This window comes from Candidatus Symbiopectobacterium sp. NZEC151, assembly GCF_025962655.1.
Classification (GTDB): Bacteria; Pseudomonadota; Gammaproteobacteria; order Enterobacterales; family Enterobacteriaceae; genus Symbiopectobacterium.
In genome coordinates this window covers 288,356-346,026 of the sequence record NZ_JAGFPE010000005.1, presented here as the reverse complement: position 1 = coordinate 346,026, position 57,671 = coordinate 288,356, and the positions used below count along the sequence as shown (strand labels likewise).

Genomic DNA, 57,671 nt, shown 5'->3' with positions numbered 1-57,671 from the left:
CCAACATGGCGACCTGCGCCAACGTGTAACCTGCGGCCAACAGCACTTTACTGTCCCGCGCCAACGTAGTGGGGTTACAGGAAACATAGACCACACGCTGGGGTGCAAGTTTAACAATTTGCGGCATCACTTCCGCCGCCCCGGCGCGTGCCGGGTCTAGCAGTATCTTATCAAATCCCTGGGCACTCCAGGACTGTTGCGCAACATCCTCGTCGAGATTTTGGTGAGAAAATGTGACGTTAGACAAGCCGTTACGACGCGCATTCTCTCGCCCCTTCTCCACCAGCGCGGGCACACCCTCAACGCCGACCACTTCTGCCGCGCGCGTTGCCAGCGGCAGCGTGAAATTGCCCATGCCGCAAAACAGATCCAGAATGCGGTCTTGCGGCTGCACATCCAGCCATGCCAGCGCCTGTGCCACCATCTGCTGATTCACCGCGTCATTAACCTGAATAAAGTCGCGCGGGCTGAAGGCCAGCGTCATACCGTTCACGCTATAAACCGGCGTATCCCCCGTCAGGGAGGTGACGACATCGGCCTCCGGTGCCAGATAGACCGCCACCTGCTGCGCCACGGAAAACGCACGCAACGCATCGGTATCCGCCACGCTCAGGGCATCAAGATGGCGCAACACCAGCAGCGGACCGTTATCCGCCAGCACCAGTTCCACATGCCCGAGCCGCTTCACCCCTTGCAACTGGCTGAGGCAGTGACGCAGCGGGGCTAACAGGGCATCCAGTTCCAGTGCCAGCACCGGGCAGGTTGTAATATCCACCACATCGTGCGATTGCCCTTGGCGATATCCCATGCGCAAACCCGGCGCGGCTTGAGTTACTGTCTTGGCGCGGGCTGAGGCTTTCCCGCCCGCTGGCGCAGACTTTTCCCCCGACAAAAAGTATAACGCAAGACGCGCACGCCGACGGTAACCATAGCTCGGCCCCGCAATCAGCCCGATATCCGTCAGCGTTTGTCCGGTTTCTCGCGTCATTAGCTTTTGCAGCGCGGCTGATTTGCTGCGCTGTTGCAACGCAACATCGGCGTGCTGCTGCTGACAGCCGCCGCACACGCCAAAATGCGGGCAGCGCGGTTCCACACGCTGCGCACTGCGCGTCAGCAGCCGTTTAAGTTCAGCGCGCGCATACTGGCGTTTATCCTCGGTCAGCCGGACTTCCGCCTGCTCCTCCGGCAGCACGCCAGGCACGAAAACGGTTTTGCCTTGATGACGCGCCACCCCCTGTCCAAATGGATCGAGATCGGTCACGGTCACGTTAATGGTTTGCCGGGTCGTCACACGCCGGTTTGGAGAGTAGAATTGCGCCATAGTTTGCTACTGTGTCTTTAAGCTGAACGTCTGGGCCTAATTCTCCCACATTGGAACCTCATGACCAAATACAGTCTGCGTGCCCGCATGATGATACTGATTCTGGCTCCGACATTGATTATCGGATTGCTGCTCAGCACCTTCTTCGTTATTCACCGCAGCAACCAGTTGCAGGACCAGCTTGCCAGCGCGGGTGCCAGTATTATTGAGCCGCTCGCCGCCGTTGCCGCCTATTCAATGGTAGCCAACCAGCAGGAGATGATTCAGCCGCTGATCAATATGCTGCATCGGCGCCATTCCGACATTGTACGCGCCATTATCATCACTAACGCACAACATCAGGTGTTATTCAGCACCGATTCGCGCCATATCACCCAACTGATTGATGCAGTAAAGCAGCAGCCGATGCCGTCAGGGCTGCATTCTCACCAGGTTGATGACAAGCTGTTGCTGCACATACCTATCACCATCGGCCCGGAATTCACCCGCCATGCGGGCAAGGTTGAGCGTCCCGGTGCGACCGTCGGGTATGTGTTGCTGGAGCTGGATACCGACTCCATCATGCTGCAACAGTATCAGGAGACCTTTATCGCCACGCTGTTGATGCTGCTGTGTATGGGGATTGCCGGTCTGTTCGCCTATCGCCTGGTGCGCGATGTCACCATGCCAATACGCAATATGGTGGATACCGTCGATCGCATCCGCCGCGGTCAATTGGACAGCCGAGCTGAAGGGTGCATGCTGGGCGAGTTGGATATGCTGAAAAATGGCATCAATGCCATGGCGATGTCCCTGACGGCCTACCACGAGGAGATGCAGCAAAACATCGATCAGGCCACTTACGATCTCAGAGAGACGCTGGAACAGATGGAGATCCAGAACGTCGAGCTGGATTTGGCGAAAAAGCGGGCGCAAGAGGCCGCGCGCATCAAGTCCGAGTTTTTAGCCAATATGTCGCACGAGCTGCGCACTCCGCTTAACGGCGTGATCGGTTTCACCCGTCAAACGCTAAAAACCACGTTAACTGCCACCCAGACCGACTATTTGCGCACCATCGAGCGCTCCGCCAACAATCTGTTGGCTATCATCAATGACGTGCTGGATTTCTCCAAGCTGGAAGCTGGCAAGCTGGTGTTGGAAAACATCCCGTTCTCACTGCATAACACGCTGGACGATGTCATCACGCTGTTGGCGCACACCGCCCACGAGAAAGGGCTGGAGCTGACGCTCAACATTCAACCCGGCGTGCCCGAACGTTTTGTCGGCGATCCGATGCGTCTGCAACAGGTGATCACCAACCTGCTGGGCAATGCCATCAAATTCACCGAAAAGGGCAATATCGATATCCGCGTTGAGCGCCACCGCCAAAGCCATAAACGGCTGGAGTTGGAAATTCAGATCCGGGATACCGGTATCGGCATCGCTGAAGGGCAACAGGCGCAGCTATTCCAGGCGTTTCGACAGGCCGATACCAGCATTTCCCGCCGCCACGGCGGTACCGGACTGGGGCTGGTGATCACCCAGCGGCTGGTGAAAGAGATGGGGGGCGATATTCGCTTCCAAAGCACGGTAAACCAGGGTTCCACCTTTTGGTTCCACATCACGCTAACCTGCGATCCGCACAGCGCCGTGGCGGAGAATAATCTCTCGGTACTGCAAGGACACAGCATTGCCTATGTGGAAGCCAACGCCTCCGCCGCGCAAGCCGGGTTAGATATTCTGGGACAAACGCCGTTGCAGGTGCACTTTAGCCCTACCCTTGAACAGTTACCGCCGCAACATTTCGATATTTTGCTGCTCGGCGTTCCCGTCCGGCATCGTAATACCTTGCTGGATTACACCTCGCAGCTACGCGACATGAGCCGTAAGGCAGCCTGTGTTATTTTGGCCTTGCCCAGTCTGGCACAGATGGATGCCGAACAGTTGAAATCCTTCGGTATCCACGCCTGTCTAAGCAAACCCCTTTCCTCGGTACGCCTGTTGCCGTTAATACAAGAAGGTCTGTTGATCCAGCAGTTATCCTTACTGCCCGTGACGCACGCGGCGACGCTGCCCACGCCGCGCCTGCCGCTGTGTGTGATGGCGGTGGATGACAATCCGGCCAACCTGAAACTGATCGGCACCTTGCTGGAAGAGCAGGTAGAAAACACCCTGCTGTGCGACAGCGGTGAAGAGGCTATCGCGCAGGCGGCAATGCAGGATATCGACGTCATCTTGATGGATATCCAAATGCCCGGCATGGACGGCATTCGCGCCAGCGAGCACATTCGCCAGCTTTCCCGCCACGCCACCACGCCGATTATTGCGGTCAGCGCCCATTCGCTGAGTGACGAGCGCAAATCATTGCTGCAAGCGGGGATGGATGGTTATCTGGCAAAGCCGATTGATGAACAGATGCTGGCATCGGTATTAGCGCGTTATACCCAACAACCGGTTATACCGGTTGAGAGCGAGAACGGCAGCATGACGCAATTACTGGCGGAACATGATGACAGTCAGCTCTCGCTCGACTGGTCGCTGGCAACGCGCCAGGCAGCCAACAAACCCGACCTGGCGCGCGATCTGCTGCAAATGCTGCTGGACTCCCTGCCCGACGTACAGCGACACATCGAAACGCTGTTAGCGGGCCACCCGGTGGAAGACACGCTGCCACTGATTCACAAACTGCACGGCAGTTGCGGCTACAGCGGCGTGCCACGCTTGAAGCAACTGTGTTACACGCTGGAAACCGCACTGCGTAAGGGAACGGACCTGCTGGAACTGGAACCGGAATGGCTGGAGCTGCTCGACGAAATCGCCAACGTACGGCGGGCGGCACAGGCGCATTTGCAGTGATCCGTGAGCGGTGTGGCGACCAGATCTCTGCTTGCGCCAACCACTCACCGCCCTGATGCGGCTATGGCCTTTTTCAGCTCGGCCAGCACCAGAGGGAATTCGGTGAATCCATCACTTGCCAGAAAATGGTTACCCTGCTCAACCGTAATAAACCTGGCGTCGAGGGATTTCGCCAACGCCTGACTGAACCGGTAAGGCACCACGGTATCATCAGCCGCAGCAATGACGACCCGAGTGTTTGCCCTCTGCGCCAGCGCGCCATAATTAATGGCCGGTTTTATAAAGCGGTCAAGCTGCGGAAGCGTCGGCAGACTGCCATTGAAGCCGGATACCAGAATATAGCCACCGATGGGCGCGTTGGTCGGGTGTTTTTCAAGGAATCTCAACAGCGTAATGCTGCCAAGACTGTGCGCGACAAAATAGGTGTTTTTATCTAGCGATGTCACCTGTGTTTCAAGAGCCCGTTGCCATGCCTGCGGTTGTGGATCGTCAGTAGTGGGTAAATTAACGATCGACACCGTAGCTCCCGTTTTCTCCATCTCGCTTTTCAGCCACGCGAACCAATGCTCTGACGGTGAAGCGCCGTATCCGTGAACAATGTAGATGCGCGCAGTTGATTGTTGTGTGTTTGCGGGAGAGGTACAGCCCGACAATACGGCGGCCATCGAAAGGAGTAGAGCGATAAGTTTATTCATTTTCCCTCACTGAATGGGATGAAAAGTCAGATGTTGTCGATAGACCTGAATCTTAGTGCTTCGAGCCCAATGGCACAGAGGGTGTTAGCGTCAGTGATAACAAAATGAATGGATTTTGGATCTTTGATGACGCGTCGCCCCCGGCACCAGCGCGGGGACGACGAAGAAAGGAGCCGCCAGAAAAAATCGGCAAAAAGAGCGTTATTGGAGCGTTTGCGCCAGCTTGATGGTTGCCGCGACGTTACGTGCTGTCATGCGCACGTTGGCTGCCGCGTTGTCCAACGCCTCCTCCAGAGAACAGATGTTGTAAAGCACGCTGAATACTGCATCCAGGCCGTGTTCGTGCACCACGCCCACATCCGCTGTCAGGCTGCCCGCAATCCCGACCACCGGTTTGTTGTAACGCTTCGCCACGCGCGCCACGCCAATCGGCACTTTACCGTGCACCGTCTGACTATCGATGCGCCCTTCGCCAGTGATCACCAGCGACGCGTCCCGCACCAGTTCATCCAGCCCCAGCGCTTCGGTAACAATCTCAATGCCCTGACGCAGTTCCGCACCGCAGAAGGCCAATAGCGCGGCCCCCATACCACCGGCCGCCCCGGAACCCGGCACCTGATCCACATCGATATCCAGGCTGTGACGGATCACCTCGGCGTAATGCTTGAGGGCATTGTCTAACTGCACGATCATTGCCGACGTCGCCCCTTTTTGCGGCCCGAACACCGCAGAGGCACCCAGCTTGCCGGTCAGCGGATTCGTCACATCGCACGCCACCTCAAAACGGCAGCTTTTAATGCGTTGATCCAGTTCGCTGACGTCAACGCGTGTGAGCGCATCCAGCGCACCGCCGCCAAAACCGATCGGTTCGCCCTGCGCATCCAGCAGTTTTGCCCCTAACGCCTGCGCCATGCCCGCGCCGCCGTCATTGGTAGCGCTGCCACCGATACCGATAATGCAGTGTTTTACCCCATGGTCCAGCGCGCTGCGAATCAGCTCGCCCGTGCCATAGCTGGTGGTCAGCAGCGGATTACGCTGCGCGGCTGGCACCCGCTCCAACCCGCTGGCCGCCGCCATTTCGATAAAGGCGGTTTTTTCATCACCCGACAGGCCGAAAAAAGCGTCGATCTTGTCGCCCAGCGGGCCGGTAACCTGAACCTCGACAATACGCCCTTGCGTTGCCGCCACCATGGCTTCAACCGTACCTTCGCCGCCATCCGCCACGGGCAGCTTGACGTAGCTGGCGTCAGGAAAAATCTCCCGAAAACCGGCTTCAATCTGTGTAGCAACTTCCTGTGCTGACAGGCTTTCTTTATAAGAATCCGGTGCGATAACTATTTTCATAAACGATCCGATTTCATAAACGATCCACCAGTATCAACGGGCCGCGGAGTCGTTACGGGTCAGTATGTCAGGTCGGTATCGAATAGTCGTCGTACCGACCTGTTGCCTTAGCGAGTCACTTCAACTTTGGCCAGCTTTTCGTAGTACCGTGCTAATGCACAGTGATCTGCCGTTCCCAGTTCGTCCGCTTTCAGCGCCTGCATCATTTCCATCACCGCCGCCGTTAACGGCAACTGCGCGCCAACGCCGTGCGAAGTATCCAGCGCGTTCGCCAGATCCTTGATGTGCAGATCGATACGGAAGCCCGGTTTGAAGTTGCGATCCATCACCATCGGCGCTTTGGCATCCAGCACCGTGCTGCCCGCCAACCCACCGCGGATTGCCTGATACACCAGATCCGGGTTTACGCCCGCTTTGGTCGCCAGCACCAGCGCTTCAGACATGGCGGCGATATTCAACGCCACGATCACCTGATTCGCCAGTTTGGTCACGTTGCCTGCGCCGATGTCGCCGGTGTGCACTACGGAACCCGCCATCGCTTTCATCACGTCGTAGCAGCGATCGAATATCGCTTTGTCACCGCCCACCATCACGGACAGGGTGCCGTCGATGGCTTTCGGCTCACCGCCGCTCACCGGTGCATCCAGCATCTCGATGCCTTTTTCTGCCAGTGCAGCCGCAATTTCACGGCTGGCCAGCGGCGCAATGGAGCTCATGTCAATTACGATGCTGCCTTCGCGCGCACCGTCGATAACGCCGTTTTCACCCAGCACCACTTCTTTCACGTGCGGTGAATTGGGCAGCATGGTGATGATGATATCGCTCTGCTCGGCAACCGCTTTGGCGGTGTCGGCGGCGGTAGCACCGGCGGCAACCACTTCCGCGACCACAGCGCTGTTTCTGTCGGAGACCACCAATGAGTAACCTGCTTTGATCAGGTTTTTACTCATCGGTTTACCCATAATACCCAGTCCAATAAAACCAATTTTCATTACGTTAACCCCGTAGTCCGATCGTTAAATGCGGTAATGGCCTGACTGGCCCGGATTTATTCAAATGATTTTTTGAATTTGTCACACAGCGCCGCAGTGGCACCACGGAACACGCCCAGATCGCTGCCAACGGCAACAAAGCTGGCACCCCACTCCAGGTAACGGCGCGCATCCGCTTCAACCGGTGCCAAAATGCCGCTCGGTTTGCCGTGCGCTGCCGCACGCTCAAAAATATGACGGATGACTTTCTGCACTTCCGGGTGATTTGGTTGCCCCAGATAGCCCAGTGCCGCAGAGAGATCGCCCGGTCCAACGAAAATACCGTCCACACCGTCAACCGCCGCGATGGCATCCAGGTTGTCGACACCTTCCTGGGTTTCGATCTGCACCAACACCGTGATGTTGTCGTTGATGGTGGCGAAATAGTTGGGTTCGGTGCCGAACGCATTGCTGCGATGGCCCACAGAGACACCGCGAATACCGGCAGGGGGATAACGCGTAGACGCCACCGCGCGCACCGCTTCTTCTTCGGTTTCCACAAACGGGATCAGGAAGTTATAGAAACCGATATCCAGCAGACGCTTGATGATGACTGGCTCATTGCAGGGCGGGCGCACCACCGGCGCACTGTGGCTGCCTTTCAGCGCCATCAGCTGAGGAATAAAGGTGCTGATGTCGTTCGGTGCATGCTCTCCGTCCAGCACCAGCCAGTCAAACCCGGCCAGACCCAGCACTTCGGTAGAAATGGGGTTAGCCAACGCACACCAGCAACCGATCAGGGTTTTTCCCTCGGTTAACTCCTGGCGAAACCGATTTGGCAACAATGGCGTCTTCATGTTTTATCCTTACTCTTTATCGCGCCGCCCCGGATGAGGCGGCGTACAGCGTGAATTAACGAACCAGGCAGGGGCGTTTGTTATCGAACGTCCAACCAGGAATGAGATACTGCATGCCAACCGCATCGTCACGTGCGCCCAGCCCCATGTTTTTGTACAGCTCGTGCGCTTTCATCACCTGATCCATATCGAGCTCAATGCCCAGACCCGGTTTCTTCGGCACTTCAATCATACCGCCGACAATTTTCAGTGGCTCTTTGGTGATGCGCTGGTTGCCTTCCTGCCAAATCCAGTGCGTATCAAGCGCGGCAATTTTGCCCGGTGCGGCAGCACCGACGTGGGTGAACATGGCGAGCGAGATGTCGAAATGGTTGTTGGAGTGCGAGCCCCAGGTCAAGCCCCACTCATGGCACATCTGCGCCACGCGTACCGAACCTTGCATGGTCCAGAAGTGCGGGTCCGCCAGCGGGATATCGACCGATTGCAGAGAGATAGTGTGTCCCATCTGACGCCAGTCAGTGGCGATCATGTTGGTGGCTGTCGGCAAGCCGGTCGCGCGGCGGAACTCCGCCATCACTTCACGGCCAGAGAAGCCCTGCTCTGCACCGCACGGATCTTCCGCGTACGCCAGCACGCCGCGCAGCTGCTTACCAAGGCGAATGGCCTCTTCCAGTGACCAGGCACCGTTGGGATCGAGGGTGATACGCGCCTGCGGAAAACGTTTGGACAGCGCGGTAACCGCTTCCGCCTCTTCGCTACCGGCCAGCACGCCGCCTTTCAGTTTGAAATCATTGAAACCGTATTTTTCATAGGCGGCTTCCGCCAAACGCACTATCGACTCAGGGGTCAGCGCTTCTTCATGACGCAGGCGATACCAATCGCATTTCTCATCCGGCTGGCTCTGATACGGCAGGTCCGTTTTGGTACGATCGCCGACATAGAACAGATAACCAAGCATTTCCACGGCGTCACGCTGTTGACCATCACCCAGCAGGGCGGCAACCGGCACGTTGAGGAACTGGCCCAGCAGGTCGAGCATGGCGGCTTCGATCCCGGTGACCACGTGAATGGTGGTACGCAGATCGAAGGTTTGCAGCCCGCGACCGGAAGCATCGCGATCGGCAAACTGGTTACGCACGGCATTCATGACGTTCTTATATTCGCCCAGCGTTTTACCGATCACCAACACCGACGCATCTTCCAGCGTTTGGCGAATCTTTTCGCCACCGGGAATTTCACCCACACCGGTATGACCTGAGTTATCTTTCAGAATCACGATATTACGCGTGAAGTAAGGCGCATGCGCCCCGCTCAGGTTCAGCAACATGCTGTCGTGTCCCGCGACGGGGATGACTTGCATGTGGGTAATCACCGGTGTGGATTGTTGTAGGGTCATGTTGTTATCCTTTTAGTCTGTCTTTCGGTAGCTGTCTTGATAAGCTTGCTTTACTAAAGCGTTTGCCTGCCCGTTGCGCAGGCCCGTTTATTAACGACCGAAAACGGGACGCTTGCGATCGAATGTCCAGCCGGGAATCAGGTACTGCATGGCCGCCGCATCATTGCGCGCGCCGCTGGGCAGTTTTTTGTGTAACTCATGGGCTTTCATCACTTGCACCATATCCAGCTCAACCCCCAGCCCTGGACGCTCGGGTACGGCAATCTTGCCGTTGACGATCTGTAGCGGCTCTTTGGTCAGATGCTGCCCTTCCTGCCAAATCCAGTGGGTATCAATCGCGGTAGGATTGCCCGGAGCGGCCGCGCCAACGTGGGTAAACATGGCGAGTGACACGTCAAAATGGTTATTGGAGTGGCAGCCCCAGGTCAGGCCCCAATCGTTGCACAGTTGCGCGACGCGCACCGCACCGTGCATGGTCCAGAAATGCGGGTCCGCCAGCGGGATGTCCACGGCTTGCAGCATCACGGCATGGTTCATTTCACGCCAGTTGGTGGCGATCATGTTGGTTGCCACTGGCAGGCCGGTGGCGCGACGGAACTCCGCCATCACCTCACGGCCAGAGAAGCCTTGTTCAGCCCCACAGGGATCTTCGGCATAGGTCAGAATGCCGTTCATGCCTTTGCACAAACGGATGGCCTCATCCAGCAGCCAGGCACCGTTGGGATCGACGGTGATGCGGGCATCCGGGAAGCGTTTTTTCAGCGCCTTCACCGACTCAATCTCTTGTTCGCCCGGCAGTACCCCACCTTTCAGTTTGAAATCTTTGAAACCGTAACGATCGGCAGACGCTTCAGCCAACCGCACAATGGCGTCGCTGTCCATTGCCGCCTGATGGCGCAGGTGATACCACTCGTGCTTGCCGGTTTCCCCCGGCAGATAAGGCAAATCCGTTTTGGTGCGATCGCCGATGTAGAACAGGTAGCCCAGCACCGTGACTTCATCACGCTGTTTGCCCGGCCCAAGCAGCTCGGCAACCGGCACGCCCAGAAACTGTCCTTGTAAATCCAGCAGCGCGGCTTCCAGCGCCGCCACGGCGTTGACCCGCAGTTCAAACGTCCAGGCCCCTTTGCCGAAGGCATCAAAATCAGAGGATTGGTTACCCGTATGCACGTCATGCACCAGACGGTTCATCCGCGCAATCTGTTCACCTTTCACACGGGGGATCGCATCGACCAGCGTGCGATAAATTACCTCGCCGCCTGGTGCTTCGCCCACACCGGTGTGGCCCGCGCTGTCGGTCAACACCACCAGGTTGCGCGTGAAATAGGCACCGTGTGCGCCGCCAATGTTCAACAGCATGCTGTCATAGCCGGCAACCGGGATAACCTTCATGTCGGTAATGACCGGGGTACTCTGGGTGTTATTTATCATCGTGTGTTCCAGCCGAGGTCAGTGTCAGCGCGGAAGAGACAAATTCTCACTACAGGGCAACGTATCTCCGCGCACCGTCGTTGCTCTACTGCATCAAATTATAATGACTGACATGCGCCGGCTCATTGGGCGAGTGCACAACATTTTGTCTCAGGATAATGATTAAATGGTAACTCGGCACAACGCATTGCGAAGTCATTCACGAAATTAGCGTTTATGTGAAGTGGAAATGAAAAATGGCACACCGCCAATGATTAACGCACGTGAAAAATAGCACAGGCGAATAGGTTAATCGCCGCAGTCGTTATTATTTCATTTTTTCTAAAACAAAAAACAGTGAAACCAGAGGAAGCAAAAGATACGCGTAAAAATAAGGTGGGTTATAAGAGAAAAATGGGAGGTAACGTGACGAGGTTAAGCACGCAGGGCGTGCTCATAACGCACAGAGCGGGCATTACGCCCGAAGCGGTACAGGTCAGGCGTTATCCGCCTGACCTGCTGAATATATTACCCTTTGAAAGGTTTCAATTCGATACGCTTGATATCCTGCACAATAAACAGGTAGCTGATAATAGCCACTGCCGCGTGGATACCCACATAAATCAGGCCACCGTTAAAGGAACCGGTCATGCCAATAATATAACCAATCGCAATGGGGGTGACGATACCGGAAATATTACCAAACATATTAAACAGACCGCCGCTCAAACCGCTGATCTCTTTCGGTGCCGTATCCGCCATCACCGCCCAACCGAGCGCGCCGATGCCTTTACCGAAGAACGCCAGCGCCATCACCGCGATAACCACCCACTCCGTCGATACATAGTTACAGATAACCATCGACATGGAGAGCAGCATACCCAGCACGATAGGCGTTTTACGCGCCAGCGTCAGGTTTTGGGTACGACGCATCAGGTAGTCGGAGATCACCCCGCCCAACACCCCGCCGACGAAACCGCAAATGGCCGGCACCGAGGCAACAAAACCGGCTTTGAGAATGGACATGCCTCTGGCCTGTACCAGATACACCGGAAACCAGGTGATAAAGAAGTAGGTCAATGCGTTAATGCAGTACTGGCCGAGATAGACCCCCATCATCATGCGAGAGCCCAACAATTGCTTGATCTGGAACCACTTCTCTTTACCAGGCACTTTGGCTTTGTTGGCCGCCGCATCCATATTGATCAGTGCACCACCGGCTTCGATGTAATCCAGCTCCGCCTGATTCATACCAGGGTGATCTTTTGGATCGTGGATCATTTTCAGCCACAGGAAGCTTATCAGAATACCGAAACCGCCCATGAACCAGAACACGTGCGCCCAACCCACCGCATGCACCAGCCAGCCCATAATGGGGGCGAAGATCACGGTCGCAAAGTACTGTGCAGAGTTGAAGATCGCCACGGCAGTGCCACGCTCTTGCGCCGGGAACCAGGCAGCAACGATACGACTGTTACCGGGGAAAGAGGGCGATTCGCACAGGCCAACCATAAAGCGCAGTGCAAACAAGGAGACTACGATGGCCGACCCCTGGAACAAGTCAACAAAGCCTTGCAGCAAGGTGAACAGTGACCAGGTGAAAATACTCCAGAAGTAAACGCGTTTGGAACCAAAACGGTCAAGCAGCCAGCCGCCGGGGATCTGGCCGATCACATAGGCCCAAGAGAATGCAGAGAAAATATACCCCATCCCCACGGCATCCAGGCCAATTTCCTTGGACATGGCGGAGCCAGCAATCGAGATGGTGGCGCGGTCGCCATAGTTAAATGACGTGACTATAAATAACATCACGACAATCCAGTAGCGGGCGTTTGTTCTCTTTTGTATAGCGCCAGCTGCTGAGCTTACTGTATTCATGATGAACTCCTGCTGTCGATCACGGTTAGTTCATTCATTCTCAATAACGCATTCCTGGAAACAAAATGCCGTAGGGTTATCAGAATGAAAGTGTGGTAAATCACTACTTGTTTAGCCTTTAGGCTTTATATTGCGAACGCTTCAGTGTTGTCACTTTGGAATAGTTAACCGAATCATTCACTCGCCAGAAGATTATAAATTCCGTCAATTGCAGGCTCACTAGCGAAAGGCACAACATTGAAAATCGTTTTTTAAATATGTTGGTGCAGTTGCCCTATCGACTGGGAGGTGTTTCACGAAAATCGGCGATTCGCGCGGTGCGTCACATCGCTGACAACCCCCTCACGCGCCCCCGATAACCCTCACGGGACGATATGTGATAGCACTCACCTCTTCTTGTCCTAACGCCACAGAAAAAACGGGATTGACGGCAAAAAATAGGTCACTTGCATAATGCAACCCCAGAGTGGGGGCTTTATACTCGTTCACGAGCAATGAAGAATTAGCCGACAACGATAGTAACGAACGTTATTTTACAGATCGAGAATAAAGGCTTACATCATGTCAGATAAAAAAGTGACAGATTCCACACTGGAAAAACCGCTTTATATTAAAGTCCACGAATCCGATAATGTTGCTATTGTCGTCAATAATAATGGATTACGTGCTGGCACCCGCTTTTCGGACGGGCTTGAATTAATTGAACATGTTCCTCAAGGGCATAAAGTTGCCCTGAGTGACATTAATAGTGCAGAGGCCATTATTCGTTACGGCGAAATTATTGGTTATGCAATAAGACCGATTGCCCGTGGCAGTTGGATTGATGAATCTCTGGTTGAATTACCGGATGCACCACCGCTGGACACCCTGCCGCTGGCGACCAAAGTGCCCGCGCCGTTACCGCCGCTGGAAGGCTATACCTTCGAGGGTTATCGCAATCCCGATGGCAGCGTGGGCAGTAAAAACCTGCTCGGCATCACCACCAGCGTGCACTGCGTCGCAGGCGTGGTTGACTACGTGGTGAAACTGATCGAACGCGATCTGCTGCCCCGTTATCCGAATGTCGACGGTGTGGTGGCGTTGAACCATCTCTACGGCTGCGGCGTTGCCATTAACGCGCCTGCCGCTGTGGTTCCCATTCGCACCATCCACAATCTGGCGTTGAACCCCAATTTTGGCGGCGAAGTGCTGATCGTCGGACTGGGCTGCGAAAAATTGCAACCTGAACGTCTGCTGGAAGGCACCCCCGATGTGCACGCCATCTCGCTGGATGACACCAGCATTGTGCGTTTGCAAGATGAGCACCATGTGGGGTTCCAGTCGATGGTCGATGACATTCTCACCATGGCGGATCGCCACCTGCAACGCCTTAACCTGCGCCGTCGGGAAACCTGCCCGGCTTCTGAGCTGGTGGTGGGAATGCAGTGCGGGGGCAGCGATGCCTTCTCCGGCGTAACAGCCAACCCGGCGGTGGGTTATGCCTCAGACTTGCTGGTGCGCTGTGGCGCTACCGTGATGTTCTCGGAGGTCACCGAAGTGCGCGATGCCATCCACCTTCTCACCCCGCGCGCCGCGACCGAAGAAGTGGGTCGTCGTCTGCTTGAAGAGATGGCCTGGTATGACAATTATCTGGATACCGGTAAAACCGATCGCAGCGCCAATCCCTCCCCCGGTAATAAAAAGGGCGGGCTGGCGAACGTGGTCGAAAAAGCCCTCGGCTCCATCGCCAAATCGGGCCAAAGCGCCATTTCCGAAGTGCTCTCTCCGGGGCAGCGCCCGACCAAACGCGGGTTGATCTACGCGGCAACGCCAGCCAGCGATTTTGTGTGTGGCACCCAGCAGTTAGCCTCAGGCATTACCGTGCAGGTCTTCACCACTGGTCGCGGCACACCGTATGGCCTGTTAGCCGTGCCCGTGATCAAAATGGCGACCCGCACCGCATTAGCGGAAAGATGGCATGATTTGATGGACATCAATGCAGGCACGATCGCTACTGGCGATGCCACCATCGAACAGGTTGGCTGGGAGCTGTTCCATTTTATCCTTGATATTGCCAGCGGAAGAAAGAAAACCTGGTCAGATCAATGGGGCCTGCACAACGCACTGGCGGTATTCAATCCCGCGCCTGTAACTTGATAAATAACCTTTTTTTAAATTCCGCCGGGCAATTTATCATTGCCCGGCGTTTATTTTTTTATTCTATGGTTCACTCATTCTTTCTGTTTATCCGGTAACCCTTTCGAGGGATTATAAGATTTTTCCCACGAATAGCGCCCCTCATTTTATTTACAAATTTGAACAAATTTGCAAACCACGGTAACAACTCAGCCTTTCATTCCATCCTATACTTTCACATGAAATTATTATAACCGGATGTTTTAACTCATTATATTCACTGGGTTTTATATTTAAAAAAGTGCTATTTAAAAACGAATGAATTGACAGCATCCTCAGCAACATCATAAATTTACACGCTCTGATGTCTTCGTGTTCAAATTCGAACGCGGGATTGTTGCACCCCGCGCCCACAGTGACGTGGCAAACGTCATCAGTGTGAAGTTATTACATTTTTATGATCATTAGAGCAGTGACATAAATTAATAACCTTTAATTTTGCATGCCTTTAACCGGGCGTGAATTTATTAACACAGCACCATAATTGCACCAGGGGTTCCAAATGAGGGTCAATACGCCTGTTACGCAACAGGAGTATCTGTTGGACGTGGACACAACCTTGATGTCCACCACTGATACTCAAAGTTACATTACCTACGCCAACTCCGCGTTTATCCGCGTCAGCGGTTACGCCGAAGATGAACTTATCACCCAGCCCCACAACGTGGTGCGTCACCCTGATATGCCCGTCGAAGCGTTTGCCGATATGTGGTACACCCTGCAACAAGGCGATAGCTGGACCGGGCTGGTAAAAAACCGACGTAAAAACGGCGACCATTACTGGGTTCGCGCCAACGTCACGCCGGTTTATCATAACAATCAGTTGAGCGGCTATATTTCCGTGCGCAACACGCCCAGCGCGGAAGAGATCAAATTTGTCGAACCCCTGTACGAAGCCGTACAGCAAAAGCAGGCAGGCAGCCGCGCCTTTTATAAGGGATTGGTGGTTCGCACCGGGTTATTTTCCCCGCTCTCCGTGCTGCAAAAAATCTCCGTGCGCTGGCGCATCCGTTGCCCGCTGTTTATCGCGGCGCTGGCACCCGTTCTGCTCGCCTATCTCGGCCTCGATCCGGTCTGGTCAGCGCTGGCGGCGGTCATCCTGTTTCTGTTGATGGATGCCTTTTTACAAAGCCAAATCAGTCGCCCGCTGAAAACCATGCAGAGACAAGCGCAGAATGTGGTTTCCGGGCGCAAGACATCACACGTTCATTTTAACCGCGTGGATGAGATAGGCCTGTTGATGCGTTCCATTAACCAGTTTGGCCTCAATCTTCACTCGCTGGTGGATGACGTTGGTACGCAGGTGCAAGGCATGACCGACGTGAGTCAGCGCCTGACGGAGAACAATGCGTCACTCAATGCCCGTACCGAAGAGACCTCAGCCAACCTGCAACAAACTGCTGCTGCGATTGAAGAAATCACCGTTGCGGTACAGCAAAGCGCCGAAACCGCGATTCAGGCCACCGGCATGGCGGAAGCTGCCAGCCAAACGGCGCAAAAAGGCGGTGATATCATGGGCGAAACCATTGGTATGATGGAATCCATCTCCAAGGCGAGCGATAAGATCGTCGATATTATCGGCGTGATCGACAGCATTGCGTTTCAAACCAATATCCTCGCACTCAACGCGGCGGTAGAAGCCGCCAGAGCGGGTGTGCAAGGGCGCGGTTTTGCCGTGGTCGCTGCCGAAGTACGCAACCTGGCCCAACACTCCGCATCCGCCGCCAAAGAGATCAAAACGCTGATCGATGCCAACGTCGCAAGCGTGGAGTCAGGCGGTAAAATGGTGGAAAACGCGGGCAAACACATTGCGGATATCGTCAGCGAAGTGCTGCAAGTCTCTACCATGATCAAAGAGATCAGCAACGCCACGCAAGAGCAAACGCAGGCGTTGGGATTGATTAACCAATCCATCGCCCAAATCGAAATCATGACCCAAAGCAATACCGAAATGGTGGTGCAATCGACTGATACGGCAGAAAGTTTAAACCGTCAGGCTCAGCGACTCACCAACGCCATCAATGTGTATGGCAGTTGATTAACCGCGTTTTATCGTCAGCATACGGCCGGGAATAAGGATAATTCCCTCGCCGTGCGCCCACCTCCCCCTTCTTTATTTTTCGCCCAAATCCCCTCATTTTGTCGTCCAAACCGGCAAAAACATATTTGGTTACATTTACTGTAACAAACCTGATCCTATCGTTCTGTATCCAAACAAAAAGCCTGTGAAGCAAGGGGAGATAGACGTCGATACTCTATGGGCACACTCAGTGCCGCAATGACAAGGAGAAAAAATGACCAGTATCAGCGCAGTGTCGTCTGCTACGAGCAGCAGCGCGAGTTCAGGTTCAAGCAACGAGCAGCAAATTTCCCGTCTCAATCAGCAGATTCAAAAGCTGACGCAGCAGTCCAAAGAGCTCTCTTCCTCCGCAGAGAAAGCCTCTACGGATGAAGAAAAAGCCAGCCTGCAAAAGCAGCAGCAATTGATTCAGTCACAGATTCAGGCACTTCAAGCGCAAATTGCCCAGTTGCAGAACGAGTCATCGGAGAGTAAACAGCAGCAGGCGGTATCCACGTCTACTGCCAAAGAGGAAGGCGTTAACAAGCCAACCGCAGAGAATAAAATCAACATCTACGTGTAGCCGTTTAGTCACACGCGCAGCACCGCAAGCGCGGTGCTGCTTCTAACGCTGCTTGAGCGGCGTTACCAGCCCTTGCAGCCCTTCAATCTTGATAGTCAGCGTCAGTTGCATCAAATCGCCCAGCCGCCCTTTGGGAAACGAATCCTTGCGGGCAAACCACAGCAAATACTCCTCGGGCAAATCGATCAGTACACGGCCCTGATACTTGCCAAACGGCATCTGTTGGGTGGCAATAGCGATCAAATCCTCTTTTTCCATCGGTCAGACTCCGAGCAGGCGGATCATCTCAGCTTCATCAATCACCGGGATATTCAGTTCTTGTGCTTTGGCCAGCTTGGAGCCCGCCGCTTCCCCGGCAATCACCATATCGGTTTTCTTGGACACGCTGCCGCTCACTTTCGCCCCCAACGCCGTCAGGCGATCCTTGGCTTCATCACGGGATAGCTGGCTCAGCGACCCCGTCAGCACAATGGTCTTGCCGGCAAACGGGTTATCGAGCGTGGCGACATCCACCTTTTCGATTGCCGGCCAGTGAATATTGATGCCCTCAGGATCGATAAGCTCGCGAATCACTTGCTGATTGTGCGCTTCCTGCAAGAAATGGCGCACATGCTTCGCCACCACCGGTCCCACATCCGCCACCTCCAGCAGCGCGTCTTCATCCGCCGCAAACAGGTTCTCCAGCGTGGCAAAATGCTGCGCCAGGTTGGCCGCCGTCGCTTCGCCCACGTCACGAATACCCAACGCAAACAGGAAACGGGCAAAGGTGGTAAATTTGGCTTTTTGCAGCGCATTGACCAGATTCTGCGCCGATTTCGGCCCCATACGATCCAGCCCGGTCAGGATGCCAGCCGTGAGGGTGAACAGGTCGGCAGGCGTTTTGACGTACTCTTTTTCCACCAGTTGATCGATAACTTTGTCGCCCATGCCTTCCACGTCCAGCGCACGGCGGGAAACAAAGTGCTTTAACGCTTCCTTACGCTGAGCACCACAAATCAAGCCGCCGGTACAGCGCGTCACGACTTCCCCTTCAACGCGCTCCACGTCGGAACCGCACACCGGGCATTGCTCAGGAAAATCGATAGGACGCGCATCGGCAGGTCGCTCTGCTTCCACCACGCCAACAATCTGCGGAATCACATCGCCTGCGCGGCGCACGATAACGCGATCGCCAATCTGGATGCCAAGACGTTCAATTTCATCGCGGTTGTGCAAGGTGGCATTACTTACCATCACCCCGGCAACGGCAACCGGCTCAAGGCGCGCCACCGGCGTAATGGCACCGGTGCGCCCTACCTGGAAATCAACGCCGTGCAGCCAGGTCAGTTGTTCCTGCGCCGGGAATTTAAAGGCTACCGCCCAGCGCGGCGCGCGCGCCACAAACCCGAGTCGCTCTTGCAATGCCAGATCGTCAACTTTGACCACCACGCCGTCAATATCGAAGCCGAGCGTAGCGCGTTCCTGTTCTACCTGACGATAAAATGCCAGCACGTCCGCACTGCCAGTGCATAAACGGATACGATCGCTGACCGGCAATCCCCAGGCTTTAAATTGCTTCAGGCGTGCCAAATGGCTGTCTGGCAGAGTTCCGCCTTCCAATAGGCCAACGCCGTAGCAGAAAAAGGTCAGGGGACGTTTGGCCGTAATACGCGGATCGAGCTGACGCAACGATCCCGCTGCCGCATTGCGCGGATTGGCAAAAATCTTGCCGCCGGTACGTCGCGCTTCATCATTCATCTTTTCAAAGCCGCGGTGTTTCATAAACACTTCGCCGCGCACTTCTACGCGTGCAGGAATGTTGTCACCGTGCAACCGCAGCGGAATGGCAGCGATGGTACGGATATTGGCGGTAATGTTTTCCCCGGTACTGCCATCGCCGCGCGTGGCCGCCTGCACCAACAGGCCGTTTTCATACAGCAGGCTTACCGCCAACCCATCGAGCTTCAGCTCACAGCAGAAGGTCAGTTCCTCACCGCTTTTCAGGCGATCCTGAACGCGTTTGTAGAACGCCAGATAGCTTTCATCATCGAACACATTATCCAACGACAGCATTGGCACCTCATGGCGCACGGTGTCGAACGCCGATAACGGTGCCGCACCAACGCGCTGCGTCGGTGAATCCGACGTAATCAGCTCAGGATGCTCTGCTTCGATCGCCTTAAGCTCATTCATCAGGCGGTCGTATTCCACATCGGGAATTTCCGGCGCATCTTCAACGTGATAGAGGTATTCGTGGTGGCGCAATTGCGCGTGCAGCTCAGCCACACGCGATGTCAGATGTTCAACTGTCACTGGATGGTTACCCGTACTCTTTTGGTTTATCGCGGCGTATTCGCTTTGATGGCATTAATAATGTTAGTGGTAGAACAGCCATCTTCAAAGTTCAGCACCTGTACGTCACCACCGTTGGCCCACACTTCTTTACTGCCAGCGATATCTTCCGGCTTGTAGTCACCGCCTTTGACCAGAATATCCGGCAGAATGCCAGCGATCAGGCGCTGCGGCGTATCTTCTTCAAACGGCACCACCCAGTCCACTGCGCCGAGCGCGCTTAACACCGCCATACGTTGCGCCAGGGCATTGACCGGACGCGTAGGGCCTTTTAAGCGGCTGGTGGAGTCATCGCTGTTTACCGCCACAATCAAGCGATCGCCCAGTTTGCGCGCGTTCGCCAGATAAGAGACGTGACCGGCATGCAGAATATCGAACACGCCGTTGGTCATGACAATTTTTTCACCGCGCAGACGCGCCTGCGCGACGGCTGCTTTCAGTTGCGCTTCATCCATCGCACCAAAACCGCTGTCAGCGCGGCCACGAATGGCATTTTCCAGCTCGATGGGCGTAACGGTAGAGGTTCCCAACTTGCCCACTACCACACCGGCCGCGGCGTTTGCCAGGAAACAGGCATCTTCCAGTGAATTGCCCGCCGCCAGCGCCGCCGCCAATACGCCAATCACGGTATCGCCTGCACCGGTCACATCGTAGACTTCCTGCGCCTGCGTCGGCAGATTCAGCGGCGCTTTGCCCGGCTGAAGCAGCGTCATACCCTGTTCGGAACGGGTGATCAGCAGGGCGGAAAGGGCAAAATCGGCAATCATTTTCTCGCCGCGCGCCACCAGCTCTTCTTCGGTTTTACTGCGTCCGGCAACCGCTTCGAACTCGGACAGGTTCGGGGTCAGCAAGGTGGCACCGCGATAGCGCGCAAAATCGGTCCCTTTCGGGTCAATCAGTACCGGCACGCCCGCCGCGTTGGCGGTTTGGATCATCGCCTGCACATGGGCCAGTGCGCCTTTTGCGTAGTCAGACAGCACCAGCGCGCCGATTTTCGGCAACGCCTGGGCAATGCGCTCCAACATCGGCTGCGGATCAACCCCGTCAAAGCCTTCTTCGAAATCAAGGCGAATCAACTGCTGGTTGCGCGACAGCACGCGCAGCTTGGTGATGGTCGGGTGCGTCGGCACCGAAACAAAATCACATTTGACGTTCACGTCGCTCAGCTTGGCGCTCAGCGCGCGCGCGGCATCATCAATGCCCGTCAGCCCGACCAGACGGGAGTTGGCACCCAGCGCCGCAATATTCATGGCAACGTTGGCAGCACCGCCGGGACGTTCTTCAATGGTATCGACTTTGACTACCGGTACAGGCGCTTCTGGCGAAATACGGCTGGTAGGGCCGTACCAGTAGCGATCCAGCATCACATCCCCAACCACCAGCACGCCAGCCTGACGAAAATCAGGTAATGAAACTTTCATGCACCTACTCCAAGATGTTTTTTGTCATACAGTTGGCCGCGATAATAGCACAGCCCCCGCAGCCCTTCGAAACAACATTCGTTGCCTACTGCGCCCCGGCACCGAGCCATTTTTCCCAGCTGGTTTTCACCTGTTGACGCTCAGACAAAAAGCTTTCAACGCTGACACGTGCCGACTGTTCCTGCAACGCCAGATGGTGCAACTCGTCGCGCAGGGTGATATATGCCAGTGTCAAAGCCCGCGCTTCTTCCTCGTCCATCACGCCGCTCTGGGCCATCAGTTCCAGAATGCGCACGTTATCAGACCAGCGTGTCAGACGCGGCTCCTGTACCGCATAACGTAGCACCAGATACTGCACGATAAATTCGATATCGGTGATACCGCCCTCGTCGGTTTTGAGATCAAACAGCGCAGGGTCTTTATTGGCCAGATGCTGGCGCATCTTCTCGCGCATTTCGCGCACTTCGGCACGCAGCGTCTCGGGCTCCCGTTCCTGACATAAAATCTGACGCCGTATCGCCTCAAACTGCGCCTGTACGCCATGCTCGCCATACACCATGCGCGCACGCACCAGCGCCTGATGTTCCCAGGTCCAGGCTTCATGTTGTTGATAATCGCCGAAAGCGCCGACGGTGCTGACCAGCATTCCCGCCGCTCCAGACGGGCGCAGGCGGGCATCAACCTCGTACAGGATGCCCGATGAGGTACGCGTGCTAAACAGGTGCATCACACGCTGCGCCAGACGGAGGTAGAACTGGCGGCCATCGATGCTGCGTTCACCGTCAGTCATTACCTCATCCGGACAGTCCAGCAGAAACACCAGATCGAGATCGGAGCTGTAGCCCAGCTCCCAGCCGCCCAGTTTGCCGTAACCAATCACCGCAAAGCCGCGTCCTTCGCGCTGGTGCAGATGCGTCGGTTGCCCATAGCGCGCCACCATTTGCGTCCAGGCTTGTTGCACCACGGCGGCGATGATGGCTTCCGCCAGATAGGTTAAGTGATCGCTCACTTTCATCACCGGCAGCACGCCCGCGATGTCGCCTGCGGCAATGCGCAACTGCTGCGCCTGTTTGAACTGCCGCACCGCTTCCAGTTGCTGCTCTTCGTCTTCCTCTGGCACGCGCATCAGGTATTGGCGCAGTTCATCGTGATAGGCTTCCGGCGCCAGCGGGTGATAGAGCGTCGCCGGGTCGAGCAGTTCATCCAGCAGCAGCGGATAACGCGCCAACTGGCTCGCCACCATCGGCGACGCGGCGCACAGGCGCACCAATTGAATCAACGCGGGGCGCGATTCCAGCAACAGCTCCAGATAGGTGGTGCGCGTCACGATGCCGAGCAACAACGGCGTCAGGCGCGGCAAAATATGTTCCGCCTGCTTGTGAGCACACACTTCAGCCAGCAGCAGCGGCATAAGGTGATCGAGCACATCACGCCCGCGTGGGCCAATGGTGCGTTTGACCAAATCATGACGAAAATCGGTGATGGCGCGCAGCAACGCATTACGCGCACCGTCGCTGAGCGTCGGCATCAACGCGCCCATATCTACCTCATCGGGCGCGTCCAACCATACGCTGTTGTAACCGCTGCACTCCGGTGCATCCTGCCCGTCCTGCGCATCATCGCCAATCAGGTCGTTAAACACCCGGCGCACCGCCAGCATATGGTTTTGTAAGGCATCATACAGTGTATCCCAACCATCAAACCCCATGCCCCACGCCAGACGCTGCTGATTCAACGCCTCTTGCGGCAAGGTTTGCGTCTGCTCATCGGCAATCGCCTGCAACAGGTTTTCCAGCCGCCGCAAAAACAGATAGGCATTGCTCAGTTCGTCCACCTGCTGCGGCGAGAGCAGGCCCAGGCTACCGGTGTGCTGCAACGTCGGCAGCAGTTCCCGGCCTTGCAGCCCCGGTTCACGTCCACCGCGGATCAGTTGGAAAACCTGGGTGATAAACTCAATTTCGCGAATACCGCCCGCGCCCAGCTTGATGTTGTTACGCAGGTCGCGTCGCCGCACTTCGCGGGCAATCATGCCCTTCATGTTACGCAGCGATTGGATCACGCTGAAATCGATATAGCGGCGGAACACAAACGGGCGCAGCAGCGCGCGCAGCTCCTGGCTGTAGACATCCTCCATGCCGCCCATCAGACGCGCTTTCACCATCGCATAGCGTTCCCAATCGCGCCCCTGCTCCTGATAATACTCTTCCATCGCGGCGAAACTGAGCACCAGCGGACCGCTGTCGCCAAACGGCCGTAAACGCATATCAACACGGTAGACAAAGCCGTCCACGGTCATCTGATCCAGCGCTTTAATCAGACGCTGCCCGAGCCGGGTAAAGAATTGCCCGTTATCCAGCTCGCGCCGTCCCCCGCGCGTTTGGCCGTTTTCCGGATAGACAAAAATCAGGTCGATATCAGAGGAGAAGTTCAGCTCACCGCCCCCCAGCTTGCCCATGCCCAATATCAGCAGTGGCTGCGGCTCTCCTTGCGCGTTACTGGGCGTGCCCCACTCGCGGCAGCAAGCGTCATACAGCCAGCCGCGTGCCGCCACAATCAATGTCTCGGCCAATTCGCTCAGTTGACGCAGCGTTTGCGGCGTGGTGCTGGTGGCGAGCGCCTGCGACCAGGCAATACGCACCAGCATCCGGCGACGAAACTCACGCAACACGCGCATCAGCGTCGCCTCATCGCCTACCTCCTCCAGCGCCTGTGCCAGCCATTGCCCGTAGTGTTGCCACTCCTCCGGCTGCGGCGACTGCTGGTGCAATGCCTCCCACCAGTCGGGGTAGCGCGCCAGCGCCTCGCTGACAAAGTCACTGGAGGCCAATACGGCCAGATCCTCTGACGCGATGGACGCGGGGAGCGTCATGGTCTCTTGCAGGCGGGATAACACACGCTGCGCCTGCTCCGCCAGCAGCGGCGGCAACGCAGAGGAGAAGGGCGAATTCGACATGGCAACTCCCTGATAATCCCGGCGTGCCGGGAAGCAATAACACGTTACGCGCTGGCGCTGCTTAGCCAGTACGCCGTTTGTTCCACCGCCTGGCGGCGCGTAGTTTCCAGCACGCTGTCCACGCCCGAAGCAGGGAGGTGCCTGATACCGTGCTCTACCGCGCGCCACGACGCGATAAAGGATTCGACGGTGGCTTCCGGATAGGCACAGGAGAGCAGCAGGAACGCATTGATGTTGCGTTGCAAACGCGCCAACTGTTGCTGGTAGTGATCCGCATCCAGCGGGTGACTGAATACGGAGCGCAATTCCGCCATGGCGCGATCCAGCATCACGTCACAAAAGCGTTTATAAGAGCCCATTAAGCGCATGCGGCTTTTGTTATCCATATGCTCACGCCAACTGCTGTTAATCAGCCATGAGGTAAGCACTAACTTACTATTCAGGTAGTTGGCGTCATAACACACCTTCTCGGCGTCAGTTTCACGTTCAACCTGCTCTTCCAGATGGGTGAGTGCAGCGCGGAACAGCGTGGTCACTTTGCGCGGCACCACGCCGCCCACCAGCACCAGCATTTCACGCATCAGAGCACCGGCTTCCAGCAGTTGTAAACGCGCCTTACGTTCACCGCGAGCCCACAACTCTTCATGGTATTGCCAGTGGGCCAGCGCATGCTCCAGCGCAGCGCCAATAGCCTGATCGATGGTGCTCTTGGCAGGCAGAGCCAGCATGCGCAGCGCACGGCACTCGCGCGGCACCGCGCCTTGGGCCAAATGATAACCTCGGGCCGCTTTGCTCAGGCTTCCCTGGCGCATTCCGCCCCACTCGGCCAGTTCTTGCGACAGCGCCAGCAGATCGTCGGTTTGCCCGGATTTCAGCTCCATCTCCAGTTCCAGAATGGGCTCGCTCAGCTCACCGGCAACCACATCGCCCTGGTCAAAGGCAATTTCAATCAGGCTTTGGTGATAAGCGATAACCCATTTCTCACGCTGGAAATGGGTGCTGAACAACGGATGCAGCGCCTGCGCCAGCGCGTCGACATCGCACTCAGGCGGCCAAACGTCTGCGGGCAGCAAGCGGATATCCAGATTGGCATCCGCCATCGGCACATTATATTCCGGATGCTGGTGCAACCCGCCAATCACCGTACCTGCGGTTTTCAGCGTCATTTCGTGCTGGCCGTTTTCACCGCGCACACGCAGCCCCATACCGAGCTGACGCAAGGTGTTATCCGCCGTTTCATAGTAGGTGTTGCTGAGCAACCGCCCTTCCAGATGCTCGCTGTGGCTGTAGTCGGTTTGCCAGGCCGTCAGCTTGCGCGGCAGCGTGGCGGCCATGTCCGGGTGCACAATAAACTTCAGTTCGATCTCTTCACTCATCATCATTTCAATCTAAAAAGCATGACCCTGCGGGTCGGATGCTGACAACCCTTCATCAGCGACGGAAAATACGGATACTTGCTATATTACACCACCTTACCCGTAACATCTGCGGCAGAAAAAACGCACCGGGCAGTAATGTCAGGTAAAGCAGCATGGGTAATAGGAGTGTTCTCATTTCGGTTTACCCATTGCCTCGTCAGACTTATGCCTCTACTATCACCCAACCATTCGCGCAACATGATGAAATTATGAAGAAATTAGGCCTCGTTTGTTTCACCTTTGCCAGCCTCACATTCAGTTGGGCGAGTCATGCAGAAGATAAACGCTACATCTCCGATGAGCTATCAACCTATGTTCATACCGGACCTGGCACCCAGTATCGCATCATTGGCACGCTCAATGCCGGTGAGGAAGTCACCGTGCTCAGCGTGAATGAAAACGCCGGTTATGCCCAAATTCGCGATGCCAAAGATCGCACCAGTTGGTTGCCGCTGAATCAACTGAGCCAAACCCCCAGCCTGCGCCTGCGCGTGCCGGAACTGGAAAAAAAGGTTTCCGATCTTACTGCGCGGTTAGGCAATATCGATCAGGAATGGAACCAACGCACCGCCGATATGCAGCAGAAAGTGTCTGCCAGCGACAATATCATCACCGCGCTGCGTAACGAAAATCAGGATTTAAAAAATCAGCTGATTGTCGCGCAAAAGAAGGTCGATGCTGCCAATGTGCAACTGGATGACAAGCAACGGGAAATCATTTTGCAATGGTTCCTGTACGGCGGCGGCGTGGCGGGCATTGGCTTGCTGATCGGTTTGCTGCTGCCACACTTGATCCCCAGCAGAAAGAAAAACGATCGCTGGATGCGCTAAGGCGTCAGCCACGTCATGAATCACATTGGACTGCGGCACTGATTGCGGCAGGCTGACGGGTATGTAACTATTAACCTTATGTTAACGTAGTGCTCCCGTTTACGCGGGAATGACCGGGTGGGTAAAGCCAGGAGTGTGTATTGAAGAGTTATCTGGTTGGCGGCGCAGTGCGGGACACCCTGCTTGACCTCCCGGTTTCAGAACGAGATTGGGTGGTGGTGGGTGCCACGCCGGGACAGATGTTAGCGCTTGGCTACCAACAGGTTGGGCGGGATTTTCCCGTGTTTTTGCACCCGGAAAGCAAGGAAGAGTATGCGCTGGCGCGTACTGAACGCAAATCCGGTAACGGCTATACCGGCTTTATTTGCCATGCTGCGCCCGATGTTACGCTGGAAGCGGATTTGCTGCGGCGCGATTTGACCATCAACGCCATCGCCCAAACCGAAGACGGTGAACTGATCGACCCCTATCACGGTCGGTACGATCTGCAACAGCGTCTGTTACGCCACGTTTCTCCGGCCTTTCAAGAAGATCCGCTGCGCGTACTGCGCGTGGCGCGCTTTGCCGCGCGTTTTGCCCATCTCGGTTTTCAAATTGCTGAGGAAACGCTGGCGCTGATGCAATTTATGACGCGCGCTGGCGAACTGGCTTTTCTGACGCCGGAACGGGTGTGGAAAGAGACGGAAAAGGCGCTGGCAACCCGCTCGCCGCACGTCTATTTTCAGGTGCTGCGCGACTGCGGTGCGCTGGCTGTGCTGTTTCCTGAAATCGACAATCTTTACGGCGTGCCTGCTCCGGCGCAATGGCACCCGGAAATCGACAGCGGCGTTCATACCCTGATGACCCTGATGATTGCCGCTCGCCTCACCCCCGAGATAGATGTACGTTTTGCCACGCTGTGCCACGATGTGGGAAAAGCGCTGACGCCGCCCGCACTGTGGCCACGCCACCACGGACACGGCCCGGCGGGCGTGAAGCTGGTGGAACAACTGTGCCAGCGCCTGCGCGTACCTAATGCGCTGCGCGATCTGGCTAAGCTGGTGGCGGAATATCATGACCTGGCGCATACCGTAACGGTGTTGCAGCCCAAAACGCTGATGAAGCTGTTTGATGCGCTGGACGTGTGGCGCAAGCCGGAACGGCTGGAAAAACTGGTGCTCACCAGTGAAGCGGATGCCCGTGGTCGCACCGGGTTTGAGGAATCGCTCTATCCGCAAGGCGACTACCTGCGCGAGGCCTTCACCGTTGCCAGCGCGGTCACCAGTAGCGCCGTCGTGGCCGACGGTTTTCAGGGTATTGGCGTGCGCGATGAGCTGCACCGGCGACGTATCGCTGCGCTTACCGCGTGGAAAGCGCAGAAAATTCCCGCTTCAACCCCGTAAGCGGCTTATTTAGTGCTACAAACCGCAATATAGTTAAGCTGGTGCCGGTAGCGGCGGAAGGTGCGAAACAGCCGAAGGAAGGTTGCGCGGTTTTCCACCTTCAGCGCATTGCGCACAATTTTTGCCGCGCCGCCCCAGCCTTCATCGTAAATCATGCCAGACGGCGTCATCAGCGTCATCGCACCCTGCGCGTTTTCCACCTGGCTGAATCCCCCTTCAAGAAACAGGTTACGCCACCCTGCCAGCGTTAACGGCTGAACGTTAACATTGATTGCCGCGCGCATCTGCGCCGTAACGTCACCTGATGCCTGCGGCAGCAGCATGATGTCATGGGTCAGCAATCGCCCTCCGGGTTTTAGCACGCGTAAATATTCCTGAATCAGCGGACGCTTGGCTTTGTCGGCGTACATGGTGAGCATTGCTTCGTTAATCACCACGTCAAAGTGGTTATCGGGAAACGGTAACGCCAACGCATTCGCTTCCATCACCGTCACGCGCCCTTCGACGCCAGCGGCCAGAATGTTGTGCCGTGCTTGCTGTAACGCCGCTTTATCCATATCCACCCCGACGATAGTGCAGCCATAACGCTGCGCCATCTCGATGGCGGTGGTGCCCATATTGCACGCCACTTCCAGTACGCGGGTCGATGGCGTCAGCGCGCCCTGCTGCATCAACCACTCGGTGGCTGCACGCCCGCCGGGGCGCAGGCGTTTTTTACCCAACCGCGCCAGAAATTTATGTCCCGCCAGTTTCTCTGACATGCTTACGTCCTCTTCGCGATTACCGTGCTCAGGTGCTTGCTGAAAACAAGCAAATGATTATTATTTCTGTTTGATTACCCGACACTGTAGAACCCCGTGAGTGAGACGCCAATGACGTTTGTCAAAATACCCATACCGACAGAGGAACATTGCGAGGTGCTGTTTTCCCATCAGTGGCTGCGTAACGAACCTGAAGAGGTGGTGCTCGCCTTGCAACGCGCGTGCTGTCGTATCCACTTTCAGGCTGGGGAAATACTGTTTCGCGAAGGGGATAAGATGCGCTACTGTCCGCTGGTGGAACAGGGTGAGCTACAGGCGTTTCGCCATACTTATCAGGGAGATGACAAGGTATTCGGGCAGTTTGCTCGCGGCGAATGGGTGGCGCTCGCTGCCGTGTTTATGGAGCACGGCCGCTTCCCGATGAACATTCGTGCACTCAGCGCCGGACAGGCAATGTTGATTCCACGAGAGACGCTGCATCAGTTTTGCCTGCAACGCCCCACGCTGGCACTGCAACTGTTGGGCAACCTCAGCCAGAAGCTTTACGCCACCATCAACCAGATTGACTGGCTCACCTCCAGTTCGGCAGGTGAACGGCTGGCGGATTACCTGCTGCGGCTGCATCGTACCCAGCAAGACAGCCAGCCAAACGCGCAGGTTCGGTTACCGCTCAATCGCGGACAGTTGGCAACACAGTTGGGTATTCGCCCGGAGACCTTGAGCCGCCTGATGGCGGAGTGGCAACGGCAGGGTTACATCACCTGCCGTGCCAGTTACATCACGTTATGCAATCTGGACTACCTGCGCGCGTTGGCCGCGCAGGCTCAGCGTCCCTTCTGAGTTAGAAGAACACCAGATAGACGACGCCCGCCACGAAGAAGCGGTAAATCGCGAACGGGACAAACGAGATGCGTTTGATCAGTTTCAGGAAGGTTTTGATAGCGACCAGCGCAACCAGAAACGCGGTGATAAAGCCCACGGCGAACATCGGCACATCGGCCAGCGACAGGAAATGCCAGCTTTTATACAGATCCAGCACCGTCGCCCCCATCATCATCGGCACCGCCAAAATAAAGGAGAACTCGGAGGCGGCGTAGCGACTAACACCCACCAGCATCCCACCGGAGATGGTCGCGCCCGAACGGGAGAACCCTGGCCACAGCGCCAGACATTGAAAACAGCCAATCATAAATGCCTGACGATAGGTGATATCATCCAGCCCGGAAGCACGCGGCGTTTTCGGTTTCAGCCATTCCGCCGCCAGCAGCAGGAAACCGCCGACAATCAGGGCGTACATCACATTCTGCGGAGTAAACAATGACTTGATAGTGCTGTGAAACACCAGCCCCAGCACCACCGCCGGGATCATCGCCAGCAGAATATGCCCCAGCTTCAGACGATCTTTACCGCGTCCTTCATGAGGAACGGCACCAAAATGGATGCCGATCAGCCCAAACAGGCGACGCCAAAACATCACGACGACCGCCAGGATAGAACCCAGTTGGATAATGACTTCAAAGGTTTTCGCCTTCTCATCATCAAACCCCAACCAACTGCCAACGATAATCATGTGCCCCGTCGACGACACGGGCAAAAACTCCGTTAACCCTTCAACAACCCCAAGAATAAATGCCACCACCAGCGTGTGGAGATCTGCCATGCTCGCGCCCTGCCTTTCCGAACCGAAATAAAAGAAGCACCCATAAAAAAAGTGGCTACGCTGCTCGCGAATGCCACTTTAAACACCACCACAATAGACTAAAAAACGCAGAGTTAGTTTCACTGACAAAAAAGATTCATAAAAAAATGGACTAGCGAGTACCACGCTCGATGACAACGCCCACTTGGCGTGCCTGCGCAACCGCACCCGGCTTGCTCACTTTGATACGCAGCCAGGGAATGGCAAAGCGCTGCATCAGCAGTTGCGCCACTTCTTCTGCCACGCGCTCAACCAGCGCGAACGGCTGACTGGATACATGGGCAATCACCGCGTCACTGACATCGGCATAGCTGAGGCAGTCGTTAACATCGTCGCTTGCGGCCGCCTTGCGGTTATCCCAGCCCATTTCGATATCGAGCACCAGCTTTTGCGAAATGGTTTGTTCCCAGTCGTAAACGCCGATAGTGGCAATCACGGTAAGTTCTTCTATAAATACAATATCCATCACGTCATTCTCTGTTTTTGGCGCTGTTTGGTATCACTTCCGCCGGAATATGCGTATTATCCACGGATGGCAACTGTAAAACGACCTTTATTCAACGGAACCGCGTTATGAGTGCTACCGCGCTTGGCATGATAATTTTCGCGTATCTGTGCGGCTCCATCTCCAGTGCGATTCTGGTGTGCCGCATCGCGGGTCTGCCCGATCCACGCCAGCATGGTTCAGGAAATCCCGGCGCGACCAACGTATTGCGTATCGGTGGCAAAGCCGCCGCCGCCACCGTATTGGTGTTTGACGTGCTGAAAGGCATGTTACCGGTCTGGGGCGCCTATGCGCTTGGCGTCCCGCCCCTCTATCTCGGTCTCACCGCCATTGCCGCCTGTCTGGGCCATATCTATCCGGTATTTTTCCGTTTTCGCGGTGGAAAAGGCGTGGCGACGGCGTTTGGTGCCATCGCGCCCGTCGGCTGGGATCTGACCGGTGTGATGACCGTCACCTGGCTGCTTACCGTACTGCTTAGCGGCTATTCCTCCCTCGGTGCCATTGTGAGTGCCCTGATCGCGCCCTTTTACGTGTGGTGGTTCAAACCTCAGTTTACCTTTCCGGTAGCCATGCTCTCTTGCCTGATCCTGATGCGGCATCACGACAATATTCAACGTCTGTGGCGCGGGCAGGAAGGCAAAATTTGGAAGCGCCGTGGCAAACAAGAAACCCCGCCGAACGATGACGCTGACTAAACGCCGCTGAGATTGAAAAACCGCAGCACTTTATAAATGGGTTGGCTATAATGGCCGCCACTCCATTTCTGACGTTAGAAAAAAGGAAACAGACATGAGTTTGATCAACGTCCCGGCGGGCAAATCACTGCCGGATGATATCTATGTAGTGATTGAGATCCCAGCCAACGCTGACCCCATCAAGTACGAAGTCGATAAAGAAACCGGCGCCCTGTTTGTAGACCGTTTCATGGCGACCGCCATGTTCTACCCGTGCAACTACGGCTACATCAACAACACCCTGTCTCTGGACGGTGACCCGGTTGACGTGCTGGTGCCGACCCCTTACCCGCTGCAACCCGGTTCAGTGATCCGCTGCCGTCCGGTTGGCGTGTTGAAAATGACCGACGAATCCGGTGAAGATGCCAAAGTGGTTGCGGTGCCGCACACCAAGCTGAGCAAAGAATACGATCACATCAAGGATGTGAACGATCTGCCGGAACTGCTGCGTGGCCAAATTGCCCACTTCTTCGAGCAATACAAAGCGCTGGAAAAAGGCAAATGGGTGAAAGTTGAAGGTTGGGAAGACGTAGAAGCGGCCAAAGCCGAGATCGTTGCCTCCTTCGAACGCGCAAAAAAATAAGCGTGTAGCGCACTGCGCAACCTATGTTACGGCGAGGGCTCTCCTCGCCGTTTTGTTTTCAGCAATCTGTCAAACATCGCGCTGCCGTTCGCGGCTCCAGTAAGCCATAAACGTGATGATGTCGCGTGGCACCTGACGTTCACCGGATAAGTAACGCCGCAGGTTTTTCACCACCGAAGACTCCGCCGCCACCCAGCCAAAAAATTGGCCGTGCGTCTGACTGGCCGACTCCCACAGCAACTCGCCTTCTGCCACTTCATGCAATTCGGTAGTTTCTGCTTCCGGGCGCCTCTCCGGTAAACGCACATGCGCTCGCACACTGTGCAGCAGTCGCTCGCCGTAACAGGCCCCCTGCGGCTTACGCGGCAGCCAGTGCACCTCGGCAAAGGCAAACGCGCTCATATCTACGCAGTCGGCTTCCAGCGGCACTTCGATAAACGCCTGCACCTGCACGGGGGTAGCGTACTGCGCCAACTGTTCCAGAATGCCCTTGATAGCAGGTAACGCGGTTTCATCGCCAATCAGCAAGGCGTGGGTCATCTCCGCTGGCGGCAGCCACTCATAGCCACCGCTGTCGCCTTCATAATCCCCCACGCACGGCGCAACGATGCGCAATGCATCCCCCGCTTGCGCCTGTATTGCCCAGGCAGACGCCGGGCCCTCGGTGCCATGAACCACAAACTCTACCGCCATTTCACCGTTAGCCGCATCCACCTCGCGCAGGGTGTAAGTACGCATCACCGGCCGCTGTGCTTTGGGCAGCGCCAACCACTGACGATACCAGTCATCACTATCTGGCAAATCGGGGTAAACGCCCTCGGCGGGAGGAAGCAGCAGCTTGATGCGTTGATCCGGTGCATCCATTTTCATCTGACGCACCGATTCGCCGGAAAATACGCAGCGCATCAGCGAAGGCGTCAGGTACACCTTGCGCGCCAGCACGACGTTAAAAATGCGGTATCTTTGTTTTTCTGCCATGACCTTTCTCATCTTATTCCTCTGGGGCAGCCAGAATGGCCCCGCGCCGGCCCAAAAGGGGGCGTTTACCTTAGCATTCGGGATTGATAATGAGAAGCATTATTGTTAATAGAAGGATAACGAAATGGCGTGAACCGTAACCGACACCGCGCCGGTTACGATGGTATTTACACACTACGTGGTATCATTACTGCTCGCGCGTCAACCAATCACCATTGTCGATACGCGGCAACCCTGTTACCGAGTGTTGATACAGATAGATCCACGCGCTCCCGAGCGGGGTGTTGATCAACTCGCGCTTATAATCGTGACCATCACGCTTTAGCGCATCGAGTTCCGTCAGGATGGATGAGCTTATGCGATATACTTCGCAAAAAATTTCCCCCTCCCCGACTACCACCGCAGGATAATGGCCAAGGTCATACATCTCGTAACCACCGAGCTGACAATCCCCTAGCCACTGTGCGTTCGTCATCCAGTGACTGTTTCCCTGTTTGCGTCGTAAACTGCCATAAACAATAATTCGCATCGCTAAAACTCGAACTGATAGAGCACATTCAGTGCCTGATCAAGACCTGACACCGCTTCCAAATAGAGTCTTGGCATTAACCGATAACGCAACGTCAACGTTGCTAAAGAGTCAAATATGCCAATGCCGTATCTGACCTGAAGGCCTGGGAGGACGTAACCGCTGACCACAACCTGAGAGTCGTCGCCAGCGCCCTGTGTATCCAGAGCTAAATCACTTACGCCAAAGGCCTCGCCGATTTTACCCACAACTTGACCACTTTGTGCAACCCCTAACCCTACTAAGGCAGAGGTCATCATATTACTGTCTGAACCGGTGCTGTCCAGCCCTTGACCTCGTAACAAGTAAGATAATGCTTCTTGTTGCGATAATGTCGGGGTGGAAAACACCTCGATGTGCGGCGCGCTGGCCGCGCCGGTGATGCGCACACCCGCCGTCACACCATCCGCCGTATTATCAGGATTGCGCACCGCTTCGATGTTCAAATTCGGTTCGGCTGGCGGCCCGGAGAACACCAGAATCCCTTTTTGCACAATCAAATCCTGCCCGTAGGCCTTGAAACGTCCGGTAGGGATGTTGATCTGGCCGTTCAGCCCCAAACCGCGCTCGTCCTGCACCATTTTCAGATCGCCTTGCAAACTGGCACGCAGGCCAAAGGCATCAAGGCGTACATCGTCCCCCACGCGAATGGTCAGGTTACTGTTGATGGGGATCGCTGCGGTGTTGCGCGTTAAAGGCTGGCGCTGTTCATCCAACAGCACTTCATCGGAGGAGACATCCACCGCATTTTCCGGCATCTGTTGTACGGTAATACGCGCCCACGGCACCCTGACCGAACCATTGAGCGTGAAGAGCTGCGGCGTGGCGACAAACTCGATATCCGGCGAAACATCCAGCCGCACCGTCGGCGGCAGCGTGACACGAACGCGGTCGCCCTTCGCTGCAATACGTGCCCGCCACGCCTCCGGCTGATGCCAATCCGCATCACCGTTGAGATTAAGCTGCCCTTGCGTGGTTTTCAGAAAGCCCTGTAGCGTAGAACTCATGCCGTTAAAGCTCACCGCCAAACGGCCATCGGTCAGATCCACCGGCATCCAGTGACCGTCGATGTCCAGCCCTTCCAGCGCCAGCTGTCCGTTTAACTGCGGCTGACGCACATTACCGCCAACGCGCAACGCGCCGTTCAGCATACCCGCCGCTTTTTCTCCCCGACTCAGCGCTGGATTCAGCAGCGCAAGGGAGATTTTGTCGATGGCGATATCGCCCCCCAGTTGGCGTCGCCCCTGCGGGTCCGTCACCTGAATATCACCGCGGAACTGACCGTTATCGTGAATGGCGATACGCCACCCCAGCGCCGCACGGCCGCGATCGAGGTCCGCATTCAGCGTGAAAGTGTCAAAATCGACAGGCAGCGTGTTGCCGTTCATCTGCTGGCGCAGCGCAACCTTGTTTCCGGTGAGCGCGACTTTTGCCTGCGGCAGCCCGCCGCCCGGTTGCCAGGCGACGTCGGCTCGGCCGGTAAATACCCCGCTCAGCGCAGTGTCTGCGCCCAAAAACGGTTCAAGCATCTTCAAATCGAAACGGTTCAACACCACGCTGGCCTGGCCGCTGGGACCAATATCGACGGCTCGCGGCACGCACAGCTCCGCATTCGGGTTTTGCCAACAGTGTGCACCGAGCGTGATGCGCGCCAGCGCTTGCTGGTAATCCAGCGACATTGAGGGCGACAAACGCCATTCTCCCACCGGCGTAGTGAACTGGGTTTGATCCAGTGTGCCGCGCCAGCGCTGCTGCGCCCGGTCGAAATGCCCGGTCAATGTCAGTTGTCCGGCGACAGGTTCCCCTTCCACGTTCAAGCGCAACTGATGCTGCTGCTCGTTGCCCTGTGCGTTCAGCGTCAGCAGAGAAACCTTCAGCCCTTCCTGCTGCAATTGCTCAACGCGCAACGCCATGCGGCCATTCACTTGCGCCTTCGAGCGCACATCGCTTTCCAGCGTCAGGCGGTTGATCGATAAGCCCTGCCAGCGCAGCCCTGTGGCATTGAGATCTGCCAACAGCTGCGGTGCGGTGTGGTTGCCACGCAGCCGTACCGTACCGGCAACGCGCCCCGCCAGCCCCGGCAACGCACCGTTTAACGCAGGCGCATCAATGACGCCGTCCAGTTGCCATTGCTGACCTAAATCGCCTTTGACGTTCAGCTGGTTTCGCCCCAACGCCAGGTTGATGCCGGGAATGTGCCACTGTCCCGCCGCATTGCCGTTCAGCGAGCCCTGCGCTGTCAGTTTGTTTTGCTTGATATTGCCGTTCAGGCGCAGTTCGGTAACCGCCACCTGCCAGTTACCGCCGTAGAAACTGCCGCGCGTGCTTACCTTGCCATCAATGCGCGCCGGCCATTCCGGCCATTGTTTCGCCGTATTAATGCCATCCAGCACCAGCTCGCTGCGCCAACTGATGGCCTTGCTCCAGTCCACCAGCGCGCGCAATTCGGTGGTGCCTTGCAACGCAGAGAGTCGCAGCGGGCTGATATCAAACTGCTGTAAATTGCCTTTGCCTTCCAATGCCAGCGTGGCGGGCGGCACGGCGCTACCGCGAATATCACCGTTGATCTTTAAGGCATAATCGGTGGCTTTCCCGGTCAGACTTAACGCCAGATTATTGGCCTGATACTCCGCTTCTCCGGTTAACGGCCAGGCGAGACGTTCAGACTGCACGGTCAACGCCAACGGCAATTCAGGCTGGGCCAACTGCGCTTTCAGGGTGAGCAGCGCACGCTGCGGCCCGGACAGGTTAAGCGTGGTGTTCAGCCAGTCATGCAGGCTGCCCTCTACCGTCAGTTTGATCTTCTCGCCTTTCAACGGCGCGGTATTCACCACCCCGTTCAGAACAAACGACAGCGGCCAGTTATCACTCAGCGTGGCCTCGCCCGCCGCGTGCAGGGCACCTTGCGGCGACTGGATTGCCAGTTTTTCCAGTTTAATGTGTTGCTGTTGGGTGGCGGCTTTCAATTGCAACGTGGTGAGGGTGATGTCTTGATCGCCCGTCAGCCGCAGTTGTTCCCCACGTAACTCGCTGATGTCTATATCAAGCGGCAGCGTGAACTCGGGCAACGCCGGCAGCAGCGGCTTGGCAAACAGCGCCTGTAGCTGCTCGCCCAATGCGGGTGGCATTGCCACTTTTTCCGGTGTGGACGGCGTTGCTTCCACCGGCGGTGAGGCAGCGGCCTGTGCCGTGGCGGAGGCGATATCGCCCACTTCCGATGCGGTGACTTTGCCATCCTCGGTGGCAGCCAGCGTACTTTCTACGACATCCGCTGCTGGTTTGGTTTTCGGCAATGCCACCAGCAGCGCATTGATTTGCGTTGGCAGCAAGGTCAACGCGCGTCCTTCCCAGTGCATGCCGGTGCGCAGTTCGCCCAGCGAGACCGCCGTATCATCCAGCGTGACGCGGATATTGTTCAGCGTCAGTTGGCTAAGGCGTATCGGGAACGGTGCCTTGAGCTCGCCCACCGGCGCACTCGGGGCCGGAGCCTCTGCGGGCGGCGGCATGGCGCTGCTGTCGATCACAACATCGAGCTCGCGTAGCGCAATATCATTGATACAAATCTGGCTGCGCGCCAGGCAGCCCAGCTCAAGCGCGAGGTGCAGTTCACCGGCGTTGAGCGTGATACCCGGCGTTTGATACCCGACACCGCGCAGTGTCAGATCGCGCCAACCGCCTTGCACCTCGGCGATCTCCAAGCCCGGCACCCAGCGCGCCGCGCCATTGAGCAACAGATGTAGCCCCGGCGTGGTAAACAGTAATCCTGCCAGCGTGATCAGCAACAGCAACAACAATGCGATGGCCCCAATGGCTATTTTCTTTATCAGGCTCATAGCTCAGGCCCCAAACCAATATAAAACTGGAGATCGTTACGTTTCTCGGAATCGTTCACCGGAACGGCAAAATCGAATTTGACCGGTCCCACCGGCGAGGCCCAGCGGATCCCGACACCGGCACCGGTTTTCAGGTCATTGATCTTGAGATCGTTTACCGCATCGCCGGTATCGACAAACACCGCTCCCCACCAGCGCCCGGTAAAGTTGTACTGGTATTCCAGAGAACCAGTCAGCAATTTTGACGCACCGGTCAATTTGCCTTCATCATCGCGCGGTGAGATGGAGCGGAATTTATAGCCGCGAATGCTGCGATCGCCCCCGGCGAAGAAGCGCAATGACGGCGGCACGCGGGAGAAGCTGTTGGTTTCAATCCAACCGACGTTGCCACGCGCGACAAAACGGTGCTTATCCTCCAGCGTGCGGATCCAGACGTTCTGCGCCTGTATCACCGCAAAATCGATATCCGAGCCCCAGGTGGTGTCCGAGATATCCAGCGAATAGCGCTGTGAATCGCCCCAGGTGGGCATGGTCCCGCCGCGCTGCCGCGTGCGGTTCAGCGTCAGGCCGGGATAGAGCAGCATGGTGGTATCGGTGACACTGCCTTGGGTAAAGTGATCGAGACTCCAGCGCAGGTTGATGGAGCGCTGCCAACCGCGATTAAGCGTCCAGAAGCGCGCCACGTTCAGCATGGTGCCGTCTGATTTGGTGTCATTCAGGTCTTCGCGTTTAAAACCGGCTTGCAGCAAATAGAACTGCTCCAACGGGCTTCTCAGCAAGGGGATTTTGTAACTGAAATCCAGCGACTGTTCCGGTGCCGAAACGCTCAGGCTGCTTTCCAGACTGTGTCCACGGTCGTTGATCCATGGTCTGCGCCACGTGGTCTGAAAGCGCGGCCCCACGTCGGTGGAGAAGCCTACCCCGGTTTCCAGTAAATTGCGCGCACGCGGCGTGACGACCGCATCCAGTGGCAACATTTTATCGGTTTTTCCCGCCGTGAAATTGGGGGAGACCACCGCCGAGGTAAACCACCCGGTGGCGGACAAACGTCGGTTAAATTCGCCCAGATCTTCGCTGGTGTACTCATCGCCCTGCTTAAACGGGATCAGATTGCGCAGATAGGCTTCATCGATTTGGCTGCCCTGAAAGTGCACGTCGCCAAAACGGTAGCGAGTGCCGCCGTCATAATCAATATCCCAGAATGCTTCCCGCGTTTCGCGGATCACACCCAACTGGCTTTTGTCGTAGTGCGCATCAAAATACCCTTTACGCAACGCCAGGTTATTCAATGACCGTTTGAAATCATCATAGTCGCCGTGGTTCAGCACGCTGCCTATCGCAGGCAGGCTGCGGCGGCGCAGTTGGAGGAAATCGCTGTCGCTGCTGGCATCGCCGCGCAGCAGAACATGGGTGCCCGCGATTTTGACTGGCTCGCCCGGCGTCACCGTCACCAGCAGCAGTGGGCGTCCACCGTTTTCTGCCGGGCGGTATTCGAAATTGATTTGCGGATCGTAATACCCCAGCGCCCGCAACCCACGCCGGATCGCATCATCAACCCGGGCACGAAAGCGCCCGTCGGCGCTGACCTCATCAGGGCCGATGGTCGATAACCGCGCACGCACGTTGCGCTGTAATTCCCCTTCCAATCCCACCACTTGCAAGCGCACATTCGCTGCATAGGACGATGCAGTTACCAGCAGGCACACAAAAAGCAAAGTACGGTATCGTGACACGCCAACTCCCCACGTTCGTTTATATTGTTCTACACAGGCGTGTGTTGAAAATCATGTCAAAAACAATCCCACTCAACATCCTCATCTACACCCACTCTAAAGTGTAATGAGTAATTTCAAAAATGCAGGTTGCGCAACACCTTAACCTTAAACGGGCTTTAACCATAAAGACAGCGTGAACTTTCTTAGTTATTCTGCTACCTATGAATAACATGGATTATCGCGGGAGTAACAACGTGGCACAGCACAGTGATAAAAACCAACGTATCCGTCAATCAGACGCGCTGCCCGGGCGAGGCACCCCGATGCCGCTGGCACGCCTGCACGTTGTCAGCCAACACTCCATGACGCACGTTCCTGATAATATGGACGTTGCGCTGTTCGCCATGGGCTGTTTTTGGGGCGTGGAACGCTTGTTCTGGCAGCAGGAAGGCGTCTACAGCACCGCAGCAGGCTACACCGGTGGTTTTACGCCGAACCCAACCTACCGTGAAGTCTGTAGTGGCCTGACCGATCATGCTGAAGCGGTGCGCATCGTCTACGATCCAGCCGTCATCAGCTACGATCGCCTGCTACAACTGTTTTGGGAAAACCACGATCCGGCGCAAGGCATGCGGCAGGGTAACGATCTTGGTACCCAGTATCGCTCAGCCATCTACACGCTCACCGCAGAACAGATGACGTTGGCGCAGGCCAGTCTGGCGCGTTTCCAGCAAGCCATGCGCGCCAGCGGTGATGCGCGCACCATCAGCACCGAAATCGTTCAGGCGGGCCCCTTTTATTACGCGGAAGATGAACACCAGCAATACCTGCACAAGAATCCCGGCGGCTATTGCGGATTGGCGGGCATCGGCCTGTGTTTACCGCCCAACGCCTGATAAATTGCTCATATTTTACGCCATGCTTGCCAAATGGCCTATCAACACCGTTATAATGCTTGCGCCGCCTGACATCCGTTACGGCGGCGTTATTCATTCTGTCATCTAATGCGATTATTACTATTCATGCATTCATGACCTTCCTGAGGATCTGGCCACGATGGCCGGAAAACATATGTTAAACAGTTTATTACTGATAGTTCTTCTGATCGCGCTCAGTGCGTTTTTCTCGTTGTCCGAGATATCGCTGGCCGCTTCACGCAAAATAAAACTTAAACAGATGGCCGATGAGGGCAACCTTAACGCCGCTATGGTGCTCAAACTCCAGGAAACGCCCGGTATCTTTTTTACCGTTATTCAAATCGGCATTAACGCCGTGGCCATTCTGGCCGGTATTATTGGCGATCAAGCATTCTCCCCCTATTTCACCCTGTTCTTCCAACGCTTTATGACGCCAGAAATGGCCGATACCGTCAGCTTTGCCTGTTCCTTTGTGCTGGTGACCAGCCTGTTTATTCTGTTGGGCGATTTAACGCCGAAACGCATTGGCATGACGACACCGGAAGCGGTCGCTATCCGGATTATCAATCCCATGCGCTTCTGCCTGTTCTTTTTCCGTCCGTTGGTATGGTTTTTTAACGGCCTGTCGAATGTGATCTTTCGTTTGCTCAAACTGCCGATGGTACGCAACGACGACATCACCTCCGACGATATTTATGCGGTGGTAGAAGCCGGGGCGCTGGCGGGCGTGCTGCGTAAGCAGGAACATGAATTGATTGAAAACGTCTTTGAGCTGGAATCACGCACTGTGCCGTCGTCGATGACATCGCGGGAAAGCGTGGTGTTTTTCGATCTGCACGAAGATGAAGCGCAAATCAAAGAGAAAATTGCCCAGCAACCGCACTCCAAGTTTCTGGTGTGTAACGGCAACATCGATCAGATCGTAGGCTATGTCGACTCCAAGGATCTGCTTAACCGGGTATTGGCTAACCAGAGCCTGGCGCTCAATGGCGGCATTCAAATCCGCACCGCACTGATCGTGCCCGATACGCTGACACTCTCGGAAGCGCTGGAGAGTTTTAAAGCGGCGGGCGAAGATTTCGCGGTGATCCTCAATGAATATGCGCTGGTGGTCGGCATCATCACCCTGAACGATGTGATGACCACGCTGATGGGCGATCTGGTCGGTCAGGGTCAGGAAGAGCAGATTGTGGCGCGTGATGAAAACTCGTGGCTGATCGATGGTGGCACGCCGATTGAAGATGTGATGCGTGCGCTGGATATCGACGATTTTCCCCATTCGGACAATTACGAAACCATCGGCGGCTTTATGATGTATACGCTGCGCAAGATTCCGAAACGCACCGATTATGTCCGCTTTGCTGGCTATAAATTTGAAGTGGTGGATATCGACAGCTACAAGATTGACCAGTTGCTGGTCACCCGTCTTGAAGAGAAGAACACAGCGTCAACGTCCATTGCCGATACAGAATCCACGGCAGAACCCAAAAGCTAATCCTCGATCTGCGCCAGCCCGAACCGCTGGCCCATTGCTGCTGCCCATCACTGGCGGCAGCAGCGTTCCTCTTGAACCGTTAGCCCATGTCGGCTTGCAGTCGTATCACCTGACGGTTCACCTCAGACATCACCAGCAAATGCTGTTTGTCTTGGGTTTTCGGCAGTAATATTTTGCCGTAATCAAACTCGAAAGCACCGATGCCTCTGATATACAACCGGCCACGAAACAGCGTTTTCACGTACTTCGCGACTTTTAACGGGTTGTAACGTTCGAAGATCCGCATTGTATCTCTCCTCCCGTTTTCATTTTTCTCTTGTCCCCAAACCGGGGTATAAAATAACGCGTTAATAGAACGCCTAACTATTAGTGTCGCCAGATGGCATTTAGTTCCACACAAAAAAACAGCATAATTCACGGGGTTTTCAGACTGTTATAAGATAGTTCCGTTATCGATCAGCATAGTTTTATTTTTACCTTTACGTAACAAAAATTGTGAAGCTCGATCACATTTTAGACAGGACAGACCAGATATCCTCCTCTACGCTTAAGCAACGGTTTCGCGTAACCTTCGCCGCTCCCTACCAGAGGACACTTTATGACTGCCTGCCACACCTCGACGCTGCGTCTGCGAATAGCCCTGTTTAGCCTGTGTACCCTGTTGGCGCTGCCCGGCATGGCGCACAACCTTACGCTCAACAACACTCTGCCCCCGACCGGCGTTGCCGATAAAGGGGAGCTGATGTATCAAAACCAGCAGTTTAGCTACCAGAACTGGAACAGCGCACAGCTCGCGGGAAAGGTGCGCGTCATCCAGCACATTGCCGGTAGAACATCGGCCAAAGAGATGAACGATCCGCTGATAAGTGCCATCAAGGCCGCTAATCTAGCGCGTGAATATTACCAAACGACGACAATCGTCAATACCGACGACGCCATTATCGGTACCAGCCCGTTTGTGCGCAGCAGCCTTGAAGAGAGTAAAAAAACCTTTCCCTGGTCGCAGTTTATCGTCGACAGCAACGGCAATGTTCGCAAAGCCTGGCAGTTGGAACCGAAAAGTTCAGCAATAGTGGTGCTGGATAAGCGCGGGCAGGTGCGCTATGTCAAAGACGGGGCGCTCAGTGCGCAAGACGTGCAGCAGGTGATGGGCCTGCTGCCACAGTTATTGAAAGAGTAATCATCGACAGATAACCGGCGTGGGCGCTCATCACACCACGCCGGTCTCGCTCACACTGCGGCACACATCAAAATAACGACACGCGAAATCCGGGATTAAGAAAGGATTCACGCGGCACGTAATTGAGGGTTTTACCCTGCCAGTCATGCACCTGTGCGCCCGCAGCCGCAGCGACGGCGTGCCCGGCGGCGGTGTCCCATACGTTGGTCGGTCCGAAACGGGGATACAGTTGGGCCTTGCCTTCAGCCACCAGACAAAACTTGAGCGAGGACCCAATCGCGACCGTCTGGTGTTCACCAAGCTGAAGCAAATAATCTTTTAACTCAGCGTCCAGATGAGAACGGCTCACCACCACCAGCGGCGGATGCGCATGATTCACACGGATCAAACGGCGCACGCCGTCCACCTCTTTCCAGGCTTTCCCCCCCGCCGCCGCGTACATCACACCGGTAACCGGCACATAAACCACGCCTAACACCGGCGCGCCGTTTTCAATCAGCGCGATATTCACGGTGAACTCGCCGTTGCGGTTAAGAAACTCTTTGGTGCCATCCAACGGGTCCACCAGCCAGTAGCGCTGCCAGTGCTGGCGCACGTCCCAGGCGGGCGGATCTTCTTCCGACAGCAAGGGAATATCAGCAAACAGCTGCGCCAACCCCTGCTTGATAATATCATGCGCCGCCAAATCCGCTGCGGTCACAGGAGACGCATCTTTTTTATGTGCGACATCGACCGGGCGTTCGCCCTGATACACCTGCATGATGGCGGCACCGGCGTCGCGCGCCAACTGGCAAATTTGTTCCAACATAATGAACCTCGTCTTTCTGGTGCCCGTGGTGTATACCCTACAACGCAGTAGCGGACCTATTGTTTGTCAAAAGAGTGAGGTGCGCCACTGACCTGTCATGATTCTATGCCAATTTACTTCCTTTGGTAGGATACTTTACGAGTATCAAATCCAAGTGCAACGCCAACATGAAGGAGTCAGGCAATATGAAGCACGCGCTCGCGCCAGGTTTAGTGGCCTTGTTCGTTACCACCTCACTGCACGCTGCCACCGTCGATCTGCGTATTTTGGAAACCACCGATCTGCACAGCAATATGATGGATTTCGATTATTACAAAGATACTCCCACCGATAAATTCGGTCTGGTACGCACCGCCAGTTTGATTCACGGTGCGCGTCAGGAGGCCACCAACAGCGTTCTGGTGGATAACGGCGACCTGATCCAGGGCAGCCCGCTGGGCGATTACATGGCGGCCAAGGGGCTGCAACAGGGCGAGGTGCATCCGGTTTATCTCGCCATGAACCGTCTCGACTATGCGGTCGGTAACATCGGCAACCATGAATTCAACTACGGTCTGGATTATCTGCATAAAGCGCTGTCCGGTGCGGCTTTCCCGTATGTAAACGCCAACGTGCTCGACGCGAAAACCGGCAAGCCGCTGTTCACGCCTTATCTGATCAAGGACACGCCGGTAAAAGATCGCGATGGCAAGACCCATACGTTACGCATCGGCTATATCGGTTTTGTACCGCCACAGATCATGGTGTGGGATAAGGCCAACCTGAGCGGCAAAGTCACCGTAGCCGACATTACCGAAACTGCGAAGAAGTGGGTGCCCGAAATGCGGCAGAAAGGGGCGGATATTGTGGTCGTCATTCCCCACTCCGGCCTTTCTGGTGAGCCATACAAGGCCATGGCGGAAAACTCGGTGTACTACCTGAGCCAGATACCGGGCATCAATGCCATTCTGTTCGGCCATGCTCACGCCGTGTTCCCCAGCAAAGATTTTGCCGCCATTCCCGGCAGTGATATCGCGCAGGGCACCTTGAACGGTGTTCCCGCCGTGATGCCCGGCCAATGGGGCGATCATCTGGGCATTGTCGATTTGGTGGTTAACAATGACAGCGGCCAATGGCAGGTGACGCAGGGGAAAGCGCAAGCGCGCCCCATTTTCGACAAGGCACAAAAACAATCGCGTGCCGACGCGGATAAAGAATTGGTCAACGTGCTGTCCGATGCGCATCAGCAAACGCGCACCTTTGTCGGCAAACCCATCGGTAAAGCCGCTGACAACATGTACAGCTATCTGTCACTGGTGCAGGATGACCCCACCGTGCAGATCGTCAATAACGCGCAGCGCGCCTATGTGCAGCACTTTATTCAAGGCGACCCCGATCTGGCGGATATCCCGGTGCTTTCCGCCGCTGCACCGTTTAAAGCGGGCGGCAGAAAGAACGATCCTAACAGCTATGTGGAAGTGGAAAAGGGTGAGCTGACGTTCCGTAACGCCGCCGATCTCTATCTCTACCCCAACACGCTGGTGGTGGTGAAAGTGAACGGACAGCAGGTGAAAGAGTGGCTGGAGTGCTCGGCGGGCCAATTCAATCAAATCGATGTACACAGCAAGGCACCGCAATCCCTGATCAACTGGGACGGTTTCCGCACCTATAACTTTGATGTGATTGACGGTGTCAGCTACCAGATCGATGTGACGCAGCCTGCCCGTTACGACGGAGAGTGTGCGCCGCGGAACCCCAACGCCGAGCGGATCGTTAATCTGACCTATCAGGGCAAACCTATCGATCCCAAGATGACGTTCCTGATTGCCACCAATAACTACCGCGCCTACGGCGAGAAATTTGCCGGAACCGGAGAAAAGTACGTGGCCTTCGCGTCGCCGGATGAAAACCGTTCCGTATTGGCTGCCTATATCAGCGCGGAAACGCAAAAACAGGGCGAGGTGAAACCTCAAGCGGACAACAACTGGCGTTTGGCGCCGATCAACAGTGACACGCCGCTGGATATCCGCGTGGAAACCGCGCCATCAGCGAAGGCAGCCGCCTTTATCAAAGAGAAAGCGCAATACCCGATGACATCCCTCGGTCATGATGACGTGGGCTTTGCGTTATACCGCCTCGACCTGCAAAAACAGTAATCGGCTACAGAACGCCGCTCAATGCGGCGTTCTCAACCTGCTGACAACGTCACTCTACCCACAGCATCCTCCGCACAGGCGGAGGAGCTCCCACAGAAAGAAAGCATTACCTCTCATCCTTGCTTAATTGGAGCAGCCTTCTCTCCTATCATGTTGATGCGATCGACGGCGTCAACGATCGGATTGATGTAGCAGAGTTCGCCCATTACCACGTGGAGTACGGCGCAGTAGCCCAGCAATCTGTTTATGGATGATTAACTAACTACCCTCCTGTCAAAATGTACACATGTTTACATCAGGTGATTACCATTGATTTACGATGCCGATTACGCCATTCCCCCCCCTCCAGCTAATGAACGTGCCATCTGGAACGCGATCATCGCTTCCCAAAGAACCACTTACGCCGTCTTTTTTGCAAAACTTAGCCTCCATTGTGCATGATTCGGACGTTAATCTGCTTAGCACTGATAAGTCGGACGATCGCTATGTCCGCTGGGGCCATGATTTTCGTGACTTAAAAACCAACCCAAACGAACGCCATATTTATTGGTTCGACGATACGTATAAAGGTACCAAACGGTTAAACATCCTCGGCCATGGGCGCATTAACGACAACGGCAAGGGAGAAATGAGTCTGTTACTAGAGGGAAAACCGGATAGGGTTGATGGTGCAGACCTAAAGTACATGTATGACTATCATTACCGAGCAGAAACGCTGGCGTTTTATCAGCACATCAGAGTCATTTCTTGTTACTCAGCAGATGGTTCGAACCCTTTGGGCCAACAAATTGCCAATGCTTTCAAACGGGAGACAAAAGCGTTTTCTGGTTATGTCGACTCGTTAAGTCCAGAATCGATTAAAGAAAAAAAGTTTGACCGCGCGTTCAAAAGCGAAGGCAATACCCCTATTGATCTGAACCGCTTGCTCACCAATACGGGCAGGAGTTTTGTGCGGAAAACGCTACCCAAGGAACCGGAAAAGCGACAGCTCTGGTCTGGGTATCACCCGGTTAAATTTAAACCTCAGTAACCCCCCTCACCGTACCTCTTTTTAGTTATATCCATCGCCATAAGATGCATTTAAAATACATCTTAATGTTTTCACCGCTGAGGGCCTTATCATGCATTACCGCGATCGTACGCTGGGGGAATTGGCTATTGCCATTCCTCGCGCTACTGTACTTTTCCGTGAATTTAATCTCGATTTTTGCTGCGGCGGCAAGCAAACGCTGCTGCGTGCCGCCAACAAGCTGGAGCTGGACATTGAGGCACTGGAAGCGCGCCTGAGCGCTCTGGCGGAGCAACCTTCAACAGAAACCCACTGGCCTTCAGCACCGCTGGGCGACATCATTCCCCACATCATCCAGCGTTATCACGATCGTCACCGCGAGCAGTTACCGGAATTGATCCTGATGGCTGAAAAAGTGGAGCGCGTTCACCATGAAAAATCGGCGTGCCCGCGCGGACTGTCCGCGCAGTTAACCTTGATCCTTGACGATCTGTCGCAGCACATGATGAAAGAAGAGCGCATTCTGTTCCCGATGATTCAGGCGGGTATGGGCGCACAAGCCTCTGGCCCAATCTCGGTGATGGAACATGAGCATGATGACGCGGGACAACAGTTGGAAGTGGTGAAAAACCTGACCAACAACGTGACTCCGCCGGAAAACGCCTGCAACACCTGGCGCGCGCTGTACGCCGGTATCAACGTGTTTATCAGCGACCTGATGGAACATATCCATCTGGAGAACAACATCCTGTTCCCCCGGGCGCTGCGCGGCGAATAACGCAGAATCGCGGTATTACACTGTGCGGTCGGGTAATAGGCTGCACAGCGTTCCCTGCGTCATTGTCTTTGTTGCCAGCGTTACACTCTCCGGCGTTGATCAACGCCGGGTGAAGCCGTCGGCGATATCATGTCGCACCTGGCAGTGAATCCGCCCGTTTGAACTGTCTTGATCAGCATTTGCAGGGAGCATCATTCAATGCCCCCTGCGCCTGCATTAGAGGATTTCCAGCAGCTCGACTTCGAAAATCAGCGCGCTGAACGGCGGAATGGATGCACCAGCACCACGTTCGCCATAGGCCAGATCGTGCGGAATATAGAGTTCCCATTTGGAACCGACCGGCATCAGCGTCAGCGCTTCAATCCAGCCAGGAATAACACCGCTTACTGGAAACTCTGCCGGCTGCCCGCGCTGCACGGAGCTGTCGAACACGCTGCCATCGATCAGGCGGCCGGTGTAGTGCACACGCACGCGATCTTGTCGTGCAGGGATCGCCCCTTCACCCTGAGTCAGCACGCGGAATTGCAAACCAGACTCCGTCTGGTTGACGCCGTCTTTACCGGCATTGTCAGCCAGGAAATGTTGTCCTTCAACGGCCAACGCTTGCTGGCGCTCACGGCGCACCGCATCAGCACGTTCATGAATTTCACGCAGCGCACGATGTACAACATCCACAGGCACGGCGGGCGCATTGCCTGCCAGTGCATCACGCAGACCGGCCACCAACGCTTCAGGGATTAGCCCTTCCAGGCCAGATTCTTGCAACTGTTGGCCAACCTGCAAACCAATACCGTAACTGGCCTGCGCCTCAACGCTCTCGTAAGAAGGGGTGCTCATGGATGTTCCTCATTGTGTAAAAAAATGAAAACGCAGCATAACAGCGCTGGACGGCAGGGTAAAATCTTCTGTGCGATCGTTATCTTGTCCGCGGCGCGCGGCTAGCGCGAAAGTCGGCGCACAGCGAAGAAAACCGGCTCTGCCAGTATGAAAGGCGAGCGAATACCACGCCCTATTCTATACTAAGGGTTCCACTTTCTCTCAAATTTGTTACCTTAAGCATCAACACGTTAGCGATTATGACTCTTGTATTACTTTCGTTGGCGCGTTACCTATATACTGGGCAGCTTTACAGGTTGCTATCGTTGCAAGAGAGGTCACCATGGGCAGAATCGCGCCCAGGAAACGAGTAGCCCCCGCAAGGGATTATCAAGCGCTGATTCGCAGCGTTCTACGCGTTCTGCCGCGTTTGCCTTTGGCTCGGGCCGAAAAACAGCGTTATGCGCCCTCTCTCATCCTGTCAGCACAGCGTGAGCGCGTGCGGGATAAATTGAGAAGCCTGTGGCATCACCCAGACAGCTACCACTGGATGGATCCGCTGCCAGCCTTCCACCGCCGTGCGATTCTGATTGCCTTTGCACTGCTGCTGATTGCGCTGCTGTGGCCCTATTCGCCGCCAACATCACGCACTCCGCCATCAGCCACGCCCATCGCACTGAATGAATCGGCGCCGATGCACGCCAACCTCGCTGATAGCACGCCAGCGCCGGTGGAAACAGCCGCACCGGCCTGGCAGACCTATCCGATTGCCGCAGGGCAAACGCTGGCGCAACTGTTCAGGGACAACAACCTGCCCGTCAATGATGTCTTTGCGATGGCTCAGGTGGAAGGAAGGGACAAGCCGCTGAGCAACCTGCGTGCCGGGCAACAGGTCAAGCTGCGGCTCAATGCGCAGGGAATGGTGTCTGAACTGGAGATTGAAACGGCAGATGGCCAACGGGTGCACTTCACGCGCCAATCCGACGGCGTATTTCTCCGCACGCGTTAAGATCCTTCAGGCATTGCATTGCGCGAGCAGAAAATCCCGCAGTACCTGCGCATGATTGCGCTGCGGGTCTTTGCTGGCATAGAGCAATGTGACTTCACCCGAGCAGGCTAACGCCGACGTAATCATCTGCCAACTGCTTTGCTGCGCCAGTTCGGCACGATAGTGCGCAACAAACGCGTCCCACCCGTCTGGCGCTGCGTGGAATGCCTGACGCAGTGCAGTGCTGGGCGCAACCTCTTTAAGCCACTGCGCGCCTTCCAGGCGCTCTTTTCGAACGCCGCGCGGCCAGAGTCTATCCACCAGAAACGCGGGGTGTGCAAAGGGCAATTGCGCATCATAAACTCGCTGTAAATGAATACGCGGCACATCAACGGCTGCGGACATAGCGATAACCTCCCGTCATAAACCGGGTTAGCATACGCCCAAATGCCTTTATTGTGCTTACCCATAATCCATAAAATGCAAAACGCCGACCCGAAGGTCGGCGTTTCACGCATAACGCTCAGCGCCCGAAGGCACAGTGGCATTGCTTATTCAGCAACTACCAGCACGTTCAGCGTAGCGAACACATCGCTGTGAACCTGGAAGCTCACTTCGTGGTCGCCCAGCGTACGCAGTACACCGTTTGGCAGGCGAACTTCGCTTTTTGCGATAGCAACGCCAGCAGCGGTAACAGCATCAGCGATGTCACGCGTACCGATAGAACCGAACAGTTTGCCTTCGTCGCCCGCTTTGGACGCGAGGGTAACGGTACCCAGTTCAGTCAGTTGCGTAGCACGCGCTTGAGCAGCAGCCAGAACGTCAGCCAGTTTGGCTTCCAGTTCTGCGCGACGCGCTTCGAAGAACTCAACGTTTTTCTTGGTTGCCGGCACAGCTTTGCCCTGCGGAACCAGGAAGTTACGAGCATAGCCCGCTTTAACGTTTACCTGATCACCCAGGCTGCCCAGATTTGCTACTTTATCAAGCAGAATAACTTGCATTACCTTATCCTCTCAAAGTCTCGTTAGTGGACTGTGGCCGATTACTGATGACGATCAGTGTACGGCAACAAAGACAGGTAGCGCGCGCGCTTGATAGCACGGGCCAGTTGACGCTGATACTTGGCACGAGTACCGGTGATACGGCTCGGGACAATTTTACCACTTTCAGTGATGTAGTTTTTCAGCGTTGCGATATCTTTATAGTCGATCTCTTGAACGCCTTCCGCGGTGAAACGGCAGAACTTGCGACGACGGAAATAACGTGCCATTTGGCTAGTCTCCAGAATCTATCAATTCAATCTGCTCGGCATGTAACACCAGTTTGTTCAGCCCATTGCGACCTTGATGGCTGCAAATAAAGCCTCGAACCCTGATGTGCATACCGACCGTTATACTGTGGGTAATTGCTTGCGACTCACGTCCGCTGACAATCACGGGCATACGACACCACGCTTGCCGACGGAGTCCGGCTTCCTCCTGTACCGAGCGGTGCTCAAGCACAAACTGGCAGTGAGGAATGCCCGACGGGCTGACCTTTCGTACCGGTGCCTTGCATATCATGCCAGACAGTTCCAGACGATTAGCGGTCGCCACGGCAATTACTCTTCAGAATCCCCAGCTTCAGCATCATCACCGGCTTCAGCGTATTCATCACGACGCTCACGGCGTTCGTCTTTCGCTTTCACCATTGGAGACGCTTCAGTTACAGCGTGTTTGGTACGCATAACCATGCTGCGGATAACGGCATCGTTGAAGCGGAAGTTAGTTTCCAGCTCATCGATCACTTCCTGCGGTGCTTCAACGTTCAGCAGAACGTAGTGAGCCTTGTGCAGTTTGTTGATCGGGTAAGCCAGCTGACGGCGGCCCCAGTCTTCCAGACGGTGGATCTTGCCTTCTGCACCAGTGATAGCACCAGTGTAGCGCTCGATCATGCCCGGAACCTGTTCGCTTTGGTCAGGATGGACCATAAATACGATTTCGTAATGACGCATCGAATAGCTCCTTACGGATTTTTCAGCCTCCTGTCAGGGTCAGCCGCGGCCCATGGAAGCAAGGAACGTGTGTGTATGCGGCTGAAAAAATGACGCGTCAGTATACTTATCCCTGTTAATAAGCGCAAGACGTTCTCTCGCCGTTTCGTCATGGCTTCTGCGCCGCTTTTAGGAAACCAAACTTACAAAAATCAATACAAATCACGTATTATTAACGAGTTAGCGCCAGTAATCGTGATATATCTCCCAGTTACCCGATACGACCGTTTGCCAGCCTCAGTGTTAACGTCAACAATTTTTATCATCCAATCCGGGCGGCTCTCTCCAGTGGAACCGTTGTTCAGCAACGATGACAGGTGCATGCCATGATAAAAAACCAAATGCTTCACGATGACAGCAAGGCTCAGCGCCTGCTGGAAAAGCAGCGAAAAGCGCGTTTTTACCCGGCTTTCCATCTCGCCCCACCCACGGGCTGGATGAACGATCCGAACGGGCTGGCGTACTGTGATGGTCTCTATCATGTGTTTTATCAACACCATCCTTATGATGAACACGGGGGCCCAATGCATTGGGGGCACATGACCAGCCACGATTTGGTGTACTGGCAGCATCAACCCATTGCGCTGGCACCTGGCGATGCGTTCGATAGGGACGGGTGTTTTTCAGGCTGCGCCGTGAATGACAATGGCCTTCTTACGCTCATCTATACCGGCCACGTATGGTTACAGGGTGTCGGCAATGACGGCGCGATCCGCCAGGTACAATGCATTGCCACCAGCGAAGATGGCCTCCATTTCACCAAACACGGCGTGATTGCCACCCCGCCCGACGGAATCATGCATTTCCGCGATCCCAAGGTCTGGAAGCAGCATGGCCGCTGGTTTATGGTGGTCGGCGCACGTGATGCCAATGATGTTGGTCAGGTCTTGCTCTACAGCGGCACCTCGCTATTCCAATGGCGTCTGGAAGGGGTGTTGGCTAAAGCCGATCGCTGGTTGGGCTATATGTGGGAATGCCCGGATTTCTTCCCGCTGGGCGACAAATACCTGCTGATGTTTTCACCACAGGGCATGACGCCTGAAGGCTATCGCTACCGTAATCGCTTTCAGAGCGGCTATCTTCTAGGGCGCTGGCAACCGGACCATCCCTTTACGCTTGAGCAGCATTTTCAGGAATTGGATGCCGGGCACGATTTCTATGCGCCACAATCTTTCGTGGCTGCCGATGGACGCCGCTTGCTGTTCGGCTGGATGGATATGTGGGAGTCCGATAGGCCAACCCAGGCCGACGGTTGGGCCGGATGCCTCACGTTACCACGTGAACTGACGCTGGATGCGCAAGGGCGCGTCAGAATGGTGCCGGTGCGGGAACTGGAAGCACTGCGCCGAGAAGCACACTCACTGCCCGCCTTCTCCCTGAATAACCAGCGGCGCAGGCTGGGGATCAGCGCACTTCAGGCAGAAATTCACCTGACGTGGGACATTAAAAAAAGCCAGGCGGAGCGCTTCGGCATCGAGATTGCCATTAGCGACGATCGGCGCTACATCACCCGGTTTTATGTCGATACCCAGTCTCGTCGTTTGGTGTTGGATCGCAGTCAATCGGGGCTGGGCGTCGGCGGCTATCGCAGTGTGGCACTGCCCGACGGTGACACGCTTGATCTGCGGATTTTTATCGACCGCTCCTCGGTGGAAGTCTTTGTCAATCAAGGGGAAACCTGTCTCACCAGCCGCATTTATCCGCCAACAGAAGGGCGCGGTATCGCGCTTTATGCCGAAAATGGAGAGGCGTACTGCCTGGCCTTCAACCACTGGCAGATGGCATCCATCTACCCTGAATAATAACCAAACTGCATCAATGGGATACGTCAGGCAGCGGCACGGAGGCAAAATGCCGGGTAAAGAAGCGGCTGCCCGCCGTCAGCGCCACCGGAGTGATACGGTGCCCCACGTCACGTTCAGTCAGGTAGGTGACGTTATGATGCTGATTATCCGCTTTCAGTGCCTCATACAAGCGCGCGCTATCGGCGGCGGGCACCACATCATCCGCATCGCCATGCCACAGCAATAACGGGCGATTTGCCAACGCAGACAGCCGATCGGTGACATCATAATTGACCAGCGTTTGCGCCAACTGGCGCAACAGATCGTCAGACCCCGGACTCCCAACGGGAACCGGAGGGAAAAGCGAGCGCGACAGCGCAGAAAAATACCCGGACCCCATAAACGCCGCGACGGCTGAAATCCACGGATAGCGTGCCATGCTGGCCAACGCGGTCATGCCACCGAGCGATGCGCCCGCGACGCCGATTTTCTCATCCGCAATCCATCCGCGTTGGCGCGCGGCATCCACCAACCCCGGCAATTCCTGCACGTTAAACTGCAGAATATCCCAGAAATGGCGTAAACGGCGGGCCTCATCGCCATCATAACGCGCACCGTGCATCGCCGCGTCAGGCAAAATAACACGAAACCCCACTTGTGCTAACGCATAGCCAAAATAGGCGTATACTTCCTTGGACGAGGTATAGCCATGAAAAAAGAATATCGTCGGTAACGGATACTCCTGCTTACCGCTAGGGGTTGCATGCAAGACATTAATCCCGTTCAGCGTATCTGGCGAAATTTCTACCATGTGGGTTCTCTCTCTTTTTTCTTTCCGCACATCGTTAAGCATAAACTCGGGTTGCCTAACACCCTATCACCAAAAATAAATTTTTTTTAAATACAAATTCGCAATGATTTATAACCAAGACTGCAATGTAAAGTTACACAAATCAGATGAATTATTTACTTACTCTGCCGTTACTGGCGTTAACTGCTGGCGCTTGGCGGTCCGGCGGTTGACAACATCATGGGTCATTTTCCAGCACGGATTGCACTAATAAAAGAGACATAGCATGCTGCAATTTTCTTCTTTTCGACACTGGGGTTTAGGCATCAAGCTCTCAGCGATCGCCTCGCTGAGTGTGGCCGTGCTGTTTTTGGTTTTCACACTGTCACTGACGCGTTCTGCGGGCGATCAGTTAAAAGCGCTGACGCTGCACGATATGCAAAGCCAGGTGACCGGTGTAACAGACATGATCACTATGTACGATGCCGGGTTACAAGCGGAAGTGGGCAACTACAGTACGCTGTTCGCCAGCTTCCTCCCTACCCAATACAGCATTGATACCACACAACGGGTGCCGTTCGGCGAGGGTTCACAGCCCACGCTGAAAGCGGGTGACACACAGTTGAACGCGAATACTGCCATCGTGGATGATTTTCTCAGCCGCACCGGCGCCATTTCAACGCTGTTTGTGCGTGATGGTGATGACTTTGTGCGCACCACAACCTCATTGAAAAAAGAGGATGGCACCCGCGCCATCGGCACCCGACTCGACAGAGAAAGTGCCGCCTACGCCAGCATTATGAAGGGTGGAACCTATAGCGGACTGGCTCCGCTGTTCGGCAAGCAGTACATCACCCAATACACCCCTATCAAGGATACGTCAGGCCAGATTATCGGTATCCAGTTTGTCGGCATCGATATCACCCGTGAATTCACGCTGATGCAGCAACGCATTTTGGAAAAGCGCATCGGTGAAGATGGCCATTTCTTCGTGATTAATGCGAAAAAAGGCAACGAACTTGGTAATTACCTCTACCACGCAACGCGCGCTAACCAGCGTCCTGATTGGTCTGAAGGCACACTGAACCGCATTCTGGGCGCCCATGACGGTACGCTGGAGTACCGAGATAACAGCGTGTCGCCGAACGAACAGGAACAAGTGATGGTGTTTCAGGCAGTGCCGCAGTGGGGATGGGTGATCGTCGGTACGCTGAGCAAAAGCAGCCTGCTGGCTAACATCACTCACACGCGCAATCTGTTTCTGGCAGGCGGTGCCTTATTGACGCTGATATTCGCCGTGTTCTTTATGTTACTGACGCGCCAATGGCTCAGCCGACCGCTGGAAGACGTGGTGAAAGTGGCGGAACAGTTCTCTGCCGGGAACCTGCAAGCCACGCTGACCACGCAACGCAATGATGAAGTGGGCCGCTTGATCGGTGCCATTAACGGCATCGGACAAGGACTGACGCGCATCGTCGCACAGGTGCGTGCCTCCGCAGAAGAGATCAGCGCCAGTACCGATGCGCTGGCGCAGGATAGTGAAAACATCAGCGAGCAGATCAGCCGCCAGGCCAGCAGCGTGGAGGAAACCTCTGCCAGCATGGAGCAAATTTCAGCGACGGTGAGGCAGAATGCGGACAACGTTTCCAGCGTGCGCCAGTTGGCGGAAGAGAGCGCAAACGCCGCACAGCACGGCAGCGAGCGCGTGAGCGACAGCGTCTCGACCATGAGCGACATCAAGGATTCATCGCAACGCATTTCCGACATCACCTCGGTGATCGAGTCCATCGCGTTTCAGACCAATATTCTGGCACTGAACGCGGCGGTAGAAGCGGCTCGCGCCGGGGAACACGGTAAAGGTTTCGCCGTGGTTGCCGCCGAAGTGCGCGCACTGGCACAGCGCAGCGCAACCGCGGTCAAGGAAATTGAAACGCTGATTAACGAATCGCTGGAAAAAATTGAAGCGGGCTACCGTATCTCCGCCAAAACCCAGTCGGCGATGGACGATTTGCTGCAACGTATTCATCAGCTCAGCACCATCATCAATGAAATTGACACCGCCTCACGCGAGCAATCAACCGGCATCGAACAGGTCAATATCGCCGTGGTGCAGATTGGTCAGGCGACGCAGAAAAGCACTGAGTTGGTGAGTAATTCGGAATACACCGCACAAGGATTGCGCCAGAAAGGCCATCATCTTACCGAACTGGTTAGCGTGTTTCAGATTAACGAGGCCACCCATTCGCTGACGCAGTTACGCTAACCGCAGGCATCATCCTGGCCTCCGCTGCGTTCAGGCAGCGTGAGGCCGGTGGTGTTTACACGACAGGTAATGTGCTAAACGATAACGCGGCGTCGCCCAGATCGGTATCATTACGCGTGAAGGGCAGACCCGCGTGTTCGCGCGTCAAGGTTGTGCGTGTTACCCTGACCAGGCTCTGCCCCTCAGTCAGGCTCGGCGGTCGCGGATACGTCAACCGGTACGTCGATATCTGTTCCTCAGGCAGTGCAAAATTACAGCGGCAATGGGAGAACACCAGCGTGTTATAGCGCTCTCCTTTCATATTGCGCAGTTGCCCTTCCCGGTCGAGATCAATTACGCGCTGAACGCTTGCCAACAGCGGATCGGTATCAACTTCAAGTTTGATCCCGGTGTTCACGATCAGCACATCGCTTAACGTGGCCTTGTGTTCCGCTGCCAGTCGCCGATTTTTCACCAACGCCTGACCGATCTTCCATTTTGTGTCACCTTCATAATGGAAATGGCGATAATTTTGCAACCCCTCCGAGCGTCCCATGCTGTTCTTTGCCCTGTGAGGCTGATAATCGTCGGCATAGCGCCACTCATCGTGGTGCTGGGGGATAAAATGCGTCTCCTGCTTTTTCCCTCTGACCGTTAAAAATGCCCGGAAACCGGCCTCGTCATTCATAACGGCATCCAGACCGGGATCCTCAAGAAAGGTGCCATGCGGAGAGAGCATCTTCAACGTGATATCCGAGGGAAGCATAATGCTGGGCTGAGTCATATCGCTATCGACGTATCCGCCATGGGCGGAAATCACCAGGGTTTTGCTCCCTTGTTGCCTGGCCCCTTTGGGGTTTCTGGTAAAAAACTGCACATAATGGTTATCCGCCAGAGTGCGATACCCGACGGTGCCAATGTCGCGCGCGTTGCGTATATTGATGGAGGTAAAATCGGGGCTGTTTTTATACAGCCGCTTGCCGCCGTGGCGCCGCTCCCCCCTGATTTTGTTGCCTTTTATTCGGGCAGATGTACGCACCAGCGGTTTACGCTTGCCCGCAAAGGCCATCGCCTGGCGCGCCTGTATTTGTTTGACACTCAAACGACCGACACCGATGACATCGCTCAGGGTGCCGAAAGCCAGAAACCACGCGCCGATCTGGGCTTCGCAGAGCGCATTTTTATACACTACGCCGTTATCAGTACTGGCTGCCTGATGCAGATTGACGGCAATTTCACCGATACCAGAGGAAAGCCCAACGGTCGCCCAAACCGCAGCGCCCGCAGGCCCGGTCACGGCCATCAGCAGTATGCCTGCAATAGTGCCCGTGGTCGCCAACACCCGCTTGTAAAACATCAGCTGCTTATCGCGGCTAAACTCATCAGGGGTATACACCACCGCATCAATGTTCTTGGCTAACTGATCCACCAGCGCCTGATAAAGCTGATGCTGATAATGCGG

Annotated in this window: 48 protein-coding genes (2 of these 48 running past the window's edge); 18 read left to right on the top strand and 30 right to left on the bottom strand. The window is 55.5% G+C overall.

From position 1 onward, the window contains the following. Positions 1–1,321, bottom strand: the 5' portion of a protein-coding gene (rlmD, locus tag J5067_RS16895; protein ID WP_264651602.1) for a 23S rRNA (uracil(1939)-C(5))-methyltransferase RlmD. It extends 110 nt beyond the left edge of the window; 1,321 of the gene's 1,431 nt are visible here — the first part of the coding sequence; its start codon is at positions 1,319–1,321; its stop codon lies beyond the left edge, outside the window. A 60-nt stretch (positions 1,322–1,381) separates the two neighbouring features. On the opposite strand from rlmD, the gene barA reads away from it, so the two are divergent. Beyond that, the gene (gene barA / locus J5067_RS16890) at positions 1,382–4,156 is read left to right on the top strand and encodes a two-component sensor histidine kinase BarA (protein ID WP_264651601.1); all 2,775 of its coding nucleotides are present in this window, start codon (positions 1,382–1,384) and stop codon (positions 4,154–4,156) included. A gap of 44 nt (positions 4,157–4,200) precedes the next feature. Here barA and J5067_RS16885 read toward each other — a convergent pair whose 3' ends face one another. From J5067_RS16885 to J5067_RS16855, 7 genes are all read right to left on the bottom strand, one after another. Then, positions 4,201–4,851: an alpha/beta hydrolase gene (locus J5067_RS16885; RefSeq protein WP_264628573.1), complete on the bottom strand. Its 651-nt coding sequence runs from the start codon at positions 4,849–4,851 to the stop codon at positions 4,201–4,203. Positions 4,852–5,052: 201 nt separating this feature from the next. Further along, positions 5,053–6,195, bottom strand: a complete 1,143-nt coding sequence (locus tag J5067_RS16880; RefSeq protein WP_264644715.1) for a glycerate kinase — start codon at positions 6,193–6,195, stop codon at positions 5,053–5,055. A 107-nt stretch (positions 6,196–6,302) separates the two neighbouring features. Continuing rightward, positions 6,303–7,187, bottom strand: coding sequence for a 2-hydroxy-3-oxopropionate reductase (gene garR / locus J5067_RS16875; protein ID WP_264651600.1), 885 nt, complete (start codon positions 7,185–7,187; stop codon positions 6,303–6,305). Between the two features lie 56 nt (positions 7,188–7,243). Next, on the bottom strand, positions 7,244–8,023 hold the full coding sequence (gene garL / locus J5067_RS16870; RefSeq protein WP_195312217.1) for a 2-dehydro-3-deoxyglucarate aldolase: 780 nt from the start codon (positions 8,021–8,023) through the stop codon (positions 7,244–7,246). Positions 8,024–8,078: 55 nt separating this feature from the next. After that, positions 8,079–9,419, bottom strand: a complete 1,341-nt coding sequence (gene gudD / locus J5067_RS16865; protein WP_264651599.1) for a glucarate dehydratase — start codon at positions 9,417–9,419, stop codon at positions 8,079–8,081. Between the two features lie 90 nt (positions 9,420–9,509). Further along, positions 9,510–10,847 (bottom strand): glucarate dehydratase family protein, encoded by a 1,338-nt coding sequence (locus J5067_RS16860; RefSeq protein WP_264644779.1) that lies wholly within the window; start codon positions 10,845–10,847, stop codon positions 9,510–9,512. Positions 10,848–11,357: 510 nt separating this feature from the next. After that, positions 11,358–12,707, bottom strand: coding sequence for an MFS transporter (locus tag J5067_RS16855; RefSeq protein ID WP_264644712.1), 1,350 nt, complete (start codon positions 12,705–12,707; stop codon positions 11,358–11,360). 561 nt (positions 12,708–13,268) lie between these two features. On the opposite strand from J5067_RS16855, the gene garD reads away from it, so the two are divergent. The 3 genes from garD (at position 13,269) to J5067_RS16840 (ending at position 17,524) form a co-directional block, all read left to right on the top strand. Beyond that, a complete protein-coding gene (garD, locus tag J5067_RS16850; protein WP_264644711.1) occupies positions 13,269–14,843 on the top strand; it encodes a galactarate dehydratase in 1,575 nt (524 codons plus the stop codon). Between the two features lie 541 nt (positions 14,844–15,384). After that, complete coding sequence (locus tag J5067_RS16845; protein WP_264644710.1) at positions 15,385–16,920, top strand: PAS domain-containing methyl-accepting chemotaxis protein; 1,536 nt, start codon at positions 15,385–15,387, stop codon at positions 16,918–16,920. Positions 16,921–17,176: 256 nt separating this feature from the next. Continuing rightward, positions 17,177–17,524: a FlxA-like family protein gene (locus J5067_RS16840; protein WP_264628479.1), complete on the top strand. Its 348-nt coding sequence runs from the start codon at positions 17,177–17,179 to the stop codon at positions 17,522–17,524. A 42-nt stretch (positions 17,525–17,566) separates the two neighbouring features. Here J5067_RS16840 and J5067_RS16835 read toward each other — a convergent pair whose 3' ends face one another. The 5 genes from J5067_RS16835 to J5067_RS16815 all read right to left on the bottom strand — a co-directional run bounded on the left by J5067_RS16835 (position 17,567) and on the right by J5067_RS16815 (position 25,605). Further along, the gene (locus J5067_RS16835; protein ID WP_222158046.1) at positions 17,567–17,782 is read right to left on the bottom strand and encodes a DUF3820 family protein; all 216 of its coding nucleotides are present in this window, start codon (positions 17,780–17,782) and stop codon (positions 17,567–17,569) included. Positions 17,783–17,785: 3 nt separating this feature from the next. Continuing rightward, complete coding sequence (gene ligA, locus J5067_RS16830) at positions 17,786–19,816, bottom strand: NAD-dependent DNA ligase LigA (RefSeq protein ID WP_264651598.1); 2,031 nt, start codon at positions 19,814–19,816, stop codon at positions 17,786–17,788. Positions 19,817–19,842: 26 nt separating this feature from the next. Continuing rightward, positions 19,843–21,276, bottom strand: coding sequence for a bifunctional D-glycero-beta-D-manno-heptose-7-phosphate kinase/D-glycero-beta-D-manno-heptose 1-phosphate adenylyltransferase HldE (gene hldE, locus J5067_RS16825; protein WP_264644708.1), 1,434 nt, complete (start codon positions 21,274–21,276; stop codon positions 19,843–19,845). A gap of 85 nt (positions 21,277–21,361) precedes the next feature. Continuing rightward, positions 21,362–24,229 (bottom strand): bifunctional [glutamate--ammonia ligase]-adenylyl-L-tyrosine phosphorylase/[glutamate--ammonia-ligase] adenylyltransferase, encoded by a 2,868-nt coding sequence (gene glnE, locus J5067_RS16820; protein WP_264651597.1) that lies wholly within the window; start codon positions 24,227–24,229, stop codon positions 21,362–21,364. 44 nt (positions 24,230–24,273) lie between these two features. Continuing rightward, the gene (locus J5067_RS16815; protein WP_264644706.1) at positions 24,274–25,605 is read right to left on the bottom strand and encodes an inorganic triphosphatase; all 1,332 of its coding nucleotides are present in this window, start codon (positions 25,603–25,605) and stop codon (positions 24,274–24,276) included. 251 nt (positions 25,606–25,856) lie between these two features. Between J5067_RS16815 and J5067_RS16810 the strand changes: the two genes are divergently transcribed. Then, the gene (locus tag J5067_RS16810; RefSeq protein WP_264644705.1) at positions 25,857–26,477 is read left to right on the top strand and encodes a TIGR04211 family SH3 domain-containing protein; all 621 of its coding nucleotides are present in this window, start codon (positions 25,857–25,859) and stop codon (positions 26,475–26,477) included. A gap of 140 nt (positions 26,478–26,617) precedes the next feature. Further along, positions 26,618–27,859 (top strand): multifunctional CCA addition/repair protein, encoded by a 1,242-nt coding sequence (locus J5067_RS16805; RefSeq protein ID WP_264651596.1) that lies wholly within the window; start codon positions 26,618–26,620, stop codon positions 27,857–27,859. A 5-nt stretch (positions 27,860–27,864) separates the two neighbouring features. Here J5067_RS16805 and J5067_RS16800 read toward each other — a convergent pair whose 3' ends face one another. Further along, positions 27,865–28,620 (bottom strand): cyclopropane-fatty-acyl-phospholipid synthase family protein, encoded by a 756-nt coding sequence (locus tag J5067_RS16800; RefSeq protein WP_264644703.1) that lies wholly within the window; start codon positions 28,618–28,620, stop codon positions 27,865–27,867. 111 nt (positions 28,621–28,731) lie between these two features. On the opposite strand from J5067_RS16800, the gene J5067_RS16795 reads away from it, so the two are divergent. After that, complete coding sequence (locus J5067_RS16795; RefSeq protein ID WP_264651595.1) at positions 28,732–29,460, top strand: Crp/Fnr family transcriptional regulator; 729 nt, start codon at positions 28,732–28,734, stop codon at positions 29,458–29,460. 1 nt (position 29,461) lies between these two features. On the opposite strand, the gene bacA is transcribed toward J5067_RS16795, so the two are convergent. Further along, the gene (bacA, locus tag J5067_RS16790) at positions 29,462–30,280 is read right to left on the bottom strand and encodes an undecaprenyl-diphosphate phosphatase (RefSeq protein WP_264626368.1); all 819 of its coding nucleotides are present in this window, start codon (positions 30,278–30,280) and stop codon (positions 29,462–29,464) included. A 151-nt stretch (positions 30,281–30,431) separates the two neighbouring features. Continuing rightward, positions 30,432–30,785, bottom strand: coding sequence for a bifunctional dihydroneopterin aldolase/7,8-dihydroneopterin epimerase (gene folB, locus J5067_RS16785; protein WP_252320476.1), 354 nt, complete (start codon positions 30,783–30,785; stop codon positions 30,432–30,434). Between the two features lie 107 nt (positions 30,786–30,892). Between folB and plsY the strand changes: the two genes are divergently transcribed. After that, positions 30,893–31,519: a glycerol-3-phosphate 1-O-acyltransferase PlsY gene (plsY, locus tag J5067_RS16780; RefSeq protein ID WP_264644700.1), complete on the top strand. Its 627-nt coding sequence runs from the start codon at positions 30,893–30,895 to the stop codon at positions 31,517–31,519. A gap of 94 nt (positions 31,520–31,613) precedes the next feature. Next, a complete protein-coding gene (gene ppa, locus J5067_RS16775; protein ID WP_222158056.1) occupies positions 31,614–32,141 on the top strand; it encodes an inorganic diphosphatase in 528 nt (175 codons plus the stop codon). 69 nt (positions 32,142–32,210) lie between these two features. Here the strand turns inward: ppa and J5067_RS16770 are convergent, their stop codons facing one another. The 4 genes from J5067_RS16770 to J5067_RS16755 form a co-directional block, all read right to left on the bottom strand. Next, positions 32,211–33,119 carry a siderophore-interacting protein gene (locus tag J5067_RS16770; RefSeq protein WP_264651594.1) on the bottom strand — a complete coding sequence of 303 codons (909 nt, stop codon included), beginning with the start codon at positions 33,117–33,119 and terminating at the stop codon, positions 32,211–32,213. A 187-nt stretch (positions 33,120–33,306) separates the two neighbouring features. Continuing rightward, positions 33,307–33,648, bottom strand: a complete 342-nt coding sequence (locus J5067_RS16765; protein ID WP_264644698.1) for a gamma-glutamylcyclotransferase — start codon at positions 33,646–33,648, stop codon at positions 33,307–33,309. A gap of 2 nt (positions 33,649–33,650) precedes the next feature. After that, a complete protein-coding gene (locus J5067_RS16760) occupies positions 33,651–37,520 on the bottom strand; it encodes a translocation/assembly module TamB domain-containing protein (RefSeq protein WP_264651593.1) in 3,870 nt (1,289 codons plus the stop codon). Then, positions 37,517–39,253 (bottom strand): autotransporter assembly complex family protein, encoded by a 1,737-nt coding sequence (locus J5067_RS16755; protein WP_264651592.1) that lies wholly within the window; start codon positions 39,251–39,253, stop codon positions 37,517–37,519. Before J5067_RS16755 ends, J5067_RS16760 begins: the two co-directional genes overlap by 4 nt. Positions 39,254–39,489: 236 nt before the next feature. Between J5067_RS16755 and msrA the strand changes: the two genes are divergently transcribed. Next, complete coding sequence (msrA, locus tag J5067_RS16750; RefSeq protein ID WP_264651591.1) at positions 39,490–40,131, top strand: peptide-methionine (S)-S-oxide reductase MsrA; 642 nt, start codon at positions 39,490–39,492, stop codon at positions 40,129–40,131. A 175-nt stretch (positions 40,132–40,306) separates the two neighbouring features. After that, positions 40,307–41,647 carry a hemolysin family protein gene (locus J5067_RS16745; protein WP_264651590.1) on the top strand — a complete coding sequence of 447 codons (1,341 nt, stop codon included), beginning with the start codon at positions 40,307–40,309 and terminating at the stop codon, positions 41,645–41,647. 79 nt (positions 41,648–41,726) lie between these two features. Here J5067_RS16745 and J5067_RS16740 read toward each other — a convergent pair whose 3' ends face one another. Next, positions 41,727–41,933 carry a DUF1107 domain-containing protein gene (locus J5067_RS16740; protein WP_264644693.1) on the bottom strand — a complete coding sequence of 69 codons (207 nt, stop codon included), beginning with the start codon at positions 41,931–41,933 and terminating at the stop codon, positions 41,727–41,729. Positions 41,934–42,245: 312 nt separating this feature from the next. Here J5067_RS16740 and J5067_RS16735 point away from each other — a divergent pair, with 312 nt between their 5' ends. Then, positions 42,246–42,827 carry a YtfJ family protein gene (locus J5067_RS16735; RefSeq protein WP_264651589.1) on the top strand — a complete coding sequence of 194 codons (582 nt, stop codon included), beginning with the start codon at positions 42,246–42,248 and terminating at the stop codon, positions 42,825–42,827. A 67-nt stretch (positions 42,828–42,894) separates the two neighbouring features. Here the strand turns inward: J5067_RS16735 and cysQ are convergent, their stop codons facing one another. Then, entirely contained in the window at positions 42,895–43,635 is a 741-nt protein-coding gene (cysQ, locus tag J5067_RS16730) for a 3'(2'),5'-bisphosphate nucleotidase CysQ (RefSeq protein ID WP_264651588.1), read from the bottom strand. 185 nt (positions 43,636–43,820) lie between these two features. Between cysQ and J5067_RS16725 the strand changes: the two genes are divergently transcribed. From J5067_RS16725 to ytfE, 3 genes are all read left to right on the top strand, one after another. Continuing rightward, entirely contained in the window at positions 43,821–45,770 is a 1,950-nt protein-coding gene (locus J5067_RS16725; RefSeq protein WP_264644690.1) for a bifunctional 2',3'-cyclic-nucleotide 2'-phosphodiesterase/3'-nucleotidase, read from the top strand. Positions 45,771–46,089: 319 nt separating this feature from the next. Next, entirely contained in the window at positions 46,090–46,800 is a 711-nt protein-coding gene (locus tag J5067_RS16720; RefSeq protein WP_264644689.1) for a hypothetical protein, read from the top strand. A 91-nt stretch (positions 46,801–46,891) separates the two neighbouring features. Beyond that, positions 46,892–47,557, top strand: a complete 666-nt coding sequence (ytfE, locus tag J5067_RS16715; RefSeq protein ID WP_264644688.1) for an iron-sulfur cluster repair protein YtfE — start codon at positions 46,892–46,894, stop codon at positions 47,555–47,557. Between the two features lie 216 nt (positions 47,558–47,773). Here ytfE and fklB read toward each other — a convergent pair whose 3' ends face one another. Beyond that, positions 47,774–48,394 carry an FKBP-type peptidyl-prolyl cis-trans isomerase gene (gene fklB / locus J5067_RS16710; RefSeq protein WP_264644687.1) on the bottom strand — a complete coding sequence of 207 codons (621 nt, stop codon included), beginning with the start codon at positions 48,392–48,394 and terminating at the stop codon, positions 47,774–47,776. A gap of 322 nt (positions 48,395–48,716) precedes the next feature. On the opposite strand from fklB, the gene J5067_RS16705 reads away from it, so the two are divergent. After that, positions 48,717–49,382, top strand: a complete 666-nt coding sequence (locus J5067_RS16705) for a LysM-like peptidoglycan-binding domain-containing protein (protein WP_264651587.1) — start codon at positions 48,717–48,719, stop codon at positions 49,380–49,382. Positions 49,383–49,388: 6 nt separating this feature from the next. Here the strand turns inward: J5067_RS16705 and J5067_RS16700 are convergent, their stop codons facing one another. The 5 genes from J5067_RS16700 to rpsF all read right to left on the bottom strand — a co-directional run bounded on the left by J5067_RS16700 (position 49,389) and on the right by rpsF (position 51,354). Next, entirely contained in the window at positions 49,389–49,766 is a 378-nt protein-coding gene (locus tag J5067_RS16700) for a DUF488 domain-containing protein (RefSeq protein ID WP_264644685.1), read from the bottom strand. Between the two features lie 146 nt (positions 49,767–49,912). After that, entirely contained in the window at positions 49,913–50,362 is a 450-nt protein-coding gene (gene rplI / locus J5067_RS16695) for a 50S ribosomal protein L9 (protein ID WP_264644684.1), read from the bottom strand. 41 nt (positions 50,363–50,403) lie between these two features. Then, the gene (gene rpsR / locus J5067_RS16690; protein WP_000135199.1) at positions 50,404–50,631 is read right to left on the bottom strand and encodes a 30S ribosomal protein S18; all 228 of its coding nucleotides are present in this window, start codon (positions 50,629–50,631) and stop codon (positions 50,404–50,406) included. Positions 50,632–50,635: 4 nt separating this feature from the next. Then, complete coding sequence (gene priB / locus J5067_RS16685) at positions 50,636–50,956, bottom strand: primosomal replication protein N (RefSeq protein WP_264651586.1); 321 nt, start codon at positions 50,954–50,956, stop codon at positions 50,636–50,638. Between the two features lie 5 nt (positions 50,957–50,961). Beyond that, positions 50,962–51,354, bottom strand: a complete 393-nt coding sequence (gene rpsF / locus J5067_RS16680) for a 30S ribosomal protein S6 (RefSeq protein WP_195312177.1) — start codon at positions 51,352–51,354, stop codon at positions 50,962–50,964. A gap of 380 nt (positions 51,355–51,734) precedes the next feature. On the opposite strand from rpsF, the gene J5067_RS16675 reads away from it, so the two are divergent. Further along, positions 51,735–53,195: a glycoside hydrolase family 32 protein gene (locus J5067_RS16675; protein ID WP_264644778.1), complete on the top strand. Its 1,461-nt coding sequence runs from the start codon at positions 51,735–51,737 to the stop codon at positions 53,193–53,195. Between the two features lie 13 nt (positions 53,196–53,208). On the opposite strand, the gene yjfP is transcribed toward J5067_RS16675, so the two are convergent. Further along, positions 53,209–53,988: an esterase gene (yjfP, locus tag J5067_RS16670; RefSeq protein ID WP_264644683.1), complete on the bottom strand. Its 780-nt coding sequence runs from the start codon at positions 53,986–53,988 to the stop codon at positions 53,209–53,211. Between the two features lie 265 nt (positions 53,989–54,253). On the opposite strand from yjfP, the gene J5067_RS16665 reads away from it, so the two are divergent. After that, positions 54,254–56,230: a methyl-accepting chemotaxis protein gene (locus J5067_RS16665; protein WP_264644682.1), complete on the top strand. Its 1,977-nt coding sequence runs from the start codon at positions 54,254–54,256 to the stop codon at positions 56,228–56,230. 55 nt (positions 56,231–56,285) lie between these two features. Here J5067_RS16665 and J5067_RS16660 read toward each other — a convergent pair whose 3' ends face one another. Then, positions 56,286–57,671 carry the 3' portion of a putative adhesin gene (locus J5067_RS16660; RefSeq protein WP_264644681.1) on the bottom strand. It continues 1,746 nt past the right edge of the window, so only the last 1,386 of its 3,132 coding nucleotides appear in the window; its start codon lies beyond the right edge, outside the window — the gene reads right to left on this strand; it ends in the stop codon at positions 56,286–56,288.

Coding starts and splice junctions, on each gene's coding strand:
- barA (WP_264651601.1), top strand. CDS start 1,382: ATGACCAAATACAGTCTGCGTGCCCGCATGATGATACTGATTCTGGCT.
- J5067_RS16885 (WP_264628573.1), bottom strand. CDS start 4,851: ATGAATAAACTTATCGCTCTACTCCTTTCGATGGCCGCCGTATTGTCG.
- J5067_RS16880 (WP_264644715.1), bottom strand. CDS start 6,195: ATGAAAATAGTTATCGCACCGGATTCTTATAAAGAAAGCCTGTCAGCA.
- garR (WP_264651600.1), bottom strand. CDS start 7,187: ATGAAAATTGGTTTTATTGGACTGGGTATTATGGGTAAACCGATGAGT.
- garL (WP_195312217.1), bottom strand. CDS start 8,023: ATGAAGACGCCATTGTTGCCAAATCGGTTTCGCCAGGAGTTAACCGAG.
- gudD (WP_264651599.1), bottom strand. CDS start 9,419: ATGACCCTACAACAATCCACACCGGTGATTACCCACATGCAAGTCATC.
- J5067_RS16855 (WP_264644712.1), bottom strand. CDS start 12,707: ATGAATACAGTAAGCTCAGCAGCTGGCGCTATACAAAAGAGAACAAAC.
- garD (WP_264644711.1), top strand. CDS start 13,269: ATGTCAGATAAAAAAGTGACAGATTCCACACTGGAAAAACCGCTTTAT.
- J5067_RS16845 (WP_264644710.1), top strand. CDS start 15,385: ATGAGGGTCAATACGCCTGTTACGCAACAGGAGTATCTGTTGGACGTG.
- J5067_RS16840 (WP_264628479.1), top strand. CDS start 17,177: ATGACCAGTATCAGCGCAGTGTCGTCTGCTACGAGCAGCAGCGCGAGT.
- J5067_RS16835 (WP_222158046.1), bottom strand. CDS start 17,782: ATGGAAAAAGAGGATTTGATCGCTATTGCCACCCAACAGATGCCGTTT.
- hldE (WP_264644708.1), bottom strand. CDS start 21,276: ATGAAAGTTTCATTACCTGATTTTCGTCAGGCTGGCGTGCTGGTGGTT.
- glnE (WP_264651597.1), bottom strand. CDS start 24,229: ATGTCGAATTCGCCCTTCTCCTCTGCGTTGCCGCCGCTGCTGGCGGAG.
- J5067_RS16815 (WP_264644706.1), bottom strand. CDS start 25,605: ATGAGTGAAGAGATCGAACTGAAGTTTATTGTGCACCCGGACATGGCC.
- J5067_RS16810 (WP_264644705.1), top strand. CDS start 25,857: ATGAAGAAATTAGGCCTCGTTTGTTTCACCTTTGCCAGCCTCACATTC.
- J5067_RS16800 (WP_264644703.1), bottom strand. CDS start 28,620: ATGTCAGAGAAACTGGCGGGACATAAATTTCTGGCGCGGTTGGGTAAA.
- J5067_RS16795 (WP_264651595.1), top strand. CDS start 28,732: ATGACGTTTGTCAAAATACCCATACCGACAGAGGAACATTGCGAGGTG.
- bacA (WP_264626368.1), bottom strand. CDS start 30,280: ATGGCAGATCTCCACACGCTGGTGGTGGCATTTATTCTTGGGGTTGTT.
- folB (WP_252320476.1), bottom strand. CDS start 30,785: ATGGATATTGTATTTATAGAAGAACTTACCGTGATTGCCACTATCGGC.
- plsY (WP_264644700.1), top strand. CDS start 30,893: ATGAGTGCTACCGCGCTTGGCATGATAATTTTCGCGTATCTGTGCGGC.
- ppa (WP_222158056.1), top strand. CDS start 31,614: ATGAGTTTGATCAACGTCCCGGCGGGCAAATCACTGCCGGATGATATC.
- J5067_RS16770 (WP_264651594.1), bottom strand. CDS start 33,119: ATGGCAGAAAAACAAAGATACCGCATTTTTAACGTCGTGCTGGCGCGC.
- J5067_RS16765 (WP_264644698.1), bottom strand. CDS start 33,648: ATGCGAATTATTGTTTATGGCAGTTTACGACGCAAACAGGGAAACAGT.
- J5067_RS16760 (WP_264651593.1), bottom strand. CDS start 37,520: ATGAGCCTGATAAAGAAAATAGCCATTGGGGCCATCGCATTGTTGTTG.
- J5067_RS16745 (WP_264651590.1), top strand. CDS start 40,307: ATGTTAAACAGTTTATTACTGATAGTTCTTCTGATCGCGCTCAGTGCG.
- J5067_RS16740 (WP_264644693.1), bottom strand. CDS start 41,933: ATGCGGATCTTCGAACGTTACAACCCGTTAAAAGTCGCGAAGTACGTG.
- J5067_RS16735 (WP_264651589.1), top strand. CDS start 42,246: ATGACTGCCTGCCACACCTCGACGCTGCGTCTGCGAATAGCCCTGTTT.
- cysQ (WP_264651588.1), bottom strand. CDS start 43,635: ATGTTGGAACAAATTTGCCAGTTGGCGCGCGACGCCGGTGCCGCCATC.
- J5067_RS16725 (WP_264644690.1), top strand. CDS start 43,821: ATGAAGCACGCGCTCGCGCCAGGTTTAGTGGCCTTGTTCGTTACCACC.
- J5067_RS16720 (WP_264644689.1), top strand. CDS start 46,090: ATGCCGATTACGCCATTCCCCCCCCTCCAGCTAATGAACGTGCCATCT.
- ytfE (WP_264644688.1), top strand. CDS start 46,892: ATGCATTACCGCGATCGTACGCTGGGGGAATTGGCTATTGCCATTCCT.
- fklB (WP_264644687.1), bottom strand. CDS start 48,394: ATGAGCACCCCTTCTTACGAGAGCGTTGAGGCGCAGGCCAGTTACGGT.
- J5067_RS16705 (WP_264651587.1), top strand. CDS start 48,717: ATGGGCAGAATCGCGCCCAGGAAACGAGTAGCCCCCGCAAGGGATTAT.
- J5067_RS16700 (WP_264644685.1), bottom strand. CDS start 49,766: ATGTCCGCAGCCGTTGATGTGCCGCGTATTCATTTACAGCGAGTTTAT.
- rplI (WP_264644684.1), bottom strand. CDS start 50,362: ATGCAAGTTATTCTGCTTGATAAAGTAGCAAATCTGGGCAGCCTGGGT.
- rpsR (WP_000135199.1), bottom strand. CDS start 50,631: ATGGCACGTTATTTCCGTCGTCGCAAGTTCTGCCGTTTCACCGCGGAA.
- rpsF (WP_195312177.1), bottom strand. CDS start 51,354: ATGCGTCATTACGAAATCGTATTTATGGTCCATCCTGACCAAAGCGAA.
- J5067_RS16675 (WP_264644778.1), top strand. CDS start 51,735: ATGCTTCACGATGACAGCAAGGCTCAGCGCCTGCTGGAAAAGCAGCGA.
- yjfP (WP_264644683.1), bottom strand. CDS start 53,988: ATGGTAGAAATTTCGCCAGATACGCTGAACGGGATTAATGTCTTGCAT.
- J5067_RS16665 (WP_264644682.1), top strand. CDS start 54,254: ATGCTGCAATTTTCTTCTTTTCGACACTGGGGTTTAGGCATCAAGCTC.